This is a genomic window from Amazonocrinis nigriterrae CENA67, assembly GCF_016056305.1.
Lineage (GTDB): Bacteria > Cyanobacteriota > Cyanobacteriia > Cyanobacteriales > Nostocaceae > Amazonocrinis > Amazonocrinis nigriterrae.
The window spans coordinates 1-57,671 of record NZ_JAECZC010000035.1 but is presented as its reverse complement, the minus strand read 5'-3'; the positions used below and the strand labels follow the sequence as shown (position 1 = coordinate 57,671).

At 39.8% G+C, this 57,671-nt stretch carries 40 protein-coding genes and 2 pseudogenes (1 of these 42 running past the window's edge); 31 read left to right on the top strand and 11 right to left on the bottom strand.

Annotated features, from left to right (window positions below; genetic code table 11):
- The coding region annotated (locus I8748_RS18305) for a transglutaminase family protein (protein WP_318781238.1) crosses the window boundary (this coding region is incomplete at its 3' end): on the bottom strand, window positions 1-212 show 212 of its 297 nt. 85 nt of the annotated region lie to the left of the window's left edge.
- Window positions 213-1,236: 1,024 nt separating this feature from the next.
- Here I8748_RS18305 and I8748_RS18300 point away from each other — a divergent pair.
- The 4 genes and pseudogenes from I8748_RS18300 (at window position 1,237) to I8748_RS18285 (ending at window position 3,821) form a co-directional block, all read left to right on the top strand.
- The gene (locus tag I8748_RS18300; RefSeq protein WP_198126000.1) at window positions 1,237-1,518 is read left to right on the top strand and encodes a hypothetical protein; all 282 of its coding nucleotides are present in this window, start codon (window positions 1,237-1,239) and stop codon (window positions 1,516-1,518) included.
- A 316-nt stretch (window positions 1,519-1,834) separates the two neighbouring features.
- A pseudogene (locus I8748_RS36285) lies at window positions 1,835-1,945 on the top strand (PEP-CTERM sorting domain-containing protein); the annotation flags it as partial.
- Window positions 1,946-2,081: 136 nt separating this feature from the next.
- Window positions 2,082-2,441: a VOC family protein gene (locus tag I8748_RS18290; protein WP_198125999.1), complete on the top strand. Its 360-nt coding sequence runs from the start codon at window positions 2,082-2,084 to the stop codon at window positions 2,439-2,441.
- A gap of 63 nt (window positions 2,442-2,504) precedes the next feature.
- Entirely contained in the window at window positions 2,505-3,821 is a 1,317-nt protein-coding gene (locus tag I8748_RS18285) for a recombinase family protein (protein WP_198125998.1), read from the top strand.
- Between the two features lie 137 nt (window positions 3,822-3,958).
- Here I8748_RS18285 and I8748_RS18280 read toward each other — a convergent pair whose 3' ends face one another.
- The gene (locus I8748_RS18280; RefSeq protein ID WP_198125997.1) at window positions 3,959-5,497 is read right to left on the bottom strand and encodes a phytoene desaturase family protein; all 1,539 of its coding nucleotides are present in this window, start codon (window positions 5,495-5,497) and stop codon (window positions 3,959-3,961) included.
- A 415-nt stretch (window positions 5,498-5,912) separates the two neighbouring features.
- Between I8748_RS18280 and I8748_RS18275 the strand changes: the two genes are divergently transcribed.
- Entirely contained in the window at window positions 5,913-7,085 is a 1,173-nt protein-coding gene (locus I8748_RS18275; protein ID WP_198125996.1) for a serine/threonine protein kinase, read from the top strand.
- Between the two features lie 176 nt (window positions 7,086-7,261).
- Here I8748_RS18275 and msrA read toward each other — a convergent pair whose 3' ends face one another.
- From msrA to I8748_RS18260, 3 genes are read right to left on the bottom strand one after another with little or no spacing between them, the layout of a single operon-like run.
- Window positions 7,262-7,930 carry a peptide-methionine (S)-S-oxide reductase MsrA gene (gene msrA, locus I8748_RS18270; protein WP_198125995.1) on the bottom strand — a complete coding sequence of 223 codons (669 nt, stop codon included), beginning with the start codon at window positions 7,928-7,930 and terminating at the stop codon, window positions 7,262-7,264.
- A gap of 40 nt (window positions 7,931-7,970) precedes the next feature.
- A complete protein-coding gene (locus I8748_RS34655) occupies window positions 7,971-8,153 on the bottom strand; it encodes a hypothetical protein (protein WP_214662644.1) in 183 nt (60 codons plus the stop codon).
- 45 nt (window positions 8,154-8,198) lie between these two features.
- Window positions 8,199-8,783 (bottom strand): endonuclease dU, encoded by a 585-nt coding sequence (locus I8748_RS18260; RefSeq protein WP_198125993.1) that lies wholly within the window; start codon window positions 8,781-8,783, stop codon window positions 8,199-8,201.
- A gap of 135 nt (window positions 8,784-8,918) precedes the next feature.
- On the opposite strand from I8748_RS18260, the gene I8748_RS18255 reads away from it, so the two are divergent.
- The 3 genes from I8748_RS18255 (at window position 8,919) to I8748_RS18245 (ending at window position 13,105) form a co-directional block, all read left to right on the top strand.
- The gene (locus tag I8748_RS18255; RefSeq protein ID WP_198125992.1) at window positions 8,919-10,022 is read left to right on the top strand and encodes an NAD(P)/FAD-dependent oxidoreductase; all 1,104 of its coding nucleotides are present in this window, start codon (window positions 8,919-8,921) and stop codon (window positions 10,020-10,022) included.
- 236 nt (window positions 10,023-10,258) lie between these two features.
- Complete coding sequence (locus I8748_RS18250) at window positions 10,259-11,830, top strand: adenosine deaminase (RefSeq protein WP_198125991.1); 1,572 nt, start codon at window positions 10,259-10,261, stop codon at window positions 11,828-11,830.
- 492 nt (window positions 11,831-12,322) lie between these two features.
- Window positions 12,323-13,105 carry a glucosamine-6-phosphate deaminase gene (locus I8748_RS18245; RefSeq protein ID WP_198125990.1) on the top strand — a complete coding sequence of 261 codons (783 nt, stop codon included), beginning with the start codon at window positions 12,323-12,325 and terminating at the stop codon, window positions 13,103-13,105.
- Between the two features lie 426 nt (window positions 13,106-13,531).
- Here I8748_RS18245 and I8748_RS18240 read toward each other — a convergent pair whose 3' ends face one another.
- The 5 genes from I8748_RS18240 to I8748_RS18220 all read right to left on the bottom strand — a co-directional run bounded on the left by I8748_RS18240 (window position 13,532) and on the right by I8748_RS18220 (window position 17,942).
- Complete coding sequence (locus tag I8748_RS18240) at window positions 13,532-13,729, bottom strand: hypothetical protein (RefSeq protein ID WP_198125989.1); 198 nt, start codon at window positions 13,727-13,729, stop codon at window positions 13,532-13,534.
- A 318-nt stretch (window positions 13,730-14,047) separates the two neighbouring features.
- Window positions 14,048-14,740, bottom strand: coding sequence for a DevA family ABC transporter ATP-binding protein (locus I8748_RS18235; protein ID WP_198125988.1), 693 nt, complete (start codon window positions 14,738-14,740; stop codon window positions 14,048-14,050).
- A 28-nt stretch (window positions 14,741-14,768) separates the two neighbouring features.
- Window positions 14,769-15,941 (bottom strand): ABC transporter permease DevC, encoded by a 1,173-nt coding sequence (gene devC / locus I8748_RS18230; protein WP_198125987.1) that lies wholly within the window; start codon window positions 15,939-15,941, stop codon window positions 14,769-14,771.
- A gap of 168 nt (window positions 15,942-16,109) precedes the next feature.
- Window positions 16,110-17,303: an ABC exporter membrane fusion protein gene (locus I8748_RS18225; RefSeq protein WP_198125986.1), complete on the bottom strand. Its 1,194-nt coding sequence runs from the start codon at window positions 17,301-17,303 to the stop codon at window positions 16,110-16,112.
- Between the two features lie 315 nt (window positions 17,304-17,618).
- Window positions 17,619-17,942, bottom strand: coding sequence for a hypothetical protein (locus tag I8748_RS18220; protein ID WP_198125985.1), 324 nt, complete (start codon window positions 17,940-17,942; stop codon window positions 17,619-17,621).
- A gap of 1,206 nt (window positions 17,943-19,148) precedes the next feature.
- On the opposite strand from I8748_RS18220, the gene I8748_RS18215 reads away from it, so the two are divergent.
- From I8748_RS18215 to I8748_RS18155, 14 genes and pseudogenes are all read left to right on the top strand, one after another.
- Complete coding sequence (locus I8748_RS18215) at window positions 19,149-19,379, top strand: hypothetical protein (protein WP_198126004.1); 231 nt, start codon at window positions 19,149-19,151, stop codon at window positions 19,377-19,379.
- 365 nt (window positions 19,380-19,744) lie between these two features.
- Entirely contained in the window at window positions 19,745-27,019 is a 7,275-nt protein-coding gene (locus I8748_RS18210; RefSeq protein WP_198125984.1) for a type I polyketide synthase, read from the top strand.
- A 133-nt stretch (window positions 27,020-27,152) separates the two neighbouring features.
- Entirely contained in the window at window positions 27,153-30,392 is a 3,240-nt protein-coding gene (locus tag I8748_RS18205; RefSeq protein ID WP_198125983.1) for a PfaB family protein, read from the top strand.
- Between the two features lie 60 nt (window positions 30,393-30,452).
- The gene (locus I8748_RS18200) at window positions 30,453-32,114 is read left to right on the top strand and encodes a PfaD family polyunsaturated fatty acid/polyketide biosynthesis protein (protein WP_198125982.1); all 1,662 of its coding nucleotides are present in this window, start codon (window positions 30,453-30,455) and stop codon (window positions 32,112-32,114) included.
- 14 nt (window positions 32,115-32,128) lie between these two features.
- Window positions 32,129-32,449 (top strand): hypothetical protein, encoded by a 321-nt coding sequence (locus I8748_RS18195; RefSeq protein ID WP_198125981.1) that lies wholly within the window; start codon window positions 32,129-32,131, stop codon window positions 32,447-32,449.
- Window positions 32,450-32,483: 34 nt separating this feature from the next.
- Entirely contained in the window at window positions 32,484-32,684 is a 201-nt protein-coding gene (locus I8748_RS18190; RefSeq protein ID WP_198125980.1) for a hypothetical protein, read from the top strand.
- A 49-nt stretch (window positions 32,685-32,733) separates the two neighbouring features.
- Window positions 32,734-33,021 carry a 2Fe-2S iron-sulfur cluster-binding protein gene (locus I8748_RS18185; protein WP_198125979.1) on the top strand — a complete coding sequence of 96 codons (288 nt, stop codon included), beginning with the start codon at window positions 32,734-32,736 and terminating at the stop codon, window positions 33,019-33,021.
- A gap of 204 nt (window positions 33,022-33,225) precedes the next feature.
- Entirely contained in the window at window positions 33,226-33,531 is a 306-nt protein-coding gene (locus I8748_RS18180) for an acyl carrier protein (RefSeq protein ID WP_198125978.1), read from the top strand.
- Between the two features lie 133 nt (window positions 33,532-33,664).
- Window positions 33,665-35,551 (top strand): TubC N-terminal docking domain-related protein, encoded by a 1,887-nt coding sequence (locus I8748_RS18175; RefSeq protein ID WP_198125977.1) that lies wholly within the window; start codon window positions 33,665-33,667, stop codon window positions 35,549-35,551.
- A 126-nt stretch (window positions 35,552-35,677) separates the two neighbouring features.
- Entirely contained in the window at window positions 35,678-36,673 is a 996-nt protein-coding gene (locus tag I8748_RS18170; protein ID WP_198125976.1) for an NAD-dependent epimerase/dehydratase family protein, read from the top strand.
- A gap of 88 nt (window positions 36,674-36,761) precedes the next feature.
- A complete protein-coding gene (locus tag I8748_RS18165; RefSeq protein WP_198125975.1) occupies window positions 36,762-37,229 on the top strand; it encodes a DUF2141 domain-containing protein in 468 nt (155 codons plus the stop codon).
- An 838-nt stretch (window positions 37,230-38,067) separates the two neighbouring features.
- Window positions 38,068-38,892 (top strand): annotated as a pseudogene (locus I8748_RS36455) (PAS domain-containing protein); the annotation flags it as partial.
- 27 nt (window positions 38,893-38,919) lie between these two features.
- Entirely contained in the window at window positions 38,920-40,032 is a 1,113-nt protein-coding gene (locus I8748_RS36450; protein WP_449658028.1) for a histidine kinase dimerization/phosphoacceptor domain -containing protein, read from the top strand.
- Between the two features lie 20 nt (window positions 40,033-40,052).
- Window positions 40,053-41,582, top strand: coding sequence for a hybrid sensor histidine kinase/response regulator (locus I8748_RS18155; RefSeq protein ID WP_198125973.1), 1,530 nt, complete (start codon window positions 40,053-40,055; stop codon window positions 41,580-41,582).
- 2,418 nt (window positions 41,583-44,000) lie between these two features.
- On the opposite strand, the gene I8748_RS18150 is transcribed toward I8748_RS18155, so the two are convergent.
- Window positions 44,001-45,509: an RtcB family protein gene (locus I8748_RS18150; protein ID WP_198125972.1), complete on the bottom strand. Its 1,509-nt coding sequence runs from the start codon at window positions 45,507-45,509 to the stop codon at window positions 44,001-44,003.
- A gap of 655 nt (window positions 45,510-46,164) precedes the next feature.
- On the opposite strand from I8748_RS18150, the gene I8748_RS18145 reads away from it, so the two are divergent.
- The 9 genes from I8748_RS18145 (at window position 46,165) to I8748_RS18110 (ending at window position 57,630) form a co-directional block, all read left to right on the top strand.
- A complete protein-coding gene (locus I8748_RS18145) occupies window positions 46,165-47,253 on the top strand; it encodes an aromatic ring-hydroxylating dioxygenase subunit alpha (RefSeq protein ID WP_198125971.1) in 1,089 nt (362 codons plus the stop codon).
- A 733-nt stretch (window positions 47,254-47,986) separates the two neighbouring features.
- Entirely contained in the window at window positions 47,987-48,397 is a 411-nt protein-coding gene (locus I8748_RS18140) for a DUF3110 domain-containing protein (RefSeq protein ID WP_198125970.1), read from the top strand.
- Window positions 48,398-48,684: 287 nt separating this feature from the next.
- Window positions 48,685-49,611, top strand: a complete 927-nt coding sequence (gene murQ, locus I8748_RS18135; protein WP_198125969.1) for an N-acetylmuramic acid 6-phosphate etherase — start codon at window positions 48,685-48,687, stop codon at window positions 49,609-49,611.
- 910 nt (window positions 49,612-50,521) lie between these two features.
- Complete coding sequence (locus I8748_RS18130; protein ID WP_198125968.1) at window positions 50,522-51,232, top strand: LabA-like NYN domain-containing protein; 711 nt, start codon at window positions 50,522-50,524, stop codon at window positions 51,230-51,232.
- A gap of 155 nt (window positions 51,233-51,387) precedes the next feature.
- Window positions 51,388-52,098, top strand: coding sequence for a response regulator transcription factor (locus I8748_RS18125; protein ID WP_198125967.1), 711 nt, complete (start codon window positions 51,388-51,390; stop codon window positions 52,096-52,098).
- A 2-nt stretch (window positions 52,099-52,100) separates the two neighbouring features.
- A complete protein-coding gene (locus tag I8748_RS18120; RefSeq protein ID WP_198125966.1) occupies window positions 52,101-53,216 on the top strand; it encodes a sensor histidine kinase in 1,116 nt (371 codons plus the stop codon).
- A gap of 896 nt (window positions 53,217-54,112) precedes the next feature.
- Window positions 54,113-54,397, top strand: coding sequence for a hypothetical protein (locus tag I8748_RS34650; protein ID WP_214662643.1), 285 nt, complete (start codon window positions 54,113-54,115; stop codon window positions 54,395-54,397).
- A 433-nt stretch (window positions 54,398-54,830) separates the two neighbouring features.
- Complete coding sequence (locus I8748_RS18115; RefSeq protein WP_198125965.1) at window positions 54,831-55,973, top strand: BMP family ABC transporter substrate-binding protein; 1,143 nt, start codon at window positions 54,831-54,833, stop codon at window positions 55,971-55,973.
- 115 nt (window positions 55,974-56,088) lie between these two features.
- Window positions 56,089-57,630: an ABC transporter ATP-binding protein gene (locus tag I8748_RS18110; protein WP_198125964.1), complete on the top strand. Its 1,542-nt coding sequence runs from the start codon at window positions 56,089-56,091 to the stop codon at window positions 57,628-57,630.
- Window positions 57,631-57,671: the final 41 nt, after the last annotated feature.

The following is a 57,671-nucleotide window of genomic DNA, read 5'->3' as shown; positions in this document are numbered from 1 at the left end:
AGACTTTTAATCAAGCGTAAGGGATACCGTGAGTCAGGCAAGCGTTCTTGAACTTCACCTGCCATTGTGTCAAGAGCATTAAGGTATTCTTCTGGGTCAAGGTCAGGATATTCTTCCTGTGCAATGTATAAAGCCGCCTTTGCTAAGTTAATACGCTCGTCAGGCTGATGAATCTCCTGATAAAAATATTGTCGCGCTGACGAGAAATTCATAAGTAACTGCTCGGTAAAGATATGAGAATCAAGCAGGTCAACTGACACCAGTTGTACCTACTTTTATTTTAGAGAAATTAGCGAGATTTGGAAATGTATTTTGTGCAGAAATTTTAGTAATTTTCAATTTGGTAAAATACAGATTTTTTTGTTTAACTAGACAAATACTCCACTTATATTAGTTTAGTCTGTATCACAAAAATTATTAATTACTATAAATTTAATAGCTAATTTCCTTCTTGTAAATTACTCTTGCTGCTAAATTTTGTCTGAGTAAAATTATTAATTCTAACAATAAAATAGTATCGCAATGATTTCTCGTCTTGAATTTAATATACTGTTAATTTTGTAATTTTGGATATTATAGTTGCATATTAATTCAATTTAAAATAAATATTTACACAGTACTTAAGTAAATATGTTTAAGTAGGTTTCGATAAAATAGCTTATTTACAAAAACTTTAACAAAACTTCAAAGAATTACTTTAACTACCAAGTACATCCATTAATATTAGGACTTACGCATCGTACATAAGTACTATACATAATTTGATTATTTCAGCCATTTTTAGCACCCAGCGATGTCTATGACGGGCTACGCCTACGCAAATATGCAAATAAATCAGGGTTATGCAAAGCGCTTGAAACAACCAAATACCGTAACACACATTATGGCTCATTTGTATAGCGCGTAAATTCTAAATATTTAAAGCTTTTATTTAAGCTGTCAATAACATAAATTTTCTGCAAACTGGTGTATTAACTATAGCAATTTAGTAAATTAACTATTAATGTAAATAAACACAGGAGCTAGAAAAGCATAGTTAAAAATCTAGCCCACAAGTACAAAAAGAATGTAACTAAACGCCTAAGCCATTTTCAGGATTAATGATATCTGCGATCGCAGCTATGGTCTGAGCTATAGCTGTAACAAAAAGCTGTATTGGCAATTTTGTAACCGATATCTTTAAGCACTTAGGAATCTTGACAACATTAACAGCACATTTTTGGAAAAAAGAGTTTCGTGACTATTTCAACAATGACACAAAAACTATCATTTATCAGCTTGGGCGTATCATTGATCACTCTAGGAATAGCTATAGGAGGACAGCAAGCACAAGCATCCACTCTTTTTAATAATCGGACAGCATTTCAGAATGACTTGAATACCTTCATCGTTGATGATTACGAAAACCCTAACTATTTGAAAGGTGACATAGTTGACGGCGCCAATATCGACATCCACACTAATACTTCTATGAGCAGTGTGGTTGGTCAGACCACCCTTTGGGTTGAATGGGTATAATATTATATACAGCCCACAATCAGGAAACCACGCATACTGTGCTGGTTGTAATGGTTCTTTCTTGTTAGATTTTACCCAAACAACAGTAGGAAATGCACTTGGGGTTTTTGGAGCAGGCTTTGATATTATTTTTGGTACTCAATACTTTGCTCATGTTACCTTCGGGGATGATAGTACCGAAGATTTTTCATTAGCAGGTCAAACATTTTGGGGCTTAATATCTGAGAAAAGTATCAAAGGAGTTCATGTTGGTCTTATAGGTGGAGGCTCGACCATCAACGGCTCCATTGTAATTGACAATTTAACTATCGGCGGAAAGTCTGTTCCTGAACCTGCCTCAGTTATGGGACTTCTGGCTTTAGGTGCTTTTGGTGCTACTTCATTGGGCAAGCGCAAACAGCAACAAAATACCATAGCTAAAGCATAAATTTATAGCTAACCAACTTTGAATACTGCTGTGTTAACGACCCCAGACACAGCAGTTTTATATTTTGGGCGTTGATTTAGTAGAAAGTGATTCCAATAGGTCAAAATCTAAATAAACGCGATCGCATCTGACGCCAATGCAGATAACTCAAAGTCTCCATACAGCTATTCTCGTGACTGACTTGGAACGTTCCGAACACTTTTATGGCACAGTTTTGGGATTATCCAAAATAGACCGTTTCCTAAATTACCCTGGTGCATGGTATCAAGTCGGCGACCACCAAATCCACTTGATAGTTGCATCAACGACTCCCACTGACAACCCCAACGAAAAATGGGGACGTAACCCCCACATTGCTTTTTCAGTTACAGACTTAGATACTGCTAAACAGGAGTTACTCAATTTAAATTATCCCATTCAAGCCAGCGCCTCCGGTCGTCCCGCCCTCTTCACTCAAGATCCGGATGGGAATATTATTGAGCTTGGTCAGCAGTGAGGGAGATGGGAGCAGGGGAGAATAACTAATGACAACTGACAAATGACAACTGACAAATGACAGATGAAAATTATCGCTTACACTTATACCGAACCTCTTTTAGAACCTTCCGTAGACAAAGCTATTTGGGGATGGGAGGTGGATCGAGTTTACCAAGATTTGGGTAAGTCAGAGTCCTCTGGATACTCTACGCGATCGCAATTACAACAATTGTTTACAGACTGCCAAATTGAACCTGTAGATTATCTGTTGATTCGTCGCTTAGAGGAATTGGGAGATACTGTAGAAGAAGTGAGCGATCGCGTCAATCAACTTGAGGCAATGGGAGTAGCAATAATTGCTACTGAACAACCTTACACTTCGGGAAATTCTCATCTCCGTGTTGATTTGCTGAAATTGCTACACGAAATCCAGCGTCAGCAACATAGCCGCCGCATTCGTACTGGACACGCCCGTAATCGTCTTGATACCGCACCTCCACCAGGTAAAGCTCCCTATGGTTACCGCAGAGGTAAAGATAAGTACATTATTGACCGTAGTACTTCTCCAGTGGTTAAAGATTTTTTTGAACACTTTTTGCTATACGGTTCCCTGCGGGGTTCAGTACGTTACTTGGCAAAAAAATACGGCAAAAAAATCTCTGTCACTACTGGGCGACGCTGGCTAACTAATCCCGTCTACCGGGGTGACACAGCTTATCACAATAGTGAAATTATTTCCAATACTCATATTCCCATAATTTCCAAGGAAGAAGCTGCCCAAGTTGACCGACTTTTGCGGCGTAACAGCCGTTTACCATCTCGAACCGCTAGTGCGCCCCGTTCGTTAGCAGGGTTAGTTGTTTGTGGTGAATGTGACTCACACATGACTGTCACCCGTGTCACCCAGCGCCACCAAGACAAAGAGTATCTTTATTTACGTCCTATTAGCTGTCCTCATCGCCCTAAGTGTCGAGCTATTCCCTACCAAGATGTATTAGAACATACAATTACAACGGTTTGCCGTGACTTACCCTTGGCAGTAGCGGGGATGAATTTTCCACAGATGGATGCCATTAAGAACAGTTTAGGAGAAGCGATCGCTCGTCAACAAGAAATACTCGAACAATTACCCGCTTTAGTGGAAACTGGAGTATTAGATAATGAAACAGCAAAGTTAAGAGCTTACAAACTCCGCACAGAAACTTCTGCACTCCAAGCAAAGTTAGCTACGCTTCCCCCTGTTAACTTACGTTCTGTTGCTGTTGCTGTTTCTATTCCACAATTTTGGTTAGATTTATCAGAAGCAGAACGACGATTTTACTTTCGGGAATTCATTAGGCAAATCAAGATTATTCGCCAAAACCAAGAGTGGGATTTACAAGTTATCTTTATTTTTTAAGATTGTCAGTTTCAAGATCATTCGTAATTATTACCCCATACTAAAGGAAGTTGCTCTGAAATAATGAATAAAAATTAATGGATTTTTAATTACGAATTACGAATTACGAATTACGAATTACGAATTACGAATTACTATCAGATACCAATATCTTTAAGCATTTCTAAATGCTTTTGAACAGGAGCGAGGGTGTTAGCAACAATCATCCCACTAGCGGCAACAGCAGGTAAACCTATACCGGGAAATGTGGAATCTCCACAACACATTAATCCTGCTATTGGTGTGTTGGGGCCAGGAAACAAACCGACTCCTGCTTGAATTGCCGGGCCGTAACTACCTCGGTGACGGCGCAGAAAACGCTCATGGGTTAGTGGCGTGCCAACTAGTGTAACTTCGCAACGCGAGCGAATATCAGGTATGATCCGCTCTAGGGCTTGCCACATGACCTCTGCACGCGATCGCTTTTGTTGCTCATACTCAAGGCTTTTTCTATCCATCCCTTGCCAAAGGGCATAGGGTTCATTACCAGGAGTATACACGTGAATTACATGTTTGCCTGGTGGTGCTAAGGATGAATCTAAAAGTGATGGAATCGACACCAACACCAGATTTTGGGGTGCTGTGATACCCATTTCCCAATCGTTGACCACGATATAATGACATGCCAAGTCTGATTGCAATCCTTGGGCATCGATGCCTAAATGCAGATGCATAAAACTATCACATTCAGGTGTCGCCTGTCTTTTAGCACGAAACTTTTTTGGTAAAGCCTCTTGAGGCAGCAACTTCAGCATATCCCAAACCGAAGTGTTAGATACAACTGCTCGATGCGCCCTAATTTCCTTACCATCACGTAGACGCACACCTACAGCCCTCTTGCCTTCTACAAGCACTTGCTCTACATGAGCGTTAAGTATTAACTGACCGCCATGTTTCTCTAATCCTTGCAATAAAGCATTAACTAAAGCACCGCTACCGCCAACTGGATAGTCAAGCACCACCCCCGGCCTGTACCAATCTGCAAACATAAATGCTACCTCTGCGGCATTGGTTCCAGAAGCTGGGAGTCCAGAGAGGAGAAAACACAACATGTTTAGCCAGTTGTGAATAAATGGGTCTTGAACCACACCGTCCATGATGCGGGAAAAAGGCCCTGTCAGCTTGCGGATATTTGCCGTATGTTTAGCCAGAGAGGGGGCAAATCGGCTGACAGTGATAGCTGCACCTATATCAAAACGTAATGCTGCTGGCGGAATTGCGATCGCAGCACGTGCCAATGGTTCCATCACCCGTTGCAACTCTTGCCATTGGACTACTGCATCATCTCCACGTAGTTTTGTTAACACCTCACAAAATTGCTCTGCACCAACAGAAGTATCAAAATCACCTTCAGGTAAGCGGCAACCCCAAGTATCGTATGTTACGCACTTGAAATCAGAACCAATTGCGTCTAGCACTTGTCGCAGGGGGTTAGGAGATGGGCTATAAGACAATCCAGAGTACAGCGATGGCCCAGAATCGAACTTAAAGCCATTACGCTCAAAAGCGTGTGCCGCCCCACCAGGGATAGAGTGGCTCTCACAAACTATCACATCAAACCCATAGCGTGCCAAAACAGCCGCACAACTCAAACCACCAATACCGCTACCAATTACGACTACATCTGTCTGTTTCACTGATTTTCGACAAACAACACCCTCATTTCTACTAGCTTATAGGAGTCATACCAATTCGTAATTCGTAATTCGTAATTCGTAATTGTAGAGACGATTAGGCGAATCGTCTCTACAATTACGAATCGTCTGTACTCAGATATGGCATGGCTTTCGGGGTTTGAATGTGTTGCCTCATTTTAGAGAATTGGTATCATTAGTCATTTGTTATTCTCCGCATCCTCCTATATCTCCTCCCAGTCCCCATTGCCCCTAATCCCCAACGCCACATGCTTCAACGGGGGGAACCCCCGCAACGCAGTGGCTCCTCCCGTTGGTCGTGGGGCCCCGAGTTCCCCAGTCCCCAATCCCCTTAATTAGTGATTATCCTGGAAGAAGTGGGGGAATCACCTTAGTGTAAATTGCCAGCAGGTGGAAGATGCTGCAAGCAGAACAGATATTACAAAGTCGTTATCAAATCCAACGCCAACTCGGTAATAATGGCATTCGCCAAACTTGGCTAGCAAAGGATTTACAAGCCTCGAATGCGGAAAAATCGCAAGTTGTAGTTAAACTTCTCGCCTTTGGTGGTGATATACAGTGGGATGATCTAAAACTCTTTGAACGAGAAGCACAGATTCTTAAACAACTACACCATCCTCGTATTCCCCAATATCTTGATTATTTTTGTATTGATGACCGCACACTTTGGTTTGGCTTAGTACAAGAATATATCCCTGGTGAGTCGCTCAAAGACAAACTGAATCTGGGTACAAGGGTGAGCGAAAAGCGGGCTAAAAAGATTGCTGCTGAGGTTCTCAAGATTCTCATGTATCTGCATGAACTAAATCCCAGCGTCTTACATCGGGATATCAAGCCGAGTAATTTAATATGGGGTGAAGATAATCGGATTTATTTAGTAGATTTTGGAGCAGTTCAAGATAAAGCTGCGAAAGAGGGCGTTACTTTTACCATTGTGGGTACTTATGGTTATGCCCCAATGGAACAATTTGGTGGTCGTGCAGTTCCTGCATCAGATCTTTATGCATTAGGAGCAACTTTGATTCATTTATTAACTGGCGTTCCTCCTTTTGATTTGCCTCAGCAGGATTTGCGGCTACAATTTTCTGAGCGAGTTAACCTTAGTCCTAGTTTTGTCGGCTGGTTGCAGAAGTTGACAGAACCCGCACCAGAGCAACGTTTTACAAGTGCCCGTCAAGCTTTGGATGCTCTCAAATCTGGTCTTGCCCTCAAAAGTGTAAATCAGACATTACTTAATAATTCTGGTTGCGGTGTAAATAATCCTAGTGAAACCGTTCCCGAAGAAATTCTGGGATGGAATTGGGGCGCATTTCTATTACCTTGGCTTTGGTTGTGGACTAATCAAGTTTGGTATGGGTTATTTTGCTTTGTACCACATGGTTGGTGGATAATGGCGATCGCTCTCGGTGCAAAAGGCAACGAATGGGCTTGGAAAAGTAGACGATGGCGCAGTATTGAACAGTTCAAAGCCCATCAAAGAGGCTGGGCGATCGCCGGCATTCTGATTGGTGCGCCCATTAGTATTATGTTGTGGGTTGGAGCGATCGCTTTACTTCGATCTGTGCTTTAACAACAAAGCAGTCAGTTGTCAGTTGGGAGGATTTCAAATTAGGAGTTAGGAGTTAGGAGTTAGGAGTTAGGAGTTATTATTTTTGTCTTCCTCATCTCCCTCATCCCCCTCATCTCCCTCATCCCCCTCATTGCTCCCCAACCCCAGAGGGGCCCCCGAAGCCCCCATCTTCCCTACTATCCGTTCACAGACGATTCAACTACACCCACAGGACAAGCAACATTTGTCCCTCCTAACCCACAATAGCCATTGGGGTTTTTGGCTAGGTACTGTTGATGGTAGCCTTCAGCATAGTAGAACTCAGGCGCATCTAGGATTTCTGTGGTAATCTTTCCATAACTTGCGCTGCTGAGAGCTTGCTGATAAGCATCTCGTGATGCTTGTGCTAACTGTCTTTGACTTTCAGAGTATACGTAAATTCCTGAACGGTACTGTGTGCCAACGTCATTACCCTGGCGCATACCTTGGGTGGGGTTGTGGCTTTCCCAAAAGACTTTGAGTAATTCCGAATAACTAATGATTTTGGGGTCAAACACAACTAAGACCACTTCATTGTGACCAGTCCTACCGGTACACACTTCTTCATAGGTGGGGTTGGGCGTGAAGCCAGCAGCGTAACCTACGGCAGTGGTGTAAACTCCTTTCAGTTGCCAGAATTTGCGTTCTGCACCCCAAAAACAGCCTAAACCAAACAGTGCTTTCTCCAATCCTTCGGGATAAGGAGGTTTTAGTGGATTTTTGTTGACATAGTGATGAGCGGGTACTGGCATTGACTGGCCTCTTCCTGGTAAAGCTTCTTCAGGAGTAGGCATAACCTGCTTTTTGCCGAATCCAAATAGTGCCATTGATCTTAACTCTGTTGTTTGGTATACATCTCTAATATATTTAATATTGTAAAGATTCTAGCGATCTTGAAAAGACAGCAGCCACCCAGCCGCCGCTTCTAGCTGGAGAGTGCCTTGAAGTACCGTTGCGGGTCGGTGGGGCACAGGTGACGGGCGATCGCTGTTCAAAAAAAAGATTAGGATTAAGGCTAGCGATCGCTTGTAGTTTAGTAGAATTCTCCACTGCTTATGTAGTAGTGCGCGATCGCCCGAAAGCACGTTTTTTGCCTTAAGCCGAGCTTGAGCTTTCTCCACTGAGAACAGCAGATGTAATTAAATGTGCCAAACGTAAAGCTTCTGGCACTTTGCCACAATCAGTTAAACGTTGAAGCACTCGAGCTACTACAGTAGGTTCTTCACCACTAACTTGGAAAAAAAAAGGCGAATAATCATAAATCGGGCCAGCTTGCTGCAAATGTTGCTGTCGCTTTTGGAAGTCTGGCAGACGACTCATCGCTTCCTCAACAGCAACTTTTGCAGGTTGGCGGCGCATCACGGTAACGCAGGGTAATTGCAGACGGTCAGCTAATTCTGGAAGATTAACGAGGTTAAACCCGCCAAATCCAATTCCATCTAATAGTAAGATATGTAGTTGTGGCAAAAACTTCCTTCCAATCAACAACTTGCAGATGACTTCTGTCGCATCAAAACCATCTTGTTGTACTTGACCCCACACCATACCTTCAAATCTGGTTCCTGCACACACCACCCCAGCTATAGATACATTGCCACCAGCACCCCGAATAAAAGGGGCATCATCGAAGCCAATAACGCGAATAGTACGATTGAGTTTCAGTAGAGATTCAAGTTTCATTAAGCTGCTGTTTGGTGGCTAAATTAGCATCAAGTAATTGCGATAAATAATCTCGCTGCGTAAGTCCTGTCTAGAAAACTTATAGTTCATGACTCTAGTACAAATAGAATGTAAAAAGTTTCTAAGAGTGTGTTCATGAAGGTTACGGTTGTGGGTGCTGGTATCATGGGTATGTCAGTAGCCTGGGCGCTTAAACGGGATGGACATCAAGTTAGTGTCTACGAGCAAACAGAGATACCTAATCCTCTGGGTTCTTCAGTAGACCAACACCGTTTGATTCGCTTTCCCTATGGTAATGAATTGGGTTACACGCGTATGGTTGCTGATGCTTACTGGGCATGGGAACAACTATGGTCAGACCTCGGTAAACAACTTTACATCCAAACCGGAACTCTAGTACTAGCTTCGGCTGAGCAAAATTGGATACGTGATTCAGCAATCAACCTACAAAAATTGGGTATATCTGTACAGTGGTTAGAAACTCAACAACTGCAAAGGACTTTTCCCTTATTTAGATTTGATGATGTAAAGAGTGCATTTTATCTTGATAGTGGTGGCGTTTTGTTGGCAGAGCAAATTATTCTTGCCATGCTACAGTACTTAGACAAAAAAGGAGTTAAATTTCATACTTATACCCCGGTCAGGGAAGTAGACTTGGAAAATGCCCAAATTGTCTTAGAAAATGGCTTGAGTGTGAATGCAGATATCTTAGTTATTGCAGCTGGGCCTTGGGTAGAGCGACTATTGCCAGATTTCAATCAACGGGTGACACCATCACGGCAAGTAATAGTTTATCTGCGCTCACCAGCCAATAAAATAGGACAATGGGCAAAAACACCAATGGTTCTGGATATTGATCCCGAATGCGGTTTCTATTTAGTGCCTCCTGTGGCTGGGACTAATATTAAGGTCGGCGATCATCGTTTTACCTTAACAGGTAATCCAGACTGCAAAAGAGTTGCAATGGAGGAGGAAGCCCGTATCATTTATCAATTGTGTCAGCAACGCTTTGCTGACTTCGACCATTACCAGTTGCAAAATGCCCGTACCTGTTTTTATACAGTAGCACCCCAAGAGCATTTTATTATTGAGTCCAGAGGGAAATCATGGCTGATGTCTGGCTTTTCTGGACATGGATTTAAATTTGGGCCATTGTTGGGTTTAGGTGTGGCTGTTGCGATCGCCGGATGTTGCACCCCAGAACAAATCAGCCACTGGGCTGCTGGTAATATCACTTAAGCTTAGGTGGACAGTGCTTACCCTACAGAGGAACTCGAAAAAATAAATTATTCTCATTTTTCCATGCAACAAAGCTTCAGCAATAGAACAAAAAACCGGGATGTGCAACTCACTTATAGGTGTTATCCCTATGTTTAAGGAGCCTATCTAACCTTAAATTGCTGTAAAAATTAAATAACCTTTCTCTTTGGAGTAGTAAGGTTTTTATATCTTCATCTGACAAAAAATACATCCATATGCCTAGACGAGCGCCCTTATCTTTGCTTTTAGGAGTATTAACGAGTTCTAGCTGTTTCGTCTTCAATGTAGCAGCTCAAGTCCCATCTACTTCGCAGCAGTCCTCGACTAGGAGTGAAACTCAAGCTGCTAGTTGGTTTGAAGCCCATCGTGATCAGCCAGCCGCTTTACGAGCATTTGTACAGCGAATGCCGAAGGGAGGAGATATCCACAGTCATCTAAGCGGGGCTGTGTACGCAGAACACTATCTGGAGTGGGCAACCACCGATGGGTATTGTGTAGATCCAAAGGCAGTGGCTTTAGTTGAACCATTAGCTTGCGGTCAGGACAGTAGCTATTTTCCAGCCTCAGAATTGTTCAACCGAACATCTGTTTATGATTCCCTGATTAATCGTTGGTCTACTCGCAACCTCCAATTTGTCGGCAAATCCGGACACGATCAATTTTTTGACGCCTTTGCTGGTTTTGGGGCTATTTCAGACTCTGCCAGCCGTCGGGATGATATGGTCGCGGAAGTAGCAAATCGGGCAGCTTCGCAGCATATTACCTATCTAGAGTTAATGCTTACCGTTCAGGGCAGTGAGGTTCGACAACTAGGGCGTGAAGTGGGTTGGAATAAAGATTTCCAACAGATGCATCGTCAATTGATCCAACGAGGATTAACCGAGCTAGTAAAACTCGGCAGTCAGCAATTGGCACAGTTGGAGCGCGAAGTCTCAAAAACACTCGGCTGCGGCACTCCATTGGCACAGCCCGGATGTGCAGTGACGGTGCGCTATTTGCAGCAAACGACAAGAACAAAGTCGCCGGTCGAAGTGTTTGCTCAGTTAGCTTATGCCTTTGCACTGGCTTCATCGGATTCGCGGGTGGTTGGCATCAATCTCGTCGCCCCGGAAGATAACCCAATTGCACTGCGCGACTACACCCTGCAAATGCAAATGCTGCAATTTTTCAAACGCCAATTTCCCAATGTCAAGGTCGCGCTCCATTCTGGAGAGTTAACCCTGGGGTTGGTTCCGACCGAGGATTTACGTTTCCATATTCGGCAAGCTGTAGAAGTGGCACAGGCATCTCGCATCGGACATGGTGTGGATATTCTTTTTGAGGAGCGTCCCTTCGAGTTGATGGAGCAAATGCGGCAACGCGGCGTGTTGGTGGAAATCTGTCTGACCAGTAATCAGGTGATTTTGAATGTCCAAGGAGATCAGCATCCTTTTAGGGAGTATTGGAAGGCTGGAGTACCAATGACCCTTGCTTCCGATGATGAAGGCGTTTCCCGCATCGATTTGAGTCATGAGTATCAGTTAGCGGCAACGAGATATGGGCTGGGATATAAAGACCTCAAGCGACTGGCTCGCAATAGCTTGGAATATAGTTTCGCTCCCGGAAATAGTCTGTGGAAGTCGCCTGAGTTTAAGGCAATGGTTGGAGCTTGTGCAAGCGATACCCCTGGTGGAACCTCTGTTTCTGCGGGGTGCAGTGCTTTTTTGAACAAGAGCGATCGCGCGCGGATTCAATGGCAGCTAGAGTCGGAATTTGCTCGGTTTGAGTCATTGCGGAACTGGCTTTGATTGACTTTCAAGACAAAAGGGGAACAGGGAATAGGAAATGGGTAATAGATATCTCCAGTAGTTTGGTGTAGTGCTTTAGCATTGTTTTTACCGTAACTTTGTAAGAGTTTGGTCAAAAACTTTGAAAAAACTCTTAGTCATGCCACAGCAAAGCTCAATCTTTGTGTCATCAGACTGATGCTCAAACGGCTAGCTAATCAATAGATCCTAAATAGGTTCTATAGGGTCAGTATTGACAATAGTGCTGTCTAAATCAAACAAAATTACAGCCAGCATAATTTTCTGGAAAAATGTAAATATTTGTTAAATTTATTTACATAGTTTACATTGTTTTTTTGTCCTTAGTCATTGTTCTTTCCTGAATAGAGGACAAAAAACCATGATGAATCAGCTAAATCCTGAAATCTATACTGGATAGGGACTGGGGACTAGGGACTAGGTAAGAGTTTTCCTAACACCCAGTACCCAATACCCAGTACCCAATACCCAATAATGATAGCCGCCACAAAGTTTTTTAGCGTTGATGATCTAAAAGTGCAAATTTACAACTCTGAAGCTGAAATGGCGCAGGACGTTGCAGAAATCGCACGCAAGTATTTACAAGATGTTCTCGAATTACAAGACACAGCAGCTGTTTTGTTAGCAACAGGTAATTCTCAACTCAAATTTCTTGATGCTTTGATTGCATTGGGTGGTGTAGATTGGTCACGAATTATCTTGTTTCATCTAGATGAATATTTAGGAATTACTGCTGACCATGCTGCTAGTTTCCGGCGGTATATGAGGGAACGAGTAGAAAAGCGAGTATTTCCACAGCAATTTCACTATATAGAAGGTGATGCATTGCAACCTGTGGCAGAATGCGATCGCTACACCAAACTACTACAAGCACAACCTATCGATTTATGTTGTCTTGGTGTTGGCGAAAACGGACATTTAGCTTTTAACGACCCAGCAGTAGCGGATTTTCAAGACCCTTACAGTGTCAAACTAGTGAAACTAGATGCAGTTAACCGCCAACAGCAAGTGAATACAGGTCATTTCCCAAACCTTAATAGTGTTCCACAGTACGCTTTTACTGTCACTCTTCCTTTAATTTGTTCAGCTAAAAAAATCCTCTGCTTAGCACCAGAAAAACGTAAGGCGCAAGTAGTGAAGGAGATGTTAGAGGGATCAATTAGCACAGAATCTCCAGCTTCTATTCTACGTAAGCAATCGCAAGCGACATTATTTTTGGATATAAATTCTGCTAGTTTACTGTCTTTGAAGTGCTGAGGCGCAAAGTTGTAGGGGCGGGTTTTGCAAATTTACTCAATTGGTAGCAAGATATGTCGGCTAAATCCGCCCCTACAGGAGTTAGGAGTTAGGAGTGAAAAATTATTTGCCTTATCTCCCTATCTCCCCATCCCCTTTACTCCCTAACTTATTCTCAAGTCTTGAAACTAGACAAGCAAGCTTCAAGATATGGACAGTCTTCACACTTTAATTCTTTCCCTGGATGGGCACACCCACAAGGAGGATTCATGAAACATTGTGCTGGTTCTGTAGGAGACAGATAATTTTTACATATAATTTGTAAAGTAGCTTCTTGTAAACATATAATTAAATCTCGCATCATAATAGTAGTATTTTTCAAAGCTTTTTGTCAGTTAAAATCTATTATAAAACTGTAAATTTATTTTACAGAAATAGATAGAAACTTTAAGCTACAGACCAACGTGTCCATACTGAAATTTTATCTTCTACCACAAATTCTCTCTTTTGAGAATTAGCAGTTTCAGCTACTAAAACTTTTAAAGTAACGATTGACACATTGTTAGTAAATTGATGCCCATAACCAATTACTTTTCCTAGATGTCCAGTTTGTTGATTTAGGACATAATCACCAATGGTGAACATAATAGTATTGTCATCGGTTGAGAATTTGCAAATGATGATTCATATATTTTCTATAGGCTTAAACTTAAAAACTTCATGCTTATAGTATGTCTTACTTGAGACTAAAGGAATAACTTAAGTTTTGTTAGTTTATTTCCTTGGATATAAGAAGAGTGCTATCGTTTACGCTATGGCGCAGTCAACTATACATTCGTTCCAAAATCTAGGAGTTAGAGTTAGGGGTTAGCAAGCAGAAGGCAAGAAAATAGATTATTCATTGTTAATTGTTAATTTTTAATTAGTTAGTCTCTCCTCCTCCTTTGCTTCTCTACTTCAGTATCATGAAACTTCTTTAATCAGTCGCCCATCTTCCATATAAACAATTCGATCTGCAACATCTAAAACTCGGTTATCATGAGTGACCATTACAATGGCACAATTCTGTTCTTTTGCAAGTTTTTGCATCAGGCTGACGACATCTCGTCCTGACTTGCTGTCTAAAGCAGCAGTGGGTTCATCAGCTAATACTAATTTGGGATGGCTGACTAAAGCACGGGCGATCGCTACCCGTTGCTTTTGACCTCCTGAGAGATCAGAAGGATAGTAATTAACTCGATTTTCTAATTTAACGGCGTGGAGTATTTCTTCTGATTGGCTACGAGCTTCCGAATGAGAAATATTTTTGTGTAATTCAAGTGACATTTGAACATTTTGTCGCGCTGTTAGGAAATCCAACAAGTTGTGAGCTTGAAAAATATAGCCAATATGGCGGCGTACTTGTACTAACTGTTGATTACTAGCTCCATAAAGTTCCTTATCTAGAAATTTTAGACTTCCCTCCTGGACAGAACGCAACCCCCCAATCAAAGTGAGTAATGTTGTTTTTCCTGAACCTGAAGGCCCAGTCATAATCACAATTTCTCCAAATTTGACACTCAGATTAATATCAAACAGAATTTGGCTGCGTAATGTTCTTTTACCAAAGTATTGATTAAGGTTTGTTATTTGAATAACAAAATTTGTTGGCATCATATTTTATTTCAACGATATATCTGTAAAATTAGAAAATATCTGCTGGATCTACCTTACGCAGTTTATTTGTAGATAAAAATCCCGAAACTAAGCACATTGCAACTGCTGAAGTTAATACAACAATAGCCTTTTGAATGTCCATAGCAATTGGTAAATTTGTAGCATTTTTTGCTATATCATACAAACCTAGAGTTATTGCAAAACCCGGAATGTAACCTAGGGTTGCTAAGATTAATGCCTGCTGGAAAACTACACTTAATAAGTATTTATTTTTAAATCCCATTGCTTTGAGTGTTGCATATTCAGCTAAGTGAGTAGCAATATTGCTGTAAAGAATTTGGTAGACAACAATTACACCAACCACAAACCCCATGAATACCATTAAATTAAACACGAAACCAATAGGTGTTCTGAGAGTCCAATAGTTTTTTTCCAATGTCATAAATTGCTGGCGAGTAACGACTTTCACATCTTCAGGTAACTTAGCTGACAGATTAGCCAAAACTTTTTGCGGGTCGGCATCAGGTTTAAGTTTAATTAAGCCTATATCTATGCTTTGTGCTGATCTATCTATAAATATCCGCCAGAAAGTAGAAGTATTGACAATTAAATTTCCATCGACTCCAAAAGAAGGGCCTATACTAAATAGTCCACCAACTTTAACTTTATAACCAACTAAAGCAGTATACCTAAATATTTCAATTTGGACAGGTTTACCTTGCTCAATATATTGACTTATTGGGCCAAACTCTGCTCTCGAAGCACGGTCAAAGAAAACTATATCTGGAAATTGTAGTAATTTTAAATTTTGCTGTATCTCAGGCATTTTAAAAATTGATTTAACAGGGTCAAAACCAATTACATACATTGGGAATTTTAGACCATTTGCTGGATTTTTCAGCTTAGCAAATTGCATATATAAAGGGCTAACTGATTCTACCCCTTCAAAACCTAATGCTTGGTATAAACGCCAGCGTGGGAAGCTTTGATTTGATGTCAAAGATTTATATTGAGCGCTGATTAAAAATAAATCTCCCTCTAGATTATTATGCAGTTTTGTGGCACTTGCATAGAGAGCATCTTGGAAACCAATTTGCATAAACATTAAAACAGCAACAAAAGCAATTCCAGCCAAAGCTACAAGAAAGCGAACTCTTTGCCGAGATAGCTGTAGCCAAGCTAGAGGTATAGTGAGAATCATCTTATAAACCTCATGTAATGCACATGTTGAGTAGTAGGTACTGGTAAAACTCTTAGCTAGTTGCTAGTAGTCTGCCAAGACAAATTTACTAAGAATTAGTAAATATGAAAAACAGAAACAACTCTTTTCCTACTCCCTACTCCCCATTCCCCAGTCCCTAGTTCCCAGTCATATATCAATTAGTACCTGCACCTGTAGGTCAGTAAGAGCAACAACTTGTTGATTATCGACTAGGTTATCGATACGAATTTTTACCTCGACTATTTTATTGTCTGTGTCTGCGCCTGGATTGTTATTGAAGATATTTTGTTTGCCTACTTGCAAACCAATATCTGTAACTGTTCCCCGTAATTTTCCTGGAAAGGCATCACCAGTAATAGTGGCAGACTGACCTAGACGCACTTTTTTGATATCAGTTTCATAGACTTCTGCTACCACATACATCTGCTGTGTGCGACCTAATTCAGCTATTCCTGTACTGCCAATAATTTCTCCAGGCCAAGTGTGAATTTTTAAGACTTGACCATTTATGGGAGAACGTACAGAACTCAAATTCAAGTCCGCCTGAGCCTGTTTAACTGATGCTTTTGCACTCTCGACATCAGTTTGTGCTGCTTCCACATCAGTAGGACGAATTTCCGCAATACTGTTGAGCTTGGCTTTAGCTTCGTTTAACTGTTTGTTAATACTTTCTACAGTCTTGTTAAGGGAAGCTTTAGCTTCATTGAGCTGCTGTCGAACAGTTTCGACTCGCAAACGCTTAGTATCTGAATCAGAAGCTGAAATTGCACCATCTTTGTATAACTGCTGATATCGGTGATTTTCACTTTCAGCATTACGCAATTCTGCTTCTAAGCGAGTGATGGTTGCTTGTTGTGCAGAAATTTCTCCATGCAACTCAGCTTCTAAACGAGCAATTGTTGCCTGCTGTGCAGAGATGTCTCCGGCTTTCGCTCCTGCTTTAACCTGATTGAGGCTAGCTTGAGCAACTAGGACTTGTTTTTGAGCTTTTTCTAAGGCTGCAAGGCGAGGATAATAACTGTCAAGAATTGCAACTATTTGTCCTTGACGGACGCGATCGCCTTTTTTCACCAAAAGCTGTGCAACTCTAACACCCCCTTGGGAATCAGGTGCCGACAAACGAATAACCTCTCCTTGAGGCTCCAAACGCCCTAGAGCAGCAACAGCCTTCATAGTAGGAGAACTACTTGGGGTAGCTGGAGTCTGCGATTTAGAGATTAAATGAAATCGTGAAAAACTGTAGATAGAAACTGCACCAGTAACTACAGCTATAGCTGTTAATGAAATTATCGACCACCAACCTAAAGGTTTTGTGATTGGCTGCCTTTGTTTGTGTACCATAATCATGTTTTCCTTAGCGATATCTCTTGAATCGCTGAGTGGGGTGGAAAAATGAGGGGGTGGGGAGGTGGGAAGATGAGGGGGTGAAGAGATAGGGAGAAGAACTATTTACTCCTAGCTTCTAACTCACCACTCCCTATTTTCAAGACAGCTAATCATAGGAAGATACCATCATCAAAGATGAAAATTTCTCTTCCTTATTCCCCACTCCCTAACGCCACTTGCTCCACTTGGGGAGCCACTGCGTTGCGGGGGTTCCCCCCGTTGAAACATGTGGCGTGAGACCCCAAGACCGCAGTGGCTCCTCCCTATTCCCTATTTGTTTAGCACTACCTCTTTTTTCTTTTTAATGATCGCTAAGTATTCACTACGAGTCCCATCTACTCGGTAGTGGTCACAAATTTGGCAAAGTTTCAAGATATCTAATCGACTGAATACTTTATGATGTTCAATTCCATTGTCATTTCTCCATCGCCAGAAAGTTGTTCGGTCAATGCGGCGATTGCTCTCAGGCCATCTTCGTCGGGATAAGAAATCTACTAGTTCTTCTTCGTAAAACGAGTAGCCTTTTGGCAATTTAAGAAGTTCTTCTCGTAATTCCGTTAGCGGTATGAGTGGATCTAGCTCAGATAGTCTCATGCCAGCAAGCCCTTATAGTTTTGTGTCATTTAAATTATGCAGAACGCTTTATGCAGCACGGTTTCATCGCATTTAGTTCAATTGTCATACTGTATGTTTCAGAGCAGAGGTCTTGAGGTAATCAGCTAATAAGCTGTCAAGCAATAACTTTTACAAGCTGATATTTAGAAAGCTTACTCAGAGAGTATTACTAACTCAAGGAGTGTCAAAATTATTGTGTGACAAGCTCTAAATTTAAATTTGTATTTTCCTCACTTCTATATCTCTCCTCTGGACTTATCGAACAGTATAGAATTTGATTTTCCACACACAATAAACTGATTTATACTCAATTGCAAGTCATATGCAACAATTTGGAGGATAAACAATTAGCTGTAGACGCAAGATAAATCGTGAAAGATGTTTTAAACAGTTTACTAATTTTACACTTTGTTCTATTCCTGGCGTTATTCATCATCCCATAAGTAATGATTTGGTTGGGTAAAAGCATTATATCTCATAGATTGATATCCGTTTATTTGATTCTTTAGACATAGTTACTAGTGGTTAAATTTACATTGTCAAATAATTTATTCTGTGAAAATAAAATTCTTTAAGAAATCAACTAATTGATAGATGTGTAGATTGAGATTGAAAATATCTACTTTTGGATAGATGTAAAAAACAGTTAATAGAGTCAAAAAAATAATAATTGATACTTAATTTTACGTAGTTGTATCTCAAGCTGGTTGAATATACCCAAAAACCTACTTATAAAAATATTTGGCCAAGAGTGATACATAGCATTTTTAAAAATGCCGGAGTTACAAATGCTATCGAGGGATGATTATAGATAATCAAGGATACAAAATTTAATAAATTTCAGCTTCTTTCAACTGAAAAGCTTCTTGCTGATTGTCTAAATTATGTATGTAATAAATTTTATATCTTTGATTTTTCCAAATATATATTATGCTTGTATTTAAGCATTTATATCAACGAGCTTTACTGAAAACTATGCCCAGTACAGGATTGCTTACTTAGAGAAATTAGTATTTATCATGATAAGTATTTTTGTAATTTATATAAAATATTAGATGCAATTATCATGCAACTTTTTTCAGATTTTTTTGCTATATGAGATATTAGTAAATAAGAATTTTATAGCTATGTAAGTGATAGCGATCGCCCTTTAAAACATAAGAAAAAATGAAACTACAGCGACTCATGCTCTCATTGCCAAGCTTTGATAACCAGCGGCTGATTTTTCATGCGGCACGCCAGACTCTTCGCAAAGCTGAGATGGCCCGTCTTGCAGTGCGTGAATGGCTCAATTATCATGATTTGGAGCTAGAAGAGTGGAAACATAAAACTGCTTGCGAATTGGGAATAAGTATTAGTGAATTTGAGCAAAAGCTATTAGCTGCTGCTCAGCAGCATATCAAGGATGAAATATGAACTGACACTAAGGTTTTAGTCTGCAACCGAGACTGCAATCAGCCACACAAAGGGCGTCTACAGTCATTATCCTTTATTCAGTTGCATTTAAGTTGCATATCAGTTGCAATGCAGTAACAACCAGTCTACTATAAGCGCAAGTGGCAATTTGATAGGATGACATGCACCAGGATAAGTTTACTGCATTGAACTATCCCAAGCTTGAGCTACTCCCCCACTTATGATGTAGCCTTGAAGCTATGGATAATTATATTTCGCAAAAGAAGTATTTTCCCTCAAGGATAATCTCAACTTTCTTGATTTGTAGAGGAACTACATTTCTCAACACATCTACGATTTACAAGCACAAGAGTGAAGATGAAGTCATGGCTGCTTCTAGGATTGAAGCTGTCTTAGCACAGTTGGAAGACGAAGTAAGCAATTGTGAAAAGACTCTGCTTAAGCTCATACAGGTGAAAAAAACTATGGTTGAAAATGCACCACGAACTAACACCATAAATAGACAACTGCAACAAAATCCTATAGCCATCATTGGTATGGCATCTATATTCCCAAAATCAAAAAATTTACAAGAATATTGGGAAAATATTATTCACAAAGCTGATTGTATAACTGATGTTCCTCCTTCACGCTGGAGTATTGAAGACTACTACGACCCTAACCCCAAAACACCAGATAAAACCTACTGTAAACGAGGTGGATTCATTCCAGACATTGATTTCAATCCGATGGAATTTGGATTGCCACCCAACACTTTAGAAGTTACAGACATTTCGCAGTTACTCGGTTTGGTTATTGCCAAAGCCGCCATAGAAGATGCAGGTTACAGTGAATTGCGGCAGTTTAATCGCGATCGCACTGGTGTAGTCTTAGGTGTGGCGATCGGCAGACAATTAGCTGTACCCCTTGCTTCTAGATTGCAGTATCCAATTTGGGAAAAAGTCCTTAAAAGTAGTGGCTTATCCGATGAAGATACGCAAAAAATAGTTGAGAAAATCAAAAGTGCATATGTGCAGTGGAATGAAAACGCCTTCCCCGGAATGCTAGCTAACGTCATTGCTGGGCGAATTGCCAACCGCTTAGATTTAGGAGGGCTTAACTGTGTAGTAGATGCCGCTTGTGCCAGTTCCTTGAGTGCCTTAAAAATGGCAATTAGTGAGTTAGTTGAGCATCGAGCCGATATGATGCTGACCGGTGGTGTTGACACTGATAACTCAATTTCTGCATACATGTGTTTCAGCAAAACCCCTGCTGTTTCCCCTGGCGAAAATGTCAAACCTTTTGATGCAGACTCAGATGGGATGATGTTAGGTGAAGGAGTGGGGATGTTGGTGCTGAAGCGCCTGGAAGATGCCAAGCGAGACAACGACCGAATCTATGCCGTGATCAAAGGCATCGGTACTTCTAGCGATGGACGCTATAAAAGCATCTATGCGCCACGTCCTGAAGGTCAAATCAAAGCTTTGCAACGTGCCTACGAAGATGCAGGATTACCACCTGAGAGTGTAGGTTTGATTGAAGCACATGGCACAGGCACTATGGTCGGAGATCCCGCCGAATTTACATCTATAAAAGAGGTTTTTGGCGAAAACAATCAAAAGAAACAATATATTGCCCTAGGAACTGTTAAATCCCAAATTGGACATACAAAAGCTGCGGCTGGTGTGGCGAGTATCATCAAGGCAGCTTTGGCTCTACACCACAAAGTATTGCCAGCTACGATTAACATCACCAAACCCCATCCGAAACTAAACATCGATAACTCCCCATTTTATTTAAATACCCAAACAAGACCTTGGATTACCACCGATGCTCAGCCAAGACGTGCAGGAGTAAGTTCTTTTGGCTTTGGCGGCACTAATTTTCACATTGTCTTGGAAGAATACGAAAGCGAACACAACCGCCCTTATCGTTTACACAAAAGTTCTCAGTCAGTACTTCTATTTGCATCAACACCTGAACAATTGCTGTCACGCTGTCAAGAAATTCAACTTCAATTCAAATCTGATGCAGCAGAACGGCACTATGCAGAACTGATTGCAGCCTGTCAATCTCTAGAAATTCCCGTGACACATGCCAGAGTCGGGTTTGTTGCCGATTCTAAGAGCCAAGCTTGTGAATTGTTGCAAATCACAATTGAGTTACTCAAAAATCAGCCGCAAGCAGAATCCTGGGAGCATCCCCAAGGCATTTACTACCGCCAAACTGGTATGGGAACAGACAAAAAGGTAGTGGCGCTGTTTTCTGGGCAAGGTTCACAATACTTAGAGATGGGTCAGGAATTGGTGATTAACTTCCCTGACTTGCGACAAATCTATGCCCAGATGGACAAGCTTTTGCTCCAAGATAATTTACAGCCTTTATCAAATGTTGTCTTTCCCAACCCTGTGTTCGATCCAAATCAAAAGGCTGCTCAACTAGAAGCTTTGCAATTAACAGAATATGCCCAGCCAGCAATTGGAGTATTGAGTGCAGGTCTTTTCAAGATATTGCAACAAGCTGGGTTAAAGCCAGATTTTGCCGCAGGACATAGCTTTGGAGAACTAACTGCTTTGTGGGCTGCGGGTGTTTTGAGTGACGAAGATTACTTGTTCTTGGTGAAAGCTAGGGGACAAGCTATGGCTGCACCCAAAGATCCCCAGTTTGATCCTGGGGCGATGCTAGCGGTGCGAGGAGATATTCATCAAGTTTCAGAAATCATTAAGAGTTTTCCTCAAGTCACCATTGCTAACTTAAATTCCAATTATCAGGTGGTATTGGCAGGAGCAAAAGCTGAAATTGCCAAAGTGCAAGAGGCTCTCAAAGCTGAAAAGTTTTCTAACATCTTATTGGGAGTTTCAGCAGCTTTTCATACACCTCTAGTAGGTCATGCACAAAAACCTTTTGCCAAAGCAATTGAGACAGTTACTTTCAAAGAGCCACAAATCCCTGTTTTCACTAACTTAACAGGAAAACCCTATCCCAACGAGCCGAAAGCGATTCAAAAAATTCTCAAAGAACATCTGATAAATCAGGTACTGTTTAAGCAGGAAATTGAAAACATTTATGCTGAAGGCGGTTATTGCTTTATCGAATTTGGGCCGCGGAGCATTCTGACCAACTTAGTCAAAGACATCCTCCGAGATAAATCTTACGTAGCTGTAGCTTTAAATGCTAGCCAAACCAAAGATAGCGATCGCACTCTGCGAGAAGCCGTTGTACAATTACGCGTTGCTGGCTTGTCTTTACAAAATTTAGACCCCTACCAACTAGAGCAAAAACTGCCAGAAAGCTCCACAAACAAGCTCTTGAATGTGCGGATAAATAGCACTAACTACGTATCAGAAAAAACGCAACAAGCCTTTGAAAAAGCGCTGCAAAGTGGGCATCAAGTACAAATGACAAATAATAATACAGCAGAAAAGCTAACTAATTCCATAGAAGAAACTCCCGCTCACAATTGGCTTCCCAATTCCTTGGTTTCTGGAAACAAGCAAGTAGCCAACGATGAAGTGAAGTCTTGGGATGACGAAGCATTAGACGAGCTTGATCTCAACTTTCCTCAATTAACTTCCCAATCACAAGTCAGTTCTTCAGAAGTTTTAAATAGCTTAGAGTACACCCTGATCGAATTCAATCGTCATCAACGTGATATTTTGCATGTTCATGAACAATCCCTCAACCATCAGACGGAATATGCTAAAACCTTTTTCCAATTGATGCAGCAGCAGAATATGTTGTGGGGAAATAGTAAATTCGCTGAGCAAAAAACGGCATTCCAACAACTTGCACTCTCCAGTACAGAACGCAGCATTGTGCGGTTTCACGATCATCAAGCTGAAACTCTGCGGATTCACGAGCAATATCTTAACTATCAAAAAGAGTACACAAAAAACTTTTTCCATTTGCTTCAGCAACAATATGCTTCGCTGATTGTTGGTAAACACTCCATAGGATCTCCTGTGGTGAAAACAGAAATCAACAGCGATCGCAATCTCACCGAGACTCCACCCAGCAAACAAGATGATCTTATTGTTTCCACAACTGAATCAGTTACTGTACCGTTCAACAAATTTGCCGCTAGCAATGGCTCAAGTAATGGCTACAGCAATGGCAAAAGCAACGGCGTCAAGAATAAAGCAAAATTAATCGAAGACGCACATCAAGACAATGACGCTCACCTAATTGTCGAAACCACTGCAAAAATAGTACCGCCACCATCGATAGTTATTGATCAAAAAATCTTAAGTCAAACTCTGCTAACCGTCGTCAGCGATAAAACTGGCTATCCAATAGAAATGTTGGATTTGTCAATGGATATCGAGGCAGATTTAGGGATTGATTCCATCAAACGGGTAGAAATCTTAGGAGGACTGCTAGAGCTATACCCCAATTTGCCTCAGCCGAATCCAGAAGAACTAGGTCAACTACGAACCCTCAGCCAAATTGTTGAGTACATGGGAACTCTTGTACCAGAAATCTCAACAACACCAATTGAAGCAGGGGGAGCAGGGGAAGCAGGGGAAGCAGGGGAAGCAGGGGAGCAGGGGAGCGGGGGAGAACTTGTAACACATCTATCGCCCCACCTCCTCATCTCCCCATCCCCCTCATCTCCCGAAACTGAATATCACAATGAAGAAGTAAATCAAGAGCCTGAAATCGCAATTAAACCAGCGCCTCTAACATCAATAACCCTTGATAAAGATACTCTCAGCCAAACTTTGTTAGCCGTCGTTAGTGATAAAACAGGCTACCCAGTAGAGATGTTAGAGTTGTCAATGGATATCGAAGCGGATTTGGGAATTGATTCCATCAAACGTGTGGAAATCTTGGGAGCGCTGTTAGAACTATACCCCGATTTACCCCAACCGAATCCAGAAGAACTTGGGCAACTGCGAACCCTTGGTGAAATAGCAACATATATGCAACAGCAAGCTAAAGCTATTGAACTAGGGACTGGGGATTGGCGACTAGGGACTGGGGATCTGGAAGATACAGATGAAATTGTATCTTTAGACGAAAAGCAACTAGAAGTCAATCACAATATTTTCCGTAGTCCTGTCAGACTCAAATTTTTACCAGAACCCGATTTTTTGGATTTCACACTACCAGAGGGACATATTGCTTTAGTAACCGATGATGGTTCCCTCACCACATCGCAACTAGCTGATGCACTTTACAAACGTGGCTGGAAAACCGTTGTCTTGAGTTTTCCTTCCAACTTAGTAGCAGAAAAATCACCCTTATCTGAAGGAATCCATCGCGTTGTACTCAGAGATTTGAGTGAGGAGCATTTGCAACAACAGTTAAGCGCGATCGCTACTGACTACGGTTCTATAGCCGCCTTCATTCACCTCAATCCCGTTATTTCCCAACAAAACAGCCAAGAAATCCGCTATCTAGAAGCAGAAAAAGCCATCCTCCGCCACGTCTTTTTAATCGCCAAACATCTCAAAGAACCGCTGAATCAAGCAGCATTTCATGGACGTAGTTGTTTTGTGACTGTTGCTCGTCTCGATGGTGAGTTGGGACTGGGATATAAAACCAACTTCGGTGTGATTAGTGCTGGACTATTCGGACTCACCAAAACCTTGAACCAGGAATGGGAAACTGTATTTTGTCGAGCGATCGATTTAAGTCCTGATTTAGCTCCAACAGCCGCAGTCAACTATATCCTCGCAGAACTTCACGACCCCAATCAGTTGGTAGTTGAAGTGGGATATAACTCCCAACAGAGAGTAACCTTAGTGTGTGAGCAGGGGAGAAAGGGAGCAGAGGAGCAGGGGAGATGGGGAGCAAGTCTTTTATCTGAGTCCAATTCCCAATTGCCCCTAATCCCCAACGCCACATGCTTCAAGTCGGCAGAGCGCGATAGCGCAGTGGCTCCTCCCTTCGGTCGTGGGGGCCCCGAGTTCCCCATTCCCAATTCCCCATTCCCAATTCCCAATTCCCAATTCCCAATTCCCAATTCCCAAGTCTTTCTTGTCAGTGGTGGTGCCAAAGGGATAACTGCTGAGTGCGTGATCAAATTAGCACAGCATTATCAATGCAAGTTTATTTTGCTGGGTCGTTCTGCTGCTGGGCCTGATGTATGGGCTGAGAAGTTCCAAAATGAGGCCGAATTGAAAAAGCAGATTATGGAGGATTTCTTAGCCAGAGGAGATAAACCGACACCTGCAATGGTGCAGAAAAAATTCCAGGCGATCGCATCGAGTCGAGAAATCGCCGCAACCCTCAAAGCTATTGAACAGGCGGGTGGACAAGCAGAATATCTCAGCGTAGATATCACTGATGAGATTGCCCTGAGAGAACAACTGACTCCCATCATTGAACGTTTCGGTGCTGTGACTGGAATTATTCACGGCGCGGGGAATCTGGCCGATAAGCGAATTGAGAAAAAAACAACACAAGATTTTGAAACAGTTTACGGTGCCAAAGTCAAAGGTCTAGAAAATTTGTTGCGGTGTGTACCAGCTAGCCAACTAAATTATTTAGTGCTGTTTTCCTCAGTGGTTGGTTTTTATGGAAATGTGGGACAGACAGATTATGCGATCGCTAATGAAATTCTCAACAAATCTGCCCATAAAATCAAGCTTAATTATCCCAATTGTCATGTAGTAGCGATTAATTGGGGGCCTTGGGAAAGTGGGATGGTAAATCCTCAATTAAAGCGAGCTTTTGCTGAGCGCAACATCGAAACAATTCCCGTTGAGCTAGGGACGCAAATATTAGTTGAAGAACTGGCTGCTATAAATCAAGAAACTGTGCAAGTAGTCATTGGTAGCCCCTTGACATACAGACCTGAAACATGGAACCCTAATTTGAACACCTTTCGTATCCAGCGCCGATTAAAATTAGCAGCCAATCCATTTTTACAAGACCATGTAATTTTAGGTAATCCTGTTTTACCAGCTACTTGTGCAATGGCATGGCTTGCTAATGCCTGCGAACAAATCTATCCAGGTTACAAATTCTTTAGCTGCCAAAACTATAAAATTTTGAAAGGAATTGTCTTCGACAACAATTTGGCAGATGAATACATTTTAGATTTGTCAGAAATTGCTAAAAATTCTTCCAAAGAAATCGAAATTGATGCTAAGATATGGAGTAATAATTATGGAAAAATTCGTTATCATTTCAGCGCCCAACTCAATCTGAAGCAGCAAATTCCAATAGCTCCGAATTATGAGTTTTTTAACCAAGAGCAAACAAACCCCAAATACAGCAACACCTTTTATCAAAACGGGGATTCCAGCTTATTTCACGGCACTACTTTTCAAGGTGTAAAAACAGTCTTCAATATCAATCCTGAAAAGATAACTATTGAATGTAAATTGCCAAATATTCCAGAAAGTAAGCAAGGGCAATTTCCTGTACAAACATTCAATCCTTATATTGCTGACGTTCATGTACATTCCCTGTGGATTTGGACACAACATTTTCACCAAGAAGGTTGTTTACCTTCGGAAATCAAACAGTATGAACAGTTTGCAGCAATTCCATTTGGTGAAACCTTTTACATCTCCTGCGAAATCAAATCAAAGACTGATACAGCTGTAGTTGCTGATGTCATAGCCCACGACTGGCAAGGACAAATATATTCCCGAATGATTGGAGCTAAGGGCACAACCTTACCAACAAAATTAAAAGGGAATAAGTAATAGGTAATAGGGAATAGGTAGTACATTAATTCAATAGACCTTACAAAATTCCTTATTTCCTCACTTCCTTCTCCACCTCTGCGCCTCTGCGCCTCTGCGTGCTAAAAAATAAAACCGTGTTAGGAGATAGGTAATGAATAGATTTGCCAAAAATGAAATTCCCAAAATTGCAATTGTTGGGATGGATTGCATTTTAGGAAACTGCAAGGGATTGGATAATTTTGAACGCAGTATATATGAGGGAAATCAACACTTTATTAACCTTCCTCCTAATCGATGGCAAGGAGTATATCTAGAAGAAAAGTTACTGAAAAACTATGGCTTTGAAAGTGGCAAGCCACCATTAGGTGCATACATTGAAGATTTGGAAAACGAAGCTTTATCTTTGCAAATACAGCCAGAGGAGGTGGATAAATTTAACTCCCAAGAACTGTTGATGCTGAAAGTAGCTGATAATGCCCTCAAAGATGCGCGACTGCATCAAGGAGCAAGATTAGCAGTGGCAATCGCAACAGCTACAGAAGCAATAAGTGACAGTGAAAATAGACTAGCTAGTTATATTTCCAGTTTATGGAATTTTGCTGGCCCCTCATTTAAGCTGAATGCTAAAGAAAATTCCGTATTCCAAGCTTTGGAATTAGCACAAAAATTACTCACTGTCAGAGAAGTAGACGCTGTTTTGGTCAGTGCTGTAGACCTTGGAGGAAGTTACGCTAGCGTTGTACAACGCAATTGCACTGCACAAGTCAACAGCGGTGTAAATACCCTCAGTTATGACAAAAACGTCAATGGCTGGATGATAGGCGAGGGTGCAGCTGCTGTAGTGCTGAAACTTTACGATACAGCAAAACAAGATAGCGATCGCATCTATGCAGTGATTGATGCCCTCAGTCTTTGCAAAGACAACTCTATCTCTGACTCACAAGCAGTAACCCAAGCTTGTCAGACAGCTTTTAATTTAGCAGCTATCAAACCAACAGACATTGGCTATTTGGAAGTTTTCGGTAGTGGAATTCAGCAGCAGGATAAGTCAGAAATTGAGGGTTTGCTGTCCGCATATTGGACTTCTGAACAAAATTTAACTTGTGCAATTGGCAGTGTAAAAGCCAATGTTGGTCATACGTATGCAGCATCGGGAATAGTGAGTTTAATCAAAACTGCACTTTGCTTGTATCATCGCTATATTCCCGCAGTTCCGCAATGGTCTAGCCCCAAAAATCCCGAAGGGTGGAGCTTCAGCCCTTTTTATGTAGCTTGTGAATCAAGACCGTGGTTTTTAGAAAAAGGAGCCACAAAAAGAATAGCTGCCATTAATAGTATGGAGATAGATGGCAGTTACGTACATGTAATTTTGTCAGAGGAACCAAATCAGCAACAGCACAGCAGTAAATATTTAGAGCAAATGCCTTTTTATTTATTTGCGATCGCAGCTGATGATCAATCAACTTTATTAAACCAGATTTGTAGCCTCCAACAAACTATTGAAAATAGCTCTTCCTTATCTGCTGCCGCTAGCTTGAATTTTACGGCTTTTCAAGAGCATCAAAACGCAACTTATACTCTGGCAATTCTTGGACGTAATCAAGACGAATTAACAAAAGAAATTCAACGGGCAATTCAAGGAGTTAAAGTTGCTTTCGAGACAGGAAAAGATTGGTTAACTCCTACAGGCAGCTACTTTACAGCAAATCCACAGGGTAAACTAGGTAAAATCGCTTTCGTTTACTCCGGGTCTTTTACTTGTTATATCGGACTAGCTCGGAATCTCTTTCGTTTATTTCCTCAAGTTTACGATGATGTGATCATCAAAAACGTTTATAGTCGTGTCGCCAACGTAGAGAAATTTTTCTATCCTAGAAGCTTCAAAAAATTATCAACAAGACAACTAGAAGCCCTCGAACAGCAATTGCTAGATAATCCCATTAGAATGCTGGAATCCGAAATGCTGTTTGCCAGACTTATGACTGGAATTTTAGAGAATTATTTCCAAATTAAACCCCAATGTGTCTTTGGGTATAGCCTAGGTGAAATCAGCATGATGATAGCTCAAGGTATCTGGACTAGCTTGAGCTATCAAGATGGCAGTGATGGCTTAAACTCATCTGCTCTTTTTAAAACACGTCTATCTGGCCCTAAAAATGCAGTGCGTGAGAATTGGGGACTGCCTCAAAAACAGGATTATCAAGGCGAAGAGTTTTGGAAAAACTACATTCTGTTGTGTCCAGTATCTCAAGTTAAAGAAGTAATCAAACACGAGAGTCGCGTATATTTGATCCTGATTAATACACCACAAGAAGTTGTGATTGCTGGTGAAGCCCAAGCTTGTCAGAGGGTAATTAAAACCTTAAATTGTAATGCTTTACCTGCTCCCATCAATCATGTAATTCATTGCGAACCAATGCATTCTGAGTACAATGAACTCGTTAAAGTTAGTACCTTACCTATTCAAAACGTACCAGAAACTATTTTTTATTCGGCAGCAGAATACAAGCCTATTACTCTTGATAGTAATACCATTGGACACAACATTGCTACAAATCTCTGCCAAGAACTTGATTTTGCTCGGCTTATTAACCGTGTTTATGAAGATGGCTCTAGAATATTTATTGAAGTAGGTGTTGGTAGTAACTGTTCGAGATGGATTAGCGAGAACCTCAAGCAAAAAGAACACCTCACAGTGTCATTCAACAAAAGAGGAATAGATGACCATACATCTATTATCAAAGCATTAGCAAAACTCGTCAGTCACCGAGTTGATATTGATTTATCACCGCTGTATTCTCAAACGCAAAAGAGAAGTTTGAGCAGTTTGGAAGTTCCAAAAAATTATACTCCAAGTCAACCTAGGGTAAAAAATATAGCTTTAGAAAACACTGATAAAGATACAGCAGCTAAATCTTTCGATCGCCTTAACAATAAACCTCAGTCTAGATACTTAGATTTAATGGATTTAAAGGAATTTACAAAAATGAATCCTTCCTTAATACCAAATTATATCAAAACTTCTGTACATGGCTTCATTAATGCAGAAACTCAACAAAATGAAATTGCTGTCAAAAATGGCAATATTTTTACTAGTTTACCACTACCCACAGGTAATGCTCAATCTGTAGAAAAGCCACAAGTGTATACAAATTTTTTAACTGAACATGAAAACGGTAAATACAATTTACCTAGCTCTACAAATTCCAATTTGGTTAACGAAGTCTATTTGTCAGATTTACACAGCCCTTACTATCAAAGGCTAAGTGAAAATGCATCTAGAATTACAAAATCTCACGCGATTTTTTTACAAACGCGACAAGACTCACTACAACAAATGAGCAACATAATTAAGTTACAAATGTCTTGTATCCAAAATTTATACCAATGAATTCTGCTAACAAACTAAGAAAATTATCGTAACCATTTTTTGTATGAGAGGGCTAAAAACGTGATTGGTACAGACAAAGCACTGAACAACAATACTCATCAATTAAAAACATCAAGGTTTTTTCATGCTGGTAATCAAAATTGGCAAGGTGTCTTAAATTCTGTATCATTTGATGAAGTTGGGATTGAATCTAAACTTTTGAATTTAGATAAACCTTGTTATATTATCAGATATGAAGGCAAAATTGGTGTAACTAACGAAGGTTATCTGGATATTTCCCAGAATAGTAAAACCGAACAGATTGAGACACTCGTAACTGTTCCACCTTTGTCACCTCAACAATTAGGCGATCCCAGTTTCCTAGACTTTCATCATGTAAAATTTGCTTATACCACCGGTGCAATGGCTCATGGAATTGCTTCTGAAGAGTTAGTAATTGCTCTAGGAAAAGAGAGAATCTTAAGTACTTTTGGCGCCGGTGGTTTGTCTCCTTCTCGTGTCGAAACAGCTATAAACTGTATTCAACAAGCCTTACCACAAGGGCCTTACGCTTTTAACTTACTTCACAGCCCCAGTGAACCTGCTGTGGAACGCGGTATTGTGAATTTGTATCTTAAATATCAAGTCAGGACAATAGAAGCTTCTGCTTTTTTAGATTTGACTGATAATATTGTCTACTATCGAGCTGCTGGATTGGGTTTGAATTCAGCGAATCAAATCGAAATCAAAAATAAAATTATTGCCAAGATTTCGAGGAGAGAAGTTGCAAGTAAATTTATGCAACCTGCTCCTACAAAAATTTTGAAGCAATTAGTTGAGCAAAATCTGATCAGTGAATTACAGGCAACCCTAGCGGAAAAAGTTCCCCTAGCTGACGATATTACTGTAGAAGCAGATTCTGGTGGTCATACAGATAATCGTCCTCTAGTTTGTTTGTTACCTTCTATCCTGGAATTGAGAGATGAAATTCAAAATAAATTTGATTATAAAAATCCTGTGAGAGTGGGAGCAGCAGGAGGAATTGCCACTCCCAAATCAGCATTAGCCGCATTTATGATGGGGGCTGCTTATGTTGTGACAGGCTCAATTAACCAGTCTTGTATTGAAGCCGGAACTTCTGAATATACTAAACAATTACTAGCTCAAGCCGAAATGGCCGATGTAATGATGGCTCCAGCGGCAGATATGTTTGAAATGGGGGTAAAGCTTCAAGTTCTCAAACGAGGAACTCTCTTTCCCTTAAGGGCACAAAAACTGTTTGATTTATACAAAAACTATGACTCAATTGAAGATATACCCTTGGCAGAAAAAAATAAATTAGAACAACAAATTTTGAAAAAGAGCTTGGAAGCAGTTTGGGAAGAGACAGTTAGTTATTTATCTCAACGAAGTCCTGATAAATTAACCAAAGCAGTTAATAATCCCAAACTGAAAATGGCTCTGATTTTCCGCTGGTATCTAGGATTATCATCTCGTTGGTCTAACTTCGGGGAAAAAGGGCGAGAGATGGATTATCAAATTTGGTGTGGCCCTGCAATGGGTAGCTTCAATGACTGGGTAAGAGGTTCCTACTTGTCTGATGCACAGAATCGCCGAGTAGCCGATATAGCTCAGCATATTATGACAGGAGCTTTATTTTTATATCGCATACAAAGTTTGAAAATTCAAGGATTGCAAATACCTGATTGTTACAGTGAATATCGCCCAGTTAGATTTAAATAAAGGAGGACAATTAGATGAATACTGTTAAAATTAATAATCGAATCACCAAAATTCAAAATAAACTTTTTGAGCAGGCACATACTCAGCCTTTAAAATTAAAACCTCTTGCTATAGCTCTCAGCAAGCATGGAATTAAAGGAGAAAAACTGTACTTTCATCCTGGAATGATTCCCTTACCTATACCGATTTTTCAGTATTTATCTTCCTTGAATCCTCGTCAAATGCCAATTTTATCCGCAGCAGTTTTTGCTAACTTCTATAAGGTTGTTGCGAATAGCGAATCCCAGTCTATTATATCCAACATGAATATTGCCAAAAAAGTTTTTTCTTCATAATCAGACGAATACATGATTCTTCATCAAGAAACTAATGAGGAGATGGATCATATTTGGTCTTTTAGAACCGTATATACTATACTCTGCCGCGAAACAGGATATCAAGAATCATTTAGAACGCGTTATCAAAGAACTGGGATTAGAGTTAAATACAAGCAAGCTAGGTAATCGCTATGAGCGTTACAAAGATACTCTGGTAACTAAGAAGATTCAAATACTTATTGAAGTTGCCTAACAGTTGCTAGATATATTAACCCTGTTTTATAATTTTGATGAGTTGATAAATGATAGTATCTATCAATTTTGAAGACAACGAAAAAATAATTCAAGTTGAAGCAAATCAACAGTTAACTAAGGTCTGTGATGAGCATCCTAGTTTCATCTTATTTGGTTGCCGCAATATTGCCTGTGAAACATGCCTCATAGAAGTTGTCAATGGAATGGAGAATCTTGCTTCTGTCATGGAAGAAGAGCAGAGATTACTTGATTTATTAGCTCCAGGAAATCCTAATGCTCGCCTAGGCTGTCAATGTGTAATAAAGGGTGATATTTGCATTCGAGTAGCTAATTAACCGATAAATCTAATTTGACCCGACATACATTTTGTATACACAAAACAGTAGCAAAATCTCAAAGATTTTTCTATTATTTATTTTCCTAAAACATTAAAATCATGTAACCATTACATCAATTGTAAATAGGATATATACATCAACTTTTTATATCCTATTTATAAAAAGTTTACATCCAATTTATTGTACTTACAAGGTGTGCAAATGAGCCAGTCTCTTGATGATGCAACTAAAAAGCAATCTTATACCGCAGATGAAATTAAAGCTTGGTTAGTCTCTCATATTTCAGAGCAGTTAGGAGTCAAACCCGATGATATAGATGTACGACAGCCTTTAGACAGTTACGGTCTAGAATCAGCGCAAGCAATGCTTCTTGTTAGTCAAGCGGAGAAGTTTTTTAGCTTTCAGCTATCTCCGATTTTATTGTGGCATTACCCCACTATAGAAACGCTTTCCCAGCGCTTAGCCGAAGAATCTGAAGTTTCGCAGTCAGAGTTTTTTGAGATTTGAATACCTAACTACTGCCGTAAGTCAAAAGAAGCCAGTGCGTTCGGTCGCCAGACAGCCGTGCAACTGGCGTTCAAAAGTCAAATCAAATAGACATCAGAACCAAATTTTTAAATAATCGTGAGTTTCTCAAACTATGAACCCATCAGATTTTGTGATCAACCTTACTCAACAGGGTGTCCAACTATCAGTAGATAACAACAAACTAAATATTCGTTCTCCAAAGGGAGTAATCACGCCAGAAATACAGGCAGAACTGATGACTTACAAAACAGAAATTCTAGCATTACTGCGTGATGTCTCACGAAGCAATGTGGATAGTAGCGCTACTGATATACCACTTGCTAAGGGTTTGAATTTGCAAACAATTGGTCGCTTAATTGGAGAATCTGGAGACGGATTAAATCAAAAGTGTAAACAACCAATTATCGATCCAAAATTAATGGCTCAAAGGCTAACTGTTACATTTAGACCTTTACCAAATGGATACAATAATGAGGAGATTTTGAGATTTAGAACAGAATTAAAGCAGCAAATGCAGTCATATGGAGTAACAATTAAATCTTGGGAAGAAGCTACAAAAGAGTTTGATTATCAAATACAAATACCTTTGATTAACTGGAAGAAGAATATTAAAACCAGAGTTGTTAAAACTGGCATTCATGCTGTAATTGATGTTGAAATACCACTATCTTTATGCGTTATAGGAAAGAAATTTATAGCAGAAAAGTTTTATCAAAGCTATTCTCGCTTTATTTTAAAAGGTAAAAAAGTATCAGTTTCACGAATTGCTCGATTAATTAGTTGGGCTGAAGAATATGCAGCTAAATACATTGAAGATCCAACAAACACTCAAGTAATCGTACTTACAGACTTAGATCAGGAGTTTGTTGATTCACAAACATCGTATCAACAAAAGATTAAGATTGGATTGAATACTCTGGTTAGAACATTTTCAGAAATTGTTATTGGAATTGCTTCTGATAAGTTTTCTATTTTAAACATGAATTTGTCTGATTCTGTATTTTCTACAAACGAATTAGATAATTTTGTACTACAATCGCTCATTCCTAAGATCTATGTTCCTATTTTACCTTTACCCCTCAGCAAATTTAAAATAGGAAATTACAATTTTATAGATTCCCATTATGCCAAACAATTAGTGGCATTAAGTAATCATTTGGCTGATACAAATTTGTTTCCCCCAGGTTACAAGCTGAGTGAAGTAATTAAAAGACAGTCTCATAGAGATATTGTTGATATCATTGTTAATGGAAGAACTGGTGTCTCTTATGGTTTTGTTGCTTATGTAGAGCCACCACACTATCTTGGTGAAAAGGAAATAACAGAGAAAGATTGGGAAAGCTTATATCCTATTGCAGAATTTAGCAATGATGATGTTCGGCAAAATTCAATAGGTAGACGGTATTTAAAAACTAAGATAGGCGGAGAATATAAATTTCAGCAAATTCCTGATGTCTGGGTTTTAAGCGCTCGTTCTGGTTCAAATAAAACAAACTTGAGTCTTGAAAGTGACATCCTCAGAATTGGTTTGACTGATAGGTTATTACTACAATTACCTCAAGGAATTGATCATCAATTAGTAGATATCAAGCCTTCTTATGATGTTTATGTAATGCTTGGTATTAGCCTTGCTGCTGCTTTGTATGCACCAGAGTTAATTAAAAATGGTGCCCCAATTGTTCATTTCCACGGGTATCCAGCATTTGAATGGTTTAAACCGAATGAATATTGTGTTGGAGTTGACAACCCTTCAGTACCTTGTGGAACTTATGAATCAGGAGTATTTAACTTTTTGGGTATTTATCAGTTAGCTAAACAATCAGTGAAAGATATAGCTTTAGTGAGTTTAGTAGAACCAGATCATGGTACTAATTTTATAGCTCATGACTTGGAGTATTTAGTTGAAAGATTGAAGACTGGGTGTAGAGAAAATCAAATTGAATTAGGTGGAAAACATTTTATGTCTTTGAAGGCAAAGCTGAGCGATCGCAGAATTTAAATTAGTCAAAAAATAATCACTTCATCTGTCTTTATAGCTCTAGAAATCAACTAATAAAAGCAAGAATTTATTTTCATTAATCAAGACTAATTAACATCAATTTTCTATAGCTATAACTTCCAATAAATGAACATTAAAAACAAAACTATTCTCATCACTGGAATTGATGAATTTATTGGTTTGCGTGCAGCCGAGTTAGCCATAGTGCAAGGAATGAAAGTTCGCGGATTGCAAAAAGATAATCGCGAAAATTCTCAAAATTTGGGTGCTGAAATAATTGTTGGCAGTCTTACTGATCCACCTATTGCTCAAAAAGCTTGTCAAGGAGTGGACATCGTTTTACATACTGCTCAAATTACCCAAGAAGCGGGTTCACTGAAGGATTTTCGAGAAATTAATGTTATCGGCACAGCCAATATAGCTAAAGCTGCTAAAAATGCTGGTGTTAAAACTTTTGTGCATCTATCGAGTGTGTTAGTTTATGGCTTTAATTATCCTGAGAATATCACCGAATCCGGGCAACTCTGTGGTGAAGATAATCCCTACTGTCAGACAAAAATAGAAGCCGAAGCAGAAATTTTACCACTGAATACACCACCAGATTTCGGTGTGATCATTATTCGCGCCGGTGATGTTTACGGGCCAGGGAGTATTCCCTGGATAGTCCGACCAATTCTCATGATGCGTCAAAAATTATTTGCCTATGCGAATGATGGTAAAGGAGTAATCAATCATGTCTATATAGACAATCTCATTGACGCCATTTTTCTAGCAATAGAAAAAGAAACCTATGGAGAAATTTTCAATATCACCGACGGACAAGAGACTTCTTGGAAAGATTACTTCATCCGTCTAGCGGCAATGGAAGGTTTACCTACACCTATGTCTTTACCAAAAGATGAAATGAAGTTGTTTCTAAAGCTACGCCATCAGGGACAAAAACTTTTTCGTAAAAAAGCCGATGTCCTTCCAGAGTCGGTAGATTTTATGTCTCGTCCTCATGTTTATTCTGTTGCTAAAGCCCAGATTTTGTTAGATTATAAACCAAAAATTAACTTTGAAGAAGGAATGCAACGCACACAAGAATGGTTACAAAAAACCGAAATTCAAAAATTAATATAATTATAAAAAAAATGAAAAAAGTATATTTGATTATCTATGATATGGGCGCAGGTAATTGCAAGCATCCTCAACTTTAACTTACCAGATTATGCTGAAATCATCTCAATTCAGATTCTTTCTTATCTCTAGTTTAGTAAACCTCAACTTCGCCATACCAGTCAATGCACAACCTACTGCAAAACTGACTGTTGTAGTCAAAGGAATACATCACCAAAAAGGTCAAGTTTGCCTGAGAGTTTACTCTGGTGAAGAAGGATTTCCCTTCAGTGATACTAGTGAAGTCCAAAGTGGCTGCGTTAAGATTACAGGAAGTTCCATAACCAAGAATTTTCAAGGTTTAAAGCCTGGAACTTATGCTGTCGCCGTAGTAGACGATCAAAATGGAGATTACAAACTCAACAGCAACTTCCTTGGTATTCCACAAGAAGGTTTTGGTGTTTCCAAGAATCCCACCATCTCAGCAAGAACAGGTGCGCCAAAGTTTCAACAAGCAAGTTTTCCGCTGAAAAAAGATACAAAAATCAACATTGTGATCAAATATTCGCTTGATCCATAGCTTCAATTTTTTTAAAGGCTTTGTTGATAACAACCGCTGGAGATTGTTGACTCTTAGCTGTCAATTGTTAATATAGCTTCTCTAGCTGGTAAAAAGGGAGTTGCTTACAGCAGTATTTATTCTGCGGAATAGTGATGTTAGTTTGATGAATAAATCTATTTGATCATCTCAGACATATCTGAACGTCATAATCACTCGTAAAGGTCAATGGCTGATTAAAGTCATCAGTTCTCAGGATTTATATCATTTCACGAAATACCTGATACAGATACATGAGTAGGGGCGTACAGTTGTACGTCCCAAAGAGCCGATTTATGTGTTGCAAATATTTACGTAGTGTTTGTTAGCGAAGCGCGAAGCGGTAGTGAGGAACGAGCGTTGGAACTAACGTGACCTGTAAGGATCTCAGGTAGACAGTCTATTGAGCAGCTTTGCTGACAGCCAAAGCAAGTGCTGTAGTTTGCACGTCACTTGCTTTCGTCGTACATAATCCTTATATAACTGCTAAAATTGTTACAGACAATACTGACCTATGCAGCTTTCGTAATAGCTTATGTTATGAATTGCATATACAAGTAGAGTAGCAGTCTGAAATTTGTTAATTTGATTATGTAGTTAAAAATTTTTCTCAGGGCATTTACGATTAGAATGGTTCGGCGATCGCAATACATTAATGGCAATAAATATTACATTATTAAGTTAGTTAATCAGTTAAAAAATATCATGTATAAGGCATAAATATGCCTTATAACAACATAATTAAAGGCTATACTGAAAATCTCGACTTATGTTTTATACTTAAGTGAAGACTCTTAGATAAATAGGTTTCTATGGTTGAATTTTTACAAAATTTTTTTTTACTAACGAGTTTATTCCTCACGGGCATTGCTACCTTTGGAAGCCAGAATTAGTATGGTTGCATATCATCTCAGATGTGCTAATTACACTTGCCTATTATTCGATTCCAGTTATGCTGGTCTATTTTGTCCGCAAACGAAGAGATGTGCCTTTCGACTGGATTTTTCTCATGTTTGGCGCATTTATTATTGCTTGCGGCACAACTCATGTGATGGATGTGTGGACGCTTTGGTATCCCACCTATTGGCTATCAGGATTTATTAAAGCTATCACTGCTTTTATATCTGTATATACAGCCCTAGAACTAGTATCATTAATACCCAAGGCATTGACTATACCTAGCCCTGCCCAACTAGAGGAGGCTAACTACCAACTAGCAAAGGAAATTGCTGAACGCAAACGAGCTGAGGAAGTGCTAATAGAAAATGAACAACGCTGGCAGTTAGCTTTGCGCGGCAATAATGATGGTATTTGGGACTGGAATGTTAAAACCAATGAAGTTTTTTTCTCAGCTCGCTGGAAAGAAATGCTCGGTTATCAAGATTACGAGATTTCCAACTATTTAGATGAAAAAATAACACGAGTGCATCCAGATGATCTTGAATTGATGACAAAAGCAGTTCAAGATCACTTTGCTAAGATTACGCCATTTTATACTAATGAGTATCGAGTTTTATGTAAAGACAGCAGCTACAAATGGATTTTAGATCGGGGTCAGGCGTTATGGGATGACGATGGCAATGTAGTACGGATGGTAGGCTCACATACTGACATTACTGAGCGTAAGCAGGCAGAAGAGGATTTAAGCAACCTACTCAACCATTTAGAAAGCATAGTTGAACAACGGACAGTAGAACTAACAAAAATCAACGCATCACTACAGGCAGAAATCACTGAGCGCCAGCGAATAGAAGAGGCATTACGGGAAAGTGAACAGCGATTCCGCGCCGCATTCCATCAAGCTGCTGTTGGTATCGCCCATGTGGCAATAGATGGACGCTGGTTATTAGTTAACCAGAGGCTCTGCGATATTGTCGGTTACACACCCCAAGAACTACAGTTGGGAAGTTTCCAGGATATTACCTACCCAGATGACCTAGAAGCCGCTTTGCAATATATTAAGCAGATTTTAGCAGGTGACATTCAAACTTTCTCCCTGGAAAAGCGCTATATACGCAAAGACAATTCTCTAGTCTGGGTTAACGTTACCGTATCTTTACTGCGTGAAACTTCTGGTGTGCCAAAATATTTTATTTCTGTTGTCGAAGATATTAGCGAACGTCAAGCCGCCTTGCAAGAACGTCAGAAATCACAAGAGCAACTGCAAGCATCGCTTCGAGAAAAAGAAGTGCTATTGAAAGAAATTTACCATCGTGTCAAAAACAATTTACAGGTTATTTCCAGTCTGCTCAGTCTGCAATCTGAATATATCAAGGACAAAAGTGATATGGAAATATTCCAACAAAGCCAGCAGCGCATCGCATCAATGGCTTTGATTCACGAAAAAATGTATCAATCACCAGACCTAGCAAGAATTAACTTTAGTGAATATGTTCAAGATTTAGTAGCAAGTTTACGTACTTCCTACGAAGTAAATGCAAGTGCAATAACCCTAAAGTTAAATATAGACGAGCATATTTTACTAGGTTTGGATACGGCAATTCCTTGTGGATTAATCATTCATGAACTAGTTTCCAATTCCTTAAAATATGCATTTCCAGTAGGTAGAGAAGGTGAAATTAGCATTGAAATCACAGAGATTGTTGCAGGTCAGATATTACTAAGTGTTAGTGACAACGGTATTGGCTTACCATCAAACTTCAATTTTATAGAGACAGCCTCATTGGGTTGGCAGTTAGTAGATGCTTTAGCTAGTCAACTCGCTGGAGATATCAAAATTAACAGCAATAACGGAGTAGAATTTCAGATTAGATTTCCAACATAATAATTAGATACATAGTAAAAATGAGAAACATAAATATTTTGATTGTTGAAGATGAAGCAATTGTTGCAAAAGATTTAGCAAATCGACTCAAAAGGTTTGGTTATACCGTTCCTGCTATAGCTTCTTCAGGGCAAGAAGCTATTAATAAATCTTTAGAAATTCGTCCTGACTTAGTGCTAATGGACATTAGACTAAAAGGCGAAATGGATGGAGTAGAAGCTGCACAAGAGATTCATAAGTATTTGGATATTCCCATAATTTATCTAACTGCTTATGCTGACGATAATACTTTGGAAAGAGCAAAAATTACAGAGCCATTTGGGTATTTACTCAAACCTTTCAAAGAGAGAGAATTACAAACTAATATTGAAATAGCACTGACAAAACACAAATTAGAAAAGCAATTGAAAGCTAACCAGAAATGGCTAACTACATTACTTAAAAGTATCAGTGATGGAGTGATTGCTAGTGATGTCAAAGAAACAGTAACTTTTATGAATAATGTTGCTGAGAAACTGACAGGATGGAAACAGGAAGAAGCTTTTGGGAGAAATTCATCAGAAATCTTCAATATAGCTGATGCAGAGACACGTAAGCCTCTAGAAAATCCTATAAAAAAAGTTATAGAAAATGGTGCTATTGTTGGTTTACCTATAGAAACTATTTTGATAGCTAAAAATGGTGCAGAAATACCAATTGATGATAGTGCTGCGCCAATTAAAGATGATAAAGATAATATTACAGGCGCAGTATTAATATTTCGGGATATAACTGAGCATAAAAAGGCTATTGAGGCTCGACAAAAGCAAATCGAACAAGAGCAACTTGTAGCGCAATTGGAAGAACTTAACCAAATTAAAAATGAATTTTTAAATTTAGTTTCTCATGAATTGCGATCGCCTCTGAGTAACATGAAAGTGATGATACAAATGTTACAACTTTCTCCTACCCCTGAAGAAGCTCAGCGTTATTTAGAACTGATGGAAAGCGAATGCGATCGCGAAATGGATCTGATCAACGATCTATTGGACTTACAACGACTGCAAACTTCATCTTTTATCCTTCTAGCCCCTGACGCATTGCTCTTGCAACAGTGGTTACCTTGGGTAATCGAGCCATTTCAAGCCCGTGTTCAGGAACATCAGCAAACCCTCCAACTTCATCTACCCTCAAATCTACCAACACTGTTCTCAGATAGCACTTGCTTGGAACGAATCTTAGTAGAATTGCTCAATAATGCCTGCAAATATACTCCTGCTGGTGGTGAAATTCTTTTAACAGTGTCTCACAACTCCTCTGAAACACCTCCAGCAACTATCATCACTGTCAGCAATTCAGTAGAAATTCCAACAGCAGCACTACCACGAATTTTTGATAAATTTTATCGTGTTCCTAATGCCGACTTTTGGAATCAAGGTGGTACAGGATTAGGACTAACTATAGTACAGAAATTAGTGCAACAATTGCAAGGAAGCATTCAAGTTGAAAGCACCAACGGATGGACAAGGTTTACCCTCAAATTAACTGATTTAGTTTTTACTTCTCTCTAGTAATATTTGTGACACTTATCAAGCAGTCCCGCAAAATCCGATATTTTTATTTCTAGATAAGTCGCTTTCACATCTACATTTGTTTAGCTGAGCTAGTGTATTCAGCCACTAGACAGCCTTTGCAATTAGAGTAAAAATTTTAGTTGTTTGAATAAGCTACAAAAGATAAATTACCATATTACAAATTAGTTCAACACATCCTTTAGGAAGATGACCTCAAGTAAGAGTAGCTCTAAATTAATTCTGGTGTGTCGAATAACTGCTTTCTATAGAGGTTTAGCTGCTGCTAAACCTTTTTTATGAGTAAAAAAGAAGGTAATATTAATTTCAGCTTTTTTTACATCCCTCTATTGGTTGATGAATCACTAAATACTAATAGCTAAATTGTTCTAATAGATTCTACTTCTACTCAAGGCTTAGTTTGCCACTAAGCCTTTTTTATTATGTATTTTTTAATGCCACAATTACTTGTAACTTATATAGCTGTAAAAAGCAATCAAAAGATAAAAAATGGATACATAACTGGCTATTTACATAGTCTAATTTAAAATTAGATTTTGTTGAAATACTTAGTATTAGATTAAACTTGTTAACTATTATTACAACGAACTTTTTTGTTTTGAGTCTAGATTTTTCTTACAAATTATACTTGATATCCTCAAGTGAACAATTGAAATTAGTCTTATTTAATATACGAACTATCGAACCACTGGTATTATATTTAAAGTCAGTGTGTAACTCAGCCTATCTTGATAAAATTATTTCGATATCCCCTTATCACTTTTCTGGATATTTGGTTACAATCTTTAGATAGATGAACTTCAATAATAGTATTCCTAAATTAACTAAATATGGTAAACTCTTGGTATATATAGGCTTGGTTTTTAGCCAAGCCTATTTTATGAAAAAAGTTATTTTATATAAGTTTTAATAATATTTAGGTATCCGACAAAAAAATAAGTATCATTCAAATTTTGTCTCCAAGAATAGGTTTATGTATAGAAGCTATGCAGTTAGAAAAGCTTTTTCATATATCAATTGCATAGTTAATATGTCAAACAAATAATCAAAAATGATAAGAGATTATCCACCTAGAGATAGGGGAGATAAATTTTTTGCAGCGTTAAGATCCCATTTGTTAATGCCTGAAAAACGTGTATCCACCCTGGCACAAAACCAGGGTCTTCTTTTTGAGTAAAATCACAATTGATAAGATACACTTCATAGCTAAATAATATATCAATGTAATTTATAGCAAAGTCATACATCTCTTGTTTATTGATAAAGTTTTAGTAGATGCCAAGTATTTTAAGATAATTAAAGTTGTTTAATGCTTATCATATTTTCATAGATTTGTACACAGCTAATAGGTAGATGAAGTGATATAAAAATAGATATAAATTAACAAGATATGGTAAACACCTGGTATACATATTGGCTTGGGTATTGCCCAAGCCTTTTTCATAGTTATTATAAATTCTTATAGTTGTCTGAAAATCAATAAATCCTCTTATAAAAAGTAATGACTTAGCAGTTTTAAAGATGTTTTGACACATACTAAAGGAAGATGAACTCCCAAAAAACTAGGTCTAAATTAATGTAGTACGTTGTTAAGCACAGCAATTATCTAGGTTTGGTTTAAGACCAAACCTTTTTTTTCTTAGTAAAAGAGTACTGCCGTATCAGTTGTTAGGCTATTTGCATAGAACCTATAGGAGGATGAACTAAAGTAAGAGTAAGTTTAAATTAATCTTGGTGTAGTAAATGCTTGGTATATTGCAGAGGCTTGGTTAAGCCAAGCCTTTTTTCTCAGTGATTGGGTAGCTATTTATAACTCATGAACGTATTCAGACAAATCTAGAGGAAGATGAAATTTCACAAAAGTAGATCTAAATTGACTTTGGATGTCTGCTTAAGCACTAGAATCTTGGGAGGCTTAGTTGAGTACTAAGCCTTTTACTTAACTAGACTGAAATCTTGCACTATTCTCAATCAACCCTGTGGTGGACACTACCAACAATGTAAAAATCAAGCTTTGAACGAACTATTAACAGTGTCCACTCTACAAAAATGTCAATGAATTTTGACTCTTGACTCTTGACACAAAGATATGCGCCAGTTGCGTAAGACCTGAGTATAAATCCTTATTTTCTAGTGTAATTGCAAAATAAGGATTAAAATTATGCATTTATTGCATTATATGGATGCAATAAGGTCTTGTAAATGGCATTCTCATTGGTAGGAATAGAGTCGATGGCATATTACAGAAAACCCCCTGGTATTAACCAGGGGATTTTTATTTAGAGGATAAAAGGCGATCGCTTATCGTCATCCTCTGCTAAATGGCAATAAATTCTTGAACTACATTAAACAAATCTAATTGCAAGAATTTATTGCCTTCGACTAATTGACAATTACTCACGCCTTAAACGTAAGAATCGGACTCAACCGCGCTACAACATCAACCATTTCCGCCTCAACCTGTACATCAATCACAGATTGAATCGGCTTGTAAGCTGCTGGTGCTTCCTCAATCCTGCGTTCTGCACGCAAGGTAATGCAGTCTACCCCAGTTAGTCCCAATTCAGCCTCACTTTGAGATGCACCTCTGCGGTTGAGGTCAAACCTAGAACGCACTCTTCCCGCGCCATGTGATGCAGAATAGCAAAACACTGGATTGCCTTTCCCCACCATTAGATAAGAATAAGCACCCATTGAACCAGGGATAATCACAGGTTGTCCTGCATGGGCGGGACAAGCACCTTTGCGCGTTACCCACCTGTGGATTTTAGATTGTAGAGACTTTGAATACAAGGTTTTTACATCTTCAGTTTGGGGCAAGGTGATGTTGTGCGGCAAGTCGTAAACTAAAGGTGCTTCCACATCACCATACACATCACGCAAACGTAAACGTAGCAGTTCGGCTAATAATAAGCGGTTGATAAAGCCGTAGTTAGCAGCTGTGGCCTCAGCTTTTAGGTAACTAGCAACTAGTTCTGGATGGGAATGAACAGAAAGAGGAAAAATTTGGGATTCTGGGTGCTTCAAACCTTTTGGCCAAGTTGCCTTTGCTTGATCTCGCCACATTCCGCCAATATATTTACCCACGTTACGAGAACCTGAGTGAATCATAAAAGCTAGTTGTCCTTCGCGCACTCCCCAAGCGTGGGCTAAGGCACGATTTTCAACTTTATCAACTCGCTGCACTTCTACAAAATGGTTGCCAGAACCAATAGTTGCCAGTCCGCCATCGCGTACTAACCCATCATCAGGAACCAATTCTTCTGGTGCAAGTTTCCAGTCACCATCCATTGAACCACCTAAAAAGATGCGTTCGCCCTTGGCGTTGGCGCAGCCATCGCTCTCCTGAACAAGTTGATCTACATCAGACTTAACTACACTCCCAGTAGGCTTATCCAACATGGCATCTATCCAACCGGGAACCCCATACTGAAACAAAGCTCGCATTGTCTGAGCAGTCATTGTGACATCACGCGTACCGAAAAAATAATCCCCCTTCATGCGTTCTACAAATAAATCGCGCTTTGCCAAGAATTCATCAATTGTTAAATCGGCAACATGTAGACGCATTCCACAATTGATATCAGAACCGACAGCCGCAGGGATGACTTGATCCACAGTCTCTACGACTGAACCAATAGCAACACCAGCATCACCAGGGTGAAAGTCAGGTGTAGCACAGGCACGACAGACACATCCCCCTGCTGGATGACGAATGTTTGCCAAATTTGCTAACTGCTTCAGTGCTTTGGCTTCTACAGGAAAGCCTTCCGGCAATAACACTTCTGCTACTGGGGCATCAGCAGCATTAACTAAACGGATGAAATAAGTGTGATTACTGTAATTTACATCCAAACCTTGCCGCGCTAAAGCACGCAGGAGACGTTGAAGATTTTTTGGCTGCATGAAAACTCCGTGGGAGCCTTAAAAAGATCCTTTGTTTTGAAGAGATTGAGGAGACATGGGTTCAGCAGCCGCGTCTGGGGTAGTTTTGCTAGTTGTTGTCCCAGATTTGTGGGGAAACCAACAGGTTTATTCTAACAATTTTGGTTATATAGCCTTAATAACACACACTTTCATAAGATGGCAAGTTTAAGTTTTCGCTAACTCGCCCAGGATATCTAGGGTTTATGGATGAATGGCACGCTTGAAAACCTGAAACCTCGCTTTTGGCAGGATGTAGGGGGTAGTGCAAGGGGTGTAAGGTTAATCAAAACGTGCATTTTAGTCCACCGTATACAATCCAGTTGTCCCTAATAGATGTAGCGATCGCAGGCAAATTAAATTGCGATATCTTCTCAAAAAATTAGGCTTGACTGCTACTAATATACTGAAATTTTAATTAAAAAATTACCTATTTTCAATTGATTTGCTTACCTGATAAATATCTATTGCCTCAAAAAATATGCGGCTATTATGTCATGGGTTATTCAAAATTTTGAAGGCTAAATTTTAAGATTTCATCGTCTATCTAGCTATTACAGTACTGAAAATAACTGTTTTTCTTCAGCCTTAATGCTAATTCTATATCAACCGCTTCAATTTAAGCGAATTTCTAAAAATGAATGTTAACTCACAGAATGCTAGTTCAACGCGTAAACCTAAAAATTTTAATAACCCAGAACGTTTTATTGAAGGATGGTATTGGGTAATACCCTCTAAAAATCTGGGTTTATGTGAAGTAAAATCTGTGACTATTTTGGGTAGGGAATTAGTAGTTTACCGTGGTCAAGACAAAAGAGTAGTTATCTGTGACGCCTACTGTCCACATATGGGCGCTCACCTTGCTGAAGGTAATGTTGAGGGTAATGAACTACGCTGTTTGTTCCATCACTGGAAATTTGATGCTAAAGGTATCTGTGTTGATATTCCATGTTTAGATGAGCCACTTCCCATCAAGTTAAAAACTTGGCCCAGTGCTGAGAAGTACGGAATGATTTGGGTTTGGACTGGTGAATTTCCTCAGCAACCTCTACCATTTGTCCCAGAATTAGAACACAAGGACTGTGATGTAGCGTTCGGGCCCCGTTTCGTGATGAATTGTCACCCTAATGTGGTAGGGATTAATGCCATTGACGCTCAACACTTTAATACAGTTCACAAACTGCTATCAGAAATCATTTTTGAAAAACAGGAACTGAATGAAAATGCTATTACTTTCATTAACACTACATATAGTGACCAAGATTCTTTTTTAATCAAACTTATCCGTCCCTTCTACAAAAATCCTGTAACCTACAGTATTTGCTATTGGTACGGCAGTATTGGCATGGTGACACTTGGTTTTGACTTATTTCATATCCACGTTATGTTCGCTATGCGCCTCCTGGAAGAGGGAAAAGCAAAAGTGCAGACTCTGGCGATGATTAAGAAACGCAAGGGAATTCTTGGTTGGTTATACAATCGAATTGTACTGTGGCTAACTAAGATTGTCGGTAACCACTTTATCAAGGCTGACATCAGGATTTTTCAGACGATTAAGTTTGATCTGAAAACCCCAATTAAGGCAGATCAGTCAATTATGCAGTTTATTAGTCATCTGGAGAAACAAAAACCCTTAATGTGGAAGACTTGGAAACTGGCGCGATCGCGAGATATAGAATTTACCGAAAATCGCGATAAATGGCGAGATGCCCTGTCTAATGATTAAATCTTGAATAATTAAAAAACTAAAAAGCTAGTCAACTTGACCTTTTTAGTTTTTCTTAATTATTTCTTTATATTTTAGTGAATAAAAAGAAGTGGCAAAGCCACTTCGTAATTCCCAGGTAGAACCTAAAAATGAGTATAACCACTAGGCAAATCGAAAATAGTATAAAGTAACACTGATTATTTTGCTATCTGTGTTTTTTTAACCTTTTAAACCAGGGAACCCTAATTTTCATGCTGCAAATAACCGTTTGGTACATCACTGTTACCAGTGCTAGTCTTCTATCCTCAAAATAGCTGCGGAGCCTGATGCCCTGTATCAGGCAGTCAAAAATCTCTAATGACGCCAGTTGCAAAGGCTGTTGGCAAAGTTTTTCGGCAGTTCCTTCAAGATAGCGAGCTTCGTGGCTCCTTTATTCCCGACCTCAACAAATAAGCTAGCTACGTTAGTCTTGAATATGTTGCTTATGGGTTAAAATGGCTGGAACGCTTGTATTATAAAGAGTATGATTTCCTAAAACTATTTTTTGAAAAACTTTTCATCACAGAAACAGAGATGATAAAAGTGAAATGTTACTGTGTATGTATTTTTATTAGCAACTATAAAATTACTAGACGAGTAAACCAGGCAAAAAAGCAGTACTAAAGTACGAAAAAAGTAGAAATGGTAAAAAAATATTAGAAAATCAGGAATAGTAGGCTTATATTATTGCTTTTGCGTGTTTATTAAACTTATGCGTGTTTTTGTATTGATTTTTAATGCCCACACTGAAAATGAGGGAATTCACACGATTCGGGTAGGCGATCGCAATAAAATTTTGATGTTTGAGTCAGAAGACGACGCTCTGCGCTATGCTTTAATGCTGGAAGCTCAAGATTTTCCCACACCGACAGTAGAAGCACTGGATGCTGAAGAAATCAAGGAATTTTGCGAAAGTGCTGGTTATGAATGGGAAATTGTTCCAGAAAACAGCGATTTAATCATTCCCCCAGAACTAAACGTGGAAGAAACCGACTGGCAAGCCGATAGCCAAAATGAGGATACTATTGAGGACACCTCCGGCTTTCAGGAAGCGCCACAAGAATCAGAATTGTCTGATTCTGAACTAGATAGAATTCGTCGTCAGCTAGAAGGGTTATTGTAGTTAGTCATTGGTCATTAGTCAGTGGTCATTAGTCAGTGGAGTACGGTCTTGGGGTTTCCCCCTTCGGGTTTGGCAGTGACGCTCCTGCGTCGCTAACGCAATCGGCGGAAGCCGCCAAGACTGCGACTGCCTCACCAAGTGGATCATCTGGCGTGGTTTCTCCCATGAGCAACTGACGATCTCAAGAGCGATCTTCGACGTAGGAGGGTCACCCGAAGGGTCATTACTGATTAAGTAACTGACAACTGACAACTGACAACTGACAATTGACAGAGGATAAAGGACAAATGACAAATTTGCAGGAACGCGGGCATCTTTTGACCGAACAAGTAAATCCTAACAGTCTGAACTTAGACCAGCTCAGCTCTTTAGAATTTGTAGAACTTTTCAATAGCGAAGACTCGAAGGCAGTTGAAGCGGTAGCTGCCGCTAAAATTCAGTTGGCTCAAGCCATTGACCGAACTGCCGAGCGTTTGCGCCAAGGGGGACGCTTGTTTTATATTGGTGCTGGCACAAGTGGCAGATTAGGGGTGTTAGATGCAGCGGAATGTCCACCTACTTTTTGCACGCCACCAGAATTAGTACAGGGAATTATTGCTGGTGGTGCTGGCGCACTGGTACGCAGTTCAGAAGATTTAGAAGACCGTGCTGAAGACGGAGAAACAGCGATCGCTACTAGACATGTTACACAACTAGATGTAGTAGTGGGCATTACTGCTGGCGGTACTACACCTTTTGTTCACGGTGCGCTGAATGCCGCTCGACAAAGGGGAGCCATGACTATATTTATCGCCTGTGTTCCTGCGACACAAGTTCAATTTGAGGCTGATATTGATATCCGGCTGTTGACTGGGCCAGAAGTGCTAGCTGGTTCAACTCGCTTGAAAGCTGGTACAGCAACGAAGTTAACTTTAAATATCCTGTCTACCGGGGTGATGGTCAAACTAGGCAAAGTTTATGGCAATCGTATGGTGGATGTAGCAGTAACAAATCAAAAATTGCGCGATCGCGCTTTGCGAATTTTACAAGACCTCACAGGCTTAAGTCGTGAAGCCGCTGGTTTCATACTAGAACGTAGCGGTAAGTGGGTCAAGCTAGCGCTGTTGATGCACTGGACTGGTTTGGAAAAAGATGCAGGCGATCGACTGCTGTCAGAACATCAAGGTAATCTCCGAGAAGCTGTTGAAAGCTACAAAAACAGCAATCAACCCTGACCATCGCTAATTACTAGTTAACAAGAAGGCTGTGGAGGGTTAGGTGTAGGGTGTAGGGACAATAAATTAGTGTTTGCTTTGTACCCAGTTGGCTGCGGGGCAGGGTGTACAAAAATACAATTTTTGCTTTATCCCCTATATTCTACACCCTAATTCTTATCACATTTTTTTACATTAAAAAATCATTAATAAATTGTTTTTTATTATTACTAATATATTAGTCAATTTTAGCAAAAAATATCAGGATATGCATATATCAATCAAGCATGAATTGAGCTTTATCCCATATAGATGTACAATACAAATAAATGCCGAAGGCTCAATCTAACTCTACCTTCACAAGCAGCTGCCTGTACCTAGTGCTGGCATTCTGTAGCAAGTTAACGTGGAGTAGAGATAGATAAAAAGTAGCATCTCTGTAGGCAAAGGGAATATCTCGTAAAACCGACTCTGACAAAAGCTAAAAGCTCTACGGCGTTAATCTTTGGAATCTGCACAATTAACACGATTTGAGTGTATTTACACCTAGTTATACCAATTGTATGTAGGTTGCGCTTGATTAATGTAGGGGTAATTCATGAATTATCCTGCATAGCGTGTTGTTTTGCGTAAGTCCTATAAGCGCATCTTCAAAAATAAATGGTATGACTAAATACCATTTAAGCCGTTCAACATAAAAGTTGCATATTTAATCATGTTGACTGTTGACTGTTAATTTGTAACTATTAACAGCCAAAAACTGTAATCAGTGATTGTGCAATTGAGATATTTTAGCTGATTACAAAGCTAAAACATCAGCATACTTAAAGTTCTTAAGGCTTGGTAATCAATTGGATTCTATGTCGGTTTTTTGATGAATCATTGCCAATTCACCTACAAGCCTTTCCCTATTTAAAATCTAGAGGAGTCAATGACTATCACTACTGGCAGCAAGGCAAAAAATGCATATAAACGCCTTGAACAAGAAACGCATTTATCAGGAAAAATCCTGTTAAAAAATGGTATCAAATGTGAAGATACCAACAAAAAAGAGCCAATGGCTGACAGTTCCATAATCGATGGCTCAAACCGTGGTCGAGTAGCTATTTTTATTGATGGTGTAAACTTGTTTCATGCAGCTTTGCAACTTGGCATTGAAATCGACTATCTGAAATTGCTTTGTCGTTTAACTGCTGACTCCAGGCTGTTGCGTGCTTTCTTCTACACAACAGTTGATATTTCACGACAAACTGCCACACGTCCACGCGCCAATGAAAAGCAACAAGGTTTTCTATTTTGGATGCGTCGGAATGGTTATCGTGTAGTTACCAAAGAAGTTCAACTGACAGATAATTCCAAAAAACCCAATTTGAATGTAGAGATTGCCGTTGATATGATCACTCTAGCTCCCCACTACGATACTGCGGTTTTAGTCAGTGGGGATGGAGATTTAGCTTATGCTGTTGATGCTGTTACTAGCAAAGGAGCTAGGGTTGAAGTGGTGAGTCTACGGACGATGACCAGCGACAGCCTGATTGATGTTGCTGATTACTTCCTTGACATCGATAGCATCAAGCATCACATTCAAAAGGATTCTTACCCAGGCTACAATTATCGAACGCTGTCTAATTCCAATCTGTAACTCTCCATTGAATGTTACATAGTAGGGGGAATGAGGGAGATGAGGGAGATGAGGGAGATGAGGGAGACAAAAATAATTACTCCTAACTCTTAACTCCTAACTCCTAACTCTTGGCTTATACTTAACTCTGCGTATTTTACTTAATCCTGATCAAGATGGATATTTTAATTGTTGAGGATGAATCAGAAATTGCTCAATTAATCCAACGTACTTTAGAAAAAGAAGGATTTTCCTGTCGCATTAGCCGTGATGGTGTCAACGCTTTGCATATGTTTCAGGATCAACCACCAGATTTAATTATCTTAGATTTAATGATTCCTGGATTAGATGGACTGGAAGTTTGTGCGAGAATTCGTCAGAAACCTGGTGTAAAAGACCCTTATATTTTAATGCTGACTGCTAAAGGCGAGGAAATCGATCGCGTCATTGGCTTATCTACTGGTGCTGATGACTACATGGTTAAACCCTTCAGCCCTAGAGAGTTGGTTGCTAGAGTGCGGGCGCTATTGCGGCGTAGCCTCCGTCAAGGAGGACAACATCAACTCAATCGTACCCAACACTTTATAGTGGATTTAGATCAATACACTGCCAGTCGTCAGATGGATTCTCAAGAACCAGAAACTTTGGACTTAACTACCCTAGAATTTAACTTGTTAAGTACTTTTGTCAGCCATCCTGGTCGAGTTTGGAACCGCAGCCAGCTAATTGATAAACTTTGGGGTGATAATTTTTTTGGTGATGAGCGGGTAGTAGATACTCATGTAGCTCGATTACGCAAAAAAATTGAGCCTGACCCTGCTAATCCTACTTTTATTAAAACTGTTGTTGGGGTCGGTTATAAATTTGAAGACTCCCCCGTGATGTGAGGATGACCAAGATGAGTTGGCGTTGGACAAAGTCCTTGCCTTTGGCATCGCGTCTATTTTTCTCCCACCTAGTGGTGATGATAGTAGGCGTGATTAGTCTTGTGATCATGAGTAAAGTTTCTTCTCCCCGCTTTTTTGTACTGCACTTGGAAAGTTTAGAAAGCAGAGGGTGGAAATTAATTGGTGTCCGTACTGAACTGGTTGAAGGTTTTGAAACTGCTTGGCGACGCAGTACGCTTTGGTCAGTCATAGTCGGTACCAGCGCTGCGGGAGGTTTGAGTTATTGGGTATCCAAACGCATCATGCAGCGGTTAACAGAAATGGAACAAATTACACAAAAGTTTGCCGCAGGTCAGTTGTCAGCGCGTTTACCGCTGTCTGACATTCCAGAACTCAATCGCTTGGGTGCTAGTTTTAATCGCATGGCAGCGAGTTTAGAAGGAGTGGAAGCGCGACGACGCGAATTGATTGGAGACATGACTCATGAACTGCGGACACCGCTAACAGTTGTGCGCGGTTACTTAGAGGAACTGGCTGAGGGAGAAATCGAACCTTCTGCTGAGATTTATCAGCGATTAACAAAAGAAACTAAGCGTTTAGAACGTTTAGTCAACGATTTACAAGAACTTTCCAAGGCAGAAGCTGGTTATTTGCCAATTAATATACAGCCGATGAATTTGTATCCTTTATTGGAGTCATTAGTAGAGAAATTTTCTGACCAGCTTTTGGAAGATGGCCCGGTTTTACGTTCAGAATTTCCATCACAATTGCCGCTGGTACTGGCAGATATTGACCGTACAGAACAGGTACTAGTCAACTTGCTGGGAAATGCAGTACGATACACAAGCAAAGGAGCAATTACTCTCCGTGCTTGGACTGAAGGATCTAAACTCTGGTTGGAAGTTGCGGATACAGGTATTGGAATTGCCTCAAAAGATTTGCCGAATGTGTTTGAGCGTTTTTGGCGAGCTGATCAATCACGCGATCGCCATTCTGGAGGAACAGGTATTGGTTTAACAATATCCCGCCGTTTAGTTGAATTACAAGGCGGTCAAATTCAGGTAGAAAGTGAACTGGGAGTTGGTAGTAAATTCCGTTTTTTCCTACCTTTAGTTTGAATAGATACAAACAATCGTCACAAGTCGGTTGCACCTGTGTCATATCCAATTGCTAGGTTGAAAGATATTAGGGACTGGGGACTGGGGTAAAGGGTTACTGGGGACTGGGAAAGAGATAAAAAAGAAAGCCCAATTCCCAATTCCCAATTCCCCTTCGGGTTCGCCAGTCGCTCATGGGGGAAACCCCCAAGACCGCGCTGGCTCACCAATTCCCAATTCCCAATTCCCAATTCCCAATACCTAGCCTTCATATGACTACTTTTATTCTGGCTACATTTTTGGTTAGCTTACTCACTGCATCAGGTTGGGCTGCGATCGCTTACCTGTTTCCTCAAAATGATTCCCAAGACTAAGCGCTGTAATTACAACTGTTTCATGTATCTTGATATTTTTATGGTACGAGTGGTAAATTCTCTCATGTTCTAATGTTGGCTTAGATTCTAGCAATCAAACCCGTCTTTAATTAGACATAACAAATAGCAGGCTAGTTATATTTAACGGTATAATTCACAGCTTGTTTATTTTTGTTTAAAATTCAGTGCAAGTACCGATTTATGTGTGTTCTGACTTTGCATAATATTTATATTATTGAGAAAATACCAGGGTAGCCTCAAAGTTATTAAATAGGAATATCTTCACAATCAAGTAAAAAACGGCATTCGCGATAACCGAGAGGAAAAAGTTTTCATCCTTCCATTGCTGAGCCACTGAGTATGTAAATTTGCTCAAACAAATTGCGTAATAGCTTGATACAGGTTATTGTTGATGAATCGTCAAATAAGTTAAAACACATTTAGTTTGCATGATTTAATTTCATTGAATTCTTGTGATGTAGGTATCTCACCCTACTATATGCAACTGAAATGTGGAACAGCTTAGCTTAAGGAGTGTTGACAATGAATCAAATACAACTAACTTTAGTTATTAGTTATCTATTGATGTCGTGCTATTTTTTCAGCAACTGGCTCAGATTTTCTCTGCGACATCCTAGTTCTTCTCCAGAAGAAAAATTTTTATCTTTTGTGATGTTTTTGATTACAACAATCTTTTGGCCTTTAACTATTGTAATGTCTTTGTTAGAAATATTTCAAAAACGCAAATTAGAGTTGAGTAATATTATTCCTGTTATTTTAGCTATATTTGCTTTTAGTATTTCATATTACCTGAGTTATGTGTATTAAGCTTAAACATATCGAAATTGCATAGCTAATGGTATAATCCTAGCTCAAAGCAAGCTAAGTATAGGGTCTTCAGAGCTTCATTAACCCTTAACCGTTAACTGATAACTGTTGAAGTTTGCTTTAATGGGCAACTAGTATTACTTTGTTTCTAAATAACTTGTATTAAAAATTACTAAATAATCAAGTTTTTTTATCACACTATGCTTAATAATTAAGCAGATCAAAATTTTGTATTAAAAAATACTTAGTTTTTGAGATTTCACAAAAATTTTGTATAATAATAACCATTATTGTACTACGTTACCTGAACTTTTTAACTACGTATGGTGGCAAAAGCAAAAAGTTAAAATCAGATAATTGCTGATTTGAGAAGTCTCTGCTACTACCAGTAAACAGAAAACTCTTGTTGAGAGAGTACACAAAATCAATTAATATGGAGCGCCGTAAGTTTCTAAGGTATGCTACTTTAGCGGGGTCAGGTTTGGTCTTAGCTAGCTGTATTCGGGGTGGAAATTCTAACTCACAAAAGGAAGTACCGCCCTCAGCGTCACCTGTCGTAGTTAACGAACCTCTAAAGGTAGGATTTGTTTATGTAGGGCCTGTGGGGGATTTTGGATGGACTTATTCTCATGATTTAGGTCGCAGAGAAATGGAGTCCAATCTTCAGGATAAAGTCAAGACTACATTTGTGGAAAGTGTCAACGAAGGTGCTGACGCCGAAAGGGTCATTCGCCAACTAGCCTTAGATGGCAATAAGTTAATTTTCACAACTTCCTTTGGCTATATGAACCCGACTATTAAAGTTGCCAAGGATTTTCCTAATATTTTCTTTGAACACTGTACAGGATATAAGCGTGCTGCTAATGTCGGCACTTATCTAGGACGGTTTGAAGAAACGCGATACCTCACCGGCATGATTGCTGGCAAAATGACAAAATCCAATGTCATTGGTTTTATTGGCGCATACCCAATCCCCGAAGTAATTCGTGGCATCTGTGCATTCACCCAAGGACTGCGGGCAACAAATCCACAAGCTAAAGTGAGAGTGCTTTGGGTACAAAGTTGGTACGATCCAGCTAAAGAAAGGGAAGCAGCACAAGCTTTAGTAAATTTGGGTGCAGATGTGCTGACCCAGCATACTGACTCTGCTGCTGCTGTACAACTGGCTGAGGAAAAAGGTATTTATGCTTTTGGCTACAACACTGATATGAGTAAGTTTGGTGCCAAAGCGCACCTGACATCAGCGATTAATAAGTGGGGTAAATTTTATACAGATCAAGCCTTAGCTGTGATTAATGGCACATGGAAATCGCAAGAGGTTTGGGATGGTATTGGCCAAGGAATGGTGGATCTTTCACCCATGAATCAAGCAATTCCGGCTGATGTACAGCAATTAGTGAACGCCAAGCGCGAGGAATTGATTAAAGGTATCGCCCATCCTTTTGATGGCCCGGTGAAAGACCAGAAGGGTGTGGTGCGAGTGCCAAAGGGCAAAGTATTAAATGATAAAGATCAACTGGCAATGGATTGGTATGTTGAGGGGGTTGAAGGGTCAATTCCCAAAGAGAAATCTTAAGCATTGATCACTAATAACTGATGACTAATGCTAGTTTTTCACTCAGCACTCAGCAGTAGAGACGATTCGCCGAATCGTCTCTACTCAGCACTCAGCACTTAAAAAAAACTGTGTGATGAATCAATTAGTTTCTCGGTTGCAGGTTAGGAATATTAGTAAATCGTATCCTGGTTGTTTGGCGAATCAACAGGTAAATTTGACGATTCTACCAGGTGAGATTCATGCCTTATTGGGAGAAAATGGGGCAGGCAAGAGTACTTTAATGAAAATTATATATGGATTAGTACGTCCTGATGCTGGAGAAATTTTTTGGGAAGGGAAGCAGATTAATCTTCATAGTCCATCCCAAGCAAGAAATCTAGGCATTGGAATGGTGTTCCAGCACTTTAGTTTATTTGATACTTTAACAGCAACAGAAAATATTGCCCTGACACTTTCCCCAAAGGAAAAATGGAATTTATTAAGGCTTAGTCAAAAAATTCGCACTTTATCTGAAGCATACGGTTTAAATATAGAGTGCGATCGCCCCGTCCATACACTCTCAGTTGGAGAAAAACAGCGTCTGGAAATTCTTCGCTGTCTCTACCACAAAACAAAGTTGCTGATTTTAGATGAACCAACGGCAGTTTTGACTCCCCAAGAAACAGAAAAACTCTTTGCGACTTTACAGCAAATTGCCTCTGATGGTTGCAGTATTTTATTTAGCAGTCATAAGTTACCAGAAGTGCAATTTCTATGCAGTAATGCCACAATACTACGCCAAGGCCAGGTTGTCGCCCAGTGTAACCCCCAACAGGAAACACCAGCAAGTTTAGCAAAGTTGATGATTGGTTCTGAACAAGGGGGCGGGGAAGAGTTTTATCAAACTTTAATCTCTGGTAAACAACAAAAAGAAAAACCATTAGGGCCAGTTTGCTTGCAAGTTAACAATTTGTGTTTGAAAAGCCAAAATCCCTACGGGATGATGTTGCAACACATTGATTTGCAAGTTCACATAGGTGAAATTGTAGGCATTGCTGGAGTTGCTGGGAACGGACAAACAGAACTTTTAGCTGCTTTGAGTGGTGAAATTTTGTGTCCCCAGCCGGAAATGATTTTACTAGGTGAGATGCCCATCGGTGATTGTGGTGTTGCGAAACGTCGCCGCTTGGGATTGGCATATGTGCCAGAAGAACGGCTACAAAAGGGTGTAGTCTCAAACTTCAGTTTGCTGGAAAATGCCTTGTTGACAGCCCACAGTCAAGGATTGGTAAGTCGTGGTAGGATTCGTTTTCGGAAGTTAAAAGCTTGGACTCAAAGAATTTGTGATGCTTTCAATGTGAGTCCCGCAGTGATAGATATGCCTGCGGCGAGTTTATCAGGTGGTAACTTACAAAAGTTTATTATGGGGCGGGAAATATCCCAAAATCCCGCAGTATTGATTGCAGCACATCCTACTTGGGGTGTGGATGTTAGCGCCACTGCTAGTATTCATCAAGCATTAATCGAGATACGGGATCATGGTGCAGCGGTGCTAATGATTTCCGAAGATTTAGATGAATTGTTTGCATTGTGCGATCGCATTGGCGCAATCTATAAAGGACAACTTTCTGCCTTCAAACCAGTTACACAAACTAGCCGCGATGAAATTGGGCGTTGGATGGCGGGTTTGGAATGACTGGAGTTAGGAAGCAGGGGAGTGGGGGAGCGGGGGAGCGG

What these genes read in the sequence shown, in the direction of transcription:
- I8748_RS18290 (WP_198125999.1), top strand. Translation starts at nt 2,082, where the DNA reads ATGCAGATAACTCAAAGTCTCCATACAGCTATTCTCGTGACTGACTTG.
- I8748_RS18285 (WP_198125998.1), top strand. Translation starts at nt 2,505, where the DNA reads ATGAAAATTATCGCTTACACTTATACCGAACCTCTTTTAGAACCTTCC.
- I8748_RS18275 (WP_198125996.1), top strand. Translation starts at nt 5,913, where the DNA reads ATGCTGCAAGCAGAACAGATATTACAAAGTCGTTATCAAATCCAACGC.
- msrA (WP_198125995.1), bottom strand. Translation starts at nt 7,930, where the DNA reads ATGGCACTATTTGGATTCGGCAAAAAGCAGGTTATGCCTACTCCTGAA.
- I8748_RS18260 (WP_198125993.1), bottom strand. Translation starts at nt 8,783, where the DNA reads ATGAAACTTGAATCTCTACTGAAACTCAATCGTACTATTCGCGTTATT.
- I8748_RS18255 (WP_198125992.1), top strand. Translation starts at nt 8,919, where the DNA reads ATGAAGGTTACGGTTGTGGGTGCTGGTATCATGGGTATGTCAGTAGCC.
- I8748_RS18250 (WP_198125991.1), top strand. Translation starts at nt 10,259, where the DNA reads ATGCCTAGACGAGCGCCCTTATCTTTGCTTTTAGGAGTATTAACGAGT.
- I8748_RS18245 (WP_198125990.1), top strand. Translation starts at nt 12,323, where the DNA reads ATGATAGCCGCCACAAAGTTTTTTAGCGTTGATGATCTAAAAGTGCAA.
- I8748_RS18240 (WP_198125989.1), bottom strand. Translation starts at nt 13,729, where the DNA reads ATGTTCACCATTGGTGATTATGTCCTAAATCAACAAACTGGACATCTA.
- I8748_RS18235 (WP_198125988.1), bottom strand. Translation starts at nt 14,740, where the DNA reads ATGATGCCAACAAATTTTGTTATTCAAATAACAAACCTTAATCAATAC.
- devC (WP_198125987.1), bottom strand. Translation starts at nt 15,941, where the DNA reads ATGATTCTCACTATACCTCTAGCTTGGCTACAGCTATCTCGGCAAAGA.
- I8748_RS18225 (WP_198125986.1), bottom strand. Translation starts at nt 17,303, where the DNA reads ATGGTACACAAACAAAGGCAGCCAATCACAAAACCTTTAGGTTGGTGG.
- I8748_RS18220 (WP_198125985.1), bottom strand. Translation starts at nt 17,942, where the DNA reads ATGAGACTATCTGAGCTAGATCCACTCATACCGCTAACGGAATTACGA.
- I8748_RS18215 (WP_198126004.1), top strand. Translation starts at nt 19,149, where the DNA reads ATGCTCTCATTGCCAAGCTTTGATAACCAGCGGCTGATTTTTCATGCG.
- I8748_RS18210 (WP_198125984.1), top strand. Translation starts at nt 19,745, where the DNA reads ATGGCTGCTTCTAGGATTGAAGCTGTCTTAGCACAGTTGGAAGACGAA.
- I8748_RS18205 (WP_198125983.1), top strand. Translation starts at nt 27,153, where the DNA reads ATGAATAGATTTGCCAAAAATGAAATTCCCAAAATTGCAATTGTTGGG.
- I8748_RS18195 (WP_198125981.1), top strand. Translation starts at nt 32,129, where the DNA reads ATGAATACTGTTAAAATTAATAATCGAATCACCAAAATTCAAAATAAA.
- I8748_RS18190 (WP_198125980.1), top strand. Translation starts at nt 32,484, where the DNA reads ATGAGGAGATGGATCATATTTGGTCTTTTAGAACCGTATATACTATAC.
- I8748_RS18185 (WP_198125979.1), top strand. Translation starts at nt 32,734, where the DNA reads ATGATAGTATCTATCAATTTTGAAGACAACGAAAAAATAATTCAAGTT.
- I8748_RS18180 (WP_198125978.1), top strand. Translation starts at nt 33,226, where the DNA reads ATGAGCCAGTCTCTTGATGATGCAACTAAAAAGCAATCTTATACCGCA.
- I8748_RS18175 (WP_198125977.1), top strand. Translation starts at nt 33,665, where the DNA reads ATGAACCCATCAGATTTTGTGATCAACCTTACTCAACAGGGTGTCCAA.
- I8748_RS18170 (WP_198125976.1), top strand. Translation starts at nt 35,678, where the DNA reads ATGAACATTAAAAACAAAACTATTCTCATCACTGGAATTGATGAATTT.
- I8748_RS18165 (WP_198125975.1), top strand. Translation starts at nt 36,762, where the DNA reads ATGCTGAAATCATCTCAATTCAGATTCTTTCTTATCTCTAGTTTAGTA.
- I8748_RS18155 (WP_198125973.1), top strand. Translation starts at nt 40,053, where the DNA reads ATGAGAAACATAAATATTTTGATTGTTGAAGATGAAGCAATTGTTGCA.
- I8748_RS18150 (WP_198125972.1), bottom strand. Translation starts at nt 45,509, where the DNA reads ATGCAGCCAAAAAATCTTCAACGTCTCCTGCGTGCTTTAGCGCGGCAA.
- I8748_RS18145 (WP_198125971.1), top strand. Translation starts at nt 46,165, where the DNA reads ATGAATGTTAACTCACAGAATGCTAGTTCAACGCGTAAACCTAAAAAT.
- I8748_RS18140 (WP_198125970.1), top strand. Translation starts at nt 47,987, where the DNA reads ATGCGTGTTTTTGTATTGATTTTTAATGCCCACACTGAAAATGAGGGA.
- murQ (WP_198125969.1), top strand. Translation starts at nt 48,685, where the DNA reads ATGACAAATTTGCAGGAACGCGGGCATCTTTTGACCGAACAAGTAAAT.
- I8748_RS18130 (WP_198125968.1), top strand. Translation starts at nt 50,522, where the DNA reads ATGACTATCACTACTGGCAGCAAGGCAAAAAATGCATATAAACGCCTT.
- I8748_RS18125 (WP_198125967.1), top strand. Translation starts at nt 51,388, where the DNA reads ATGGATATTTTAATTGTTGAGGATGAATCAGAAATTGCTCAATTAATC.
- I8748_RS18120 (WP_198125966.1), top strand. Translation starts at nt 52,101, where the DNA reads ATGACCAAGATGAGTTGGCGTTGGACAAAGTCCTTGCCTTTGGCATCG.
- I8748_RS34650 (WP_214662643.1), top strand. Translation starts at nt 54,113, where the DNA reads ATGAATCAAATACAACTAACTTTAGTTATTAGTTATCTATTGATGTCG.
- I8748_RS18115 (WP_198125965.1), top strand. Translation starts at nt 54,831, where the DNA reads ATGGAGCGCCGTAAGTTTCTAAGGTATGCTACTTTAGCGGGGTCAGGT.
- I8748_RS18110 (WP_198125964.1), top strand. Translation starts at nt 56,089, where the DNA reads ATGAATCAATTAGTTTCTCGGTTGCAGGTTAGGAATATTAGTAAATCG.